43 protein-coding genes and 3 tRNA genes (1 of these 46 running past the window's edge) are annotated in these 57,671 nt (G+C 44.5%); 10 read left to right on the top strand and 36 right to left on the bottom strand.

Annotation, left to right across the window (positions count from 1 at the left end; genetic code table 11):
* Positions 1-221: the final stretch of a class I SAM-dependent methyltransferase gene (locus BK120_RS10560; RefSeq protein ID WP_076267465.1), read on the top strand. Its footprint begins 460 nt before the window's first position; the window shows 221 of its 681 coding nt (coding positions 461-681); its start codon lies beyond the left edge, outside the window; its stop codon occupies positions 219-221.
* A 63-nt stretch (positions 222-284) separates the two neighbouring features.
* Here BK120_RS10560 and BK120_RS10555 read toward each other — a convergent pair whose 3' ends face one another.
* The 3 genes from BK120_RS10555 to rbsK all read right to left on the bottom strand — a co-directional run bounded on the left by BK120_RS10555 (position 285) and on the right by rbsK (position 2,587).
* A complete protein-coding gene (locus BK120_RS10555) occupies positions 285-851 on the bottom strand; it encodes a TetR/AcrR family transcriptional regulator (RefSeq protein ID WP_076267464.1) in 567 nt (188 codons plus the stop codon).
* Between the two features lie 19 nt (positions 852-870).
* Positions 871-1,581, bottom strand: a complete 711-nt coding sequence (locus tag BK120_RS10550) for an MBL fold metallo-hydrolase (protein ID WP_076267463.1) — start codon at positions 1,579-1,581, stop codon at positions 871-873.
* A 79-nt stretch (positions 1,582-1,660) separates the two neighbouring features.
* Positions 1,661-2,587 (bottom strand): ribokinase, encoded by a 927-nt coding sequence (gene rbsK / locus BK120_RS10545; RefSeq protein ID WP_076267462.1) that lies wholly within the window; start codon positions 2,585-2,587, stop codon positions 1,661-1,663.
* Positions 2,588-2,674: 87 nt separating this feature from the next.
* Here rbsK and BK120_RS10540 point away from each other — a divergent pair, with 87 nt between their 5' ends.
* Positions 2,675-3,220: a hypothetical protein gene (locus BK120_RS10540; RefSeq protein WP_076267461.1), complete on the top strand. Its 546-nt coding sequence runs from the start codon at positions 2,675-2,677 to the stop codon at positions 3,218-3,220.
* A 23-nt stretch (positions 3,221-3,243) separates the two neighbouring features.
* Here BK120_RS10540 and BK120_RS10535 read toward each other — a convergent pair whose 3' ends face one another.
* Positions 3,244-4,524 carry an adenylosuccinate synthase gene (locus tag BK120_RS10535; RefSeq protein ID WP_076267460.1) on the bottom strand — a complete coding sequence of 427 codons (1,281 nt, stop codon included), beginning with the start codon at positions 4,522-4,524 and terminating at the stop codon, positions 3,244-3,246.
* Between the two features lie 110 nt (positions 4,525-4,634).
* Between BK120_RS10535 and BK120_RS10530 the strand changes: the two genes are divergently transcribed.
* Positions 4,635-5,513 carry a LysR family transcriptional regulator gene (locus BK120_RS10530; protein WP_076267459.1) on the top strand — a complete coding sequence of 293 codons (879 nt, stop codon included), beginning with the start codon at positions 4,635-4,637 and terminating at the stop codon, positions 5,511-5,513.
* A 43-nt stretch (positions 5,514-5,556) separates the two neighbouring features.
* Here the strand turns inward: BK120_RS10530 and BK120_RS10525 are convergent, their stop codons facing one another.
* The 6 genes from BK120_RS10525 to BK120_RS10500 all read right to left on the bottom strand — a co-directional run bounded on the left by BK120_RS10525 (position 5,557) and on the right by BK120_RS10500 (position 13,582).
* Positions 5,557-7,335, bottom strand: a complete 1,779-nt coding sequence (locus BK120_RS10525) for a sensor histidine kinase (RefSeq protein WP_076267458.1) — start codon at positions 7,333-7,335, stop codon at positions 5,557-5,559.
* Positions 7,332-8,873: a response regulator gene (locus BK120_RS10520; RefSeq protein ID WP_076267457.1), complete on the bottom strand. Its 1,542-nt coding sequence runs from the start codon at positions 8,871-8,873 to the stop codon at positions 7,332-7,334. Before BK120_RS10520 ends, BK120_RS10525 begins: the two co-directional genes overlap by 4 nt.
* A gap of 127 nt (positions 8,874-9,000) precedes the next feature.
* Entirely contained in the window at positions 9,001-10,656 is a 1,656-nt protein-coding gene (locus BK120_RS10515; protein WP_076267456.1) for an extracellular solute-binding protein, read from the bottom strand.
* A gap of 77 nt (positions 10,657-10,733) precedes the next feature.
* Positions 10,734-11,630, bottom strand: a complete 897-nt coding sequence (locus BK120_RS10510) for a carbohydrate ABC transporter permease (protein ID WP_076267455.1) — start codon at positions 11,628-11,630, stop codon at positions 10,734-10,736.
* A 34-nt stretch (positions 11,631-11,664) separates the two neighbouring features.
* Entirely contained in the window at positions 11,665-12,627 is a 963-nt protein-coding gene (locus BK120_RS10505; RefSeq protein ID WP_076267454.1) for an ABC transporter permease, read from the bottom strand.
* 175 nt (positions 12,628-12,802) lie between these two features.
* Positions 12,803-13,582 (bottom strand): YheC/YheD family protein, encoded by a 780-nt coding sequence (locus BK120_RS10500; RefSeq protein ID WP_076267453.1) that lies wholly within the window; start codon positions 13,580-13,582, stop codon positions 12,803-12,805.
* Between the two features lie 298 nt (positions 13,583-13,880).
* Here BK120_RS10500 and BK120_RS10495 point away from each other — a divergent pair, with 298 nt between their 5' ends.
* Positions 13,881-15,182, top strand: coding sequence for a glycosyltransferase family 39 protein (locus tag BK120_RS10495; protein ID WP_076267452.1), 1,302 nt, complete (start codon positions 13,881-13,883; stop codon positions 15,180-15,182).
* Between the two features lie 1,047 nt (positions 15,183-16,229).
* Here the strand turns inward: BK120_RS10495 and BK120_RS10490 are convergent.
* From BK120_RS10490 to BK120_RS10430, 13 genes are all read right to left on the bottom strand, one after another.
* Positions 16,230-17,108, bottom strand: a complete 879-nt coding sequence (locus BK120_RS10490) for a carbohydrate ABC transporter permease (RefSeq protein WP_076267451.1) — start codon at positions 17,106-17,108, stop codon at positions 16,230-16,232.
* A gap of 82 nt (positions 17,109-17,190) precedes the next feature.
* Complete coding sequence (locus tag BK120_RS10485) at positions 17,191-18,051, bottom strand: ABC transporter permease (RefSeq protein WP_076267739.1); 861 nt, start codon at positions 18,049-18,051, stop codon at positions 17,191-17,193.
* A 335-nt stretch (positions 18,052-18,386) separates the two neighbouring features.
* Positions 18,387-20,084 (bottom strand): type 2 periplasmic-binding domain-containing protein, encoded by a 1,698-nt coding sequence (locus tag BK120_RS10480; protein ID WP_076267450.1) that lies wholly within the window; start codon positions 20,082-20,084, stop codon positions 18,387-18,389.
* A gap of 103 nt (positions 20,085-20,187) precedes the next feature.
* Positions 20,188-21,828, bottom strand: a complete 1,641-nt coding sequence (locus tag BK120_RS10475) for a response regulator transcription factor (protein ID WP_076267449.1) — start codon at positions 21,826-21,828, stop codon at positions 20,188-20,190.
* A gap of 20 nt (positions 21,829-21,848) precedes the next feature.
* Entirely contained in the window at positions 21,849-23,564 is a 1,716-nt protein-coding gene (locus BK120_RS10470; protein ID WP_076267448.1) for a sensor histidine kinase, read from the bottom strand.
* 215 nt (positions 23,565-23,779) lie between these two features.
* The gene (locus tag BK120_RS10465; protein ID WP_083681852.1) at positions 23,780-25,255 is read right to left on the bottom strand and encodes a glycoside hydrolase family 53 protein; all 1,476 of its coding nucleotides are present in this window, start codon (positions 25,253-25,255) and stop codon (positions 23,780-23,782) included.
* A gap of 198 nt (positions 25,256-25,453) precedes the next feature.
* Positions 25,454-30,961, bottom strand: a complete 5,508-nt coding sequence (locus BK120_RS10460) for a glycosyl hydrolase 53 family protein (RefSeq protein WP_144376729.1) — start codon at positions 30,959-30,961, stop codon at positions 25,454-25,456.
* A gap of 278 nt (positions 30,962-31,239) precedes the next feature.
* On the bottom strand, positions 31,240-32,106 hold the full coding sequence (gene hflC, locus BK120_RS10455; RefSeq protein WP_076267445.1) for a protease modulator HflC: 867 nt from the start codon (positions 32,104-32,106) through the stop codon (positions 31,240-31,242).
* Positions 32,103-33,173, bottom strand: a complete 1,071-nt coding sequence (gene hflK / locus BK120_RS10450; RefSeq protein WP_256710847.1) for an FtsH protease activity modulator HflK — start codon at positions 33,171-33,173, stop codon at positions 32,103-32,105. Before hflK ends, hflC begins: the two co-directional genes overlap by 4 nt.
* 152 nt (positions 33,174-33,325) lie before the next feature.
* On the bottom strand, positions 33,326-35,389 hold the full coding sequence (locus BK120_RS10445) for an alpha-galactosidase (RefSeq protein WP_076267444.1): 2,064 nt from the start codon (positions 35,387-35,389) through the stop codon (positions 33,326-33,328).
* Positions 35,390-35,458: 69 nt separating this feature from the next.
* Entirely contained in the window at positions 35,459-37,075 is a 1,617-nt protein-coding gene (locus tag BK120_RS10440; protein ID WP_076267443.1) for an ABC transporter substrate-binding protein, read from the bottom strand.
* Between the two features lie 94 nt (positions 37,076-37,169).
* The gene (locus tag BK120_RS10435; RefSeq protein WP_076267442.1) at positions 37,170-38,057 is read right to left on the bottom strand and encodes a carbohydrate ABC transporter permease; all 888 of its coding nucleotides are present in this window, start codon (positions 38,055-38,057) and stop codon (positions 37,170-37,172) included.
* 26 nt (positions 38,058-38,083) lie between these two features.
* Positions 38,084-39,073, bottom strand: a complete 990-nt coding sequence (locus tag BK120_RS10430; protein ID WP_256710846.1) for an ABC transporter permease — start codon at positions 39,071-39,073, stop codon at positions 38,084-38,086.
* 196 nt (positions 39,074-39,269) lie between these two features.
* Here BK120_RS10430 and BK120_RS10425 point away from each other — a divergent pair, with 196 nt between their 5' ends.
* Positions 39,270-40,844: a response regulator gene (locus BK120_RS10425; protein WP_076267441.1), complete on the top strand. Its 1,575-nt coding sequence runs from the start codon at positions 39,270-39,272 to the stop codon at positions 40,842-40,844.
* Between the two features lie 16 nt (positions 40,845-40,860).
* A complete protein-coding gene (locus tag BK120_RS10420) occupies positions 40,861-42,618 on the top strand; it encodes a sensor histidine kinase (RefSeq protein WP_076267440.1) in 1,758 nt (585 codons plus the stop codon).
* Between the two features lie 94 nt (positions 42,619-42,712).
* Here the strand turns inward: BK120_RS10420 and BK120_RS10415 are convergent, their stop codons facing one another.
* The 3 genes from BK120_RS10415 to BK120_RS10405 all read right to left on the bottom strand — a co-directional run bounded on the left by BK120_RS10415 (position 42,713) and on the right by BK120_RS10405 (position 47,305).
* Complete coding sequence (locus tag BK120_RS10415) at positions 42,713-45,745, bottom strand: carbohydrate-binding protein (protein WP_076267439.1); 3,033 nt, start codon at positions 45,743-45,745, stop codon at positions 42,713-42,715.
* Between the two features lie 198 nt (positions 45,746-45,943).
* Positions 45,944-46,870 carry an SPFH domain-containing protein gene (locus tag BK120_RS10410; RefSeq protein ID WP_076267438.1) on the bottom strand — a complete coding sequence of 309 codons (927 nt, stop codon included), beginning with the start codon at positions 46,868-46,870 and terminating at the stop codon, positions 45,944-45,946.
* Positions 46,871-46,876: 6 nt separating this feature from the next.
* The gene (locus BK120_RS10405; protein ID WP_076267437.1) at positions 46,877-47,305 is read right to left on the bottom strand and encodes an NfeD family protein; all 429 of its coding nucleotides are present in this window, start codon (positions 47,303-47,305) and stop codon (positions 46,877-46,879) included.
* Between the two features lie 141 nt (positions 47,306-47,446).
* Between BK120_RS10405 and uraA the strand changes: the two genes are divergently transcribed.
* The gene (gene uraA / locus BK120_RS10400) at positions 47,447-48,748 is read left to right on the top strand and encodes a uracil permease (RefSeq protein ID WP_076267436.1); all 1,302 of its coding nucleotides are present in this window, start codon (positions 47,447-47,449) and stop codon (positions 48,746-48,748) included.
* A 71-nt stretch (positions 48,749-48,819) separates the two neighbouring features.
* Here the strand turns inward: uraA and BK120_RS10395 are convergent, their stop codons facing one another.
* Entirely contained in the window at positions 48,820-49,290 is a 471-nt protein-coding gene (locus BK120_RS10395) for a 2-thiouracil desulfurase family protein (protein WP_076267435.1), read from the bottom strand.
* Between the two features lie 208 nt (positions 49,291-49,498).
* On the opposite strand from BK120_RS10395, the gene BK120_RS10390 reads away from it, so the two are divergent.
* The gene (locus BK120_RS10390) at positions 49,499-50,440 is read left to right on the top strand and encodes an NADP-dependent oxidoreductase (protein WP_083681850.1); all 942 of its coding nucleotides are present in this window, start codon (positions 49,499-49,501) and stop codon (positions 50,438-50,440) included.
* 116 nt (positions 50,441-50,556) lie between these two features.
* On the top strand, positions 50,557-50,895 hold the full coding sequence (locus BK120_RS10385; protein WP_076267434.1) for a L,D-transpeptidase: 339 nt from the start codon (positions 50,557-50,559) through the stop codon (positions 50,893-50,895).
* A 14-nt stretch (positions 50,896-50,909) separates the two neighbouring features.
* Here the strand turns inward: BK120_RS10385 and BK120_RS10380 are convergent, their stop codons facing one another.
* From BK120_RS10380 to BK120_RS10365, 4 genes are read right to left on the bottom strand one after another with little or no spacing between them, the layout of a single operon-like run.
* On the bottom strand, positions 50,910-51,872 hold the full coding sequence (locus tag BK120_RS10380) for a DUF1861 family protein (protein ID WP_076267735.1): 963 nt from the start codon (positions 51,870-51,872) through the stop codon (positions 50,910-50,912).
* A 26-nt stretch (positions 51,873-51,898) separates the two neighbouring features.
* Entirely contained in the window at positions 51,899-52,978 is a 1,080-nt protein-coding gene (locus BK120_RS10375; RefSeq protein ID WP_076267433.1) for a mannose-1-phosphate guanylyltransferase, read from the bottom strand.
* Positions 52,971-54,068 (bottom strand): glycosyltransferase, encoded by a 1,098-nt coding sequence (locus BK120_RS10370; RefSeq protein WP_218639586.1) that lies wholly within the window; start codon positions 54,066-54,068, stop codon positions 52,971-52,973. The genes BK120_RS10375 and BK120_RS10370 overlap by 8 nt, the downstream gene beginning before the upstream one ends.
* Complete coding sequence (locus tag BK120_RS10365; protein ID WP_256710845.1) at positions 54,068-55,249, bottom strand: glycosyltransferase family 4 protein; 1,182 nt, start codon at positions 55,247-55,249, stop codon at positions 54,068-54,070. Before BK120_RS10365 ends, BK120_RS10370 begins: the two co-directional genes overlap by 1 nt.
* A 366-nt stretch (positions 55,250-55,615) precedes the next feature.
* Here BK120_RS10365 and BK120_RS10360 point away from each other — a divergent pair, with 366 nt between their 5' ends.
* The gene (locus tag BK120_RS10360) at positions 55,616-56,191 is read left to right on the top strand and encodes a 50S ribosomal protein L25 (RefSeq protein WP_083681848.1); all 576 of its coding nucleotides are present in this window, start codon (positions 55,616-55,618) and stop codon (positions 56,189-56,191) included.
* A gap of 52 nt (positions 56,192-56,243) precedes the next feature.
* On the opposite strand, the gene BK120_RS10355 is transcribed toward BK120_RS10360, so the two are convergent.
* From BK120_RS10355 to BK120_RS10335, 5 genes are all read right to left on the bottom strand, one after another.
* The gene (locus BK120_RS10355) at positions 56,244-56,483 is read right to left on the bottom strand and encodes a helix-turn-helix domain-containing protein (protein ID WP_076267430.1); all 240 of its coding nucleotides are present in this window, start codon (positions 56,481-56,483) and stop codon (positions 56,244-56,246) included.
* 167 nt (positions 56,484-56,650) lie between these two features.
* Positions 56,651-56,735, bottom strand: a tRNA-Leu gene (locus BK120_RS10350).
* A 49-nt stretch (positions 56,736-56,784) separates the two neighbouring features.
* Positions 56,785-56,860: transfer RNA gene (locus tag BK120_RS10345), tRNA-Lys, on the bottom strand.
* A gap of 49 nt (positions 56,861-56,909) precedes the next feature.
* Positions 56,910-56,984, bottom strand: a tRNA-Glu gene (locus tag BK120_RS10340).
* A gap of 110 nt (positions 56,985-57,094) precedes the next feature.
* On the bottom strand, positions 57,095-57,412 hold the full coding sequence (locus tag BK120_RS10335) for a hypothetical protein (protein WP_076267429.1): 318 nt from the start codon (positions 57,410-57,412) through the stop codon (positions 57,095-57,097).
* Positions 57,413-57,671: the final 259 nt, after the last annotated feature.

Genomic DNA, 57,671 nt, shown 5'->3' with positions numbered 1-57,671 from the left:
ATGGTTTTATAAATATTCAAATTGAAGAGTTTAATCAAGCTGTTTTCTATTTTCCAGACACAAATGAATTTGCTAAGTTTCTCACAGGCATTCCCGGAAATCCTGACTATACTGATCCTTTATTAAGCAAGGATTTCGACGCCAAAGTTGAAGAGAATCAAATAAATGGAAAACTGGGCGTAAAAGAATACAAATATATTTGGAAAGCTAACAAACCTTAAATTACTATCGAAGCGGGAGCCAAGCCAATCTATTTAGCATCTCTGGCTCCTGCTTCTTTTCTATCATGATTTAACACGAAGACCGTTCAAATACGTTTGGATGACAATTTTTAAGCTTTCGTCGATAGCCTGCGGCATGCCAAATCCACCCTTTTGTTCAATCGAAGCGAATCCGTGCAGCAAGCTGCGCAATCCCCGTACACTGTGAATGGCCTTCTCATACCCAAGTTCATAATGGCTTAGCGTCTTAACGAGCAAATCCACAAGCTGCTCTCCAATTGCTGCATATTCTGCTTCATCCGCATCTGGCGAGCGCAGCGTCAGCTCATAGACGCCTGGATGTTTTCTGGCAAAAGAAATGTAGGCAGAAGCAATAGCATGAACCGCTTCATCGCCTTCTTTATTTTGTAACGATTCATTTATCGCTGCAAGCAGCTTCTGTAAACCGTAGATAGCCAGCTGTATGCGCAAAGCGTTTAATCCATCCACATGGTTATATAATGAAGGAGAACGCACTCCAAGCTTCTTGGCGAGCGTCGCCAGCGTAACCTCTTCGATGCCTAGCTCATCTGCTATGGCAGCTGCTTCCTCTACGATAGTCGCCAAATCAAGCCCTCTTCTAGGTGACATATTATCCCCCCTCTCCTATTTATTTAACCAAAGAACGTTCCGCTGTGGCAATCGCCTTATCCAATAAACGTTTAGGCTGCAGCACCATGTTGCCATGGCCAGCAGCGAGCAACGATGGTTTCAAATCTCTTAACCTTCGAGCCGTCTCCAAACTCGTTTGTTTATCCCAAGTAGCCATTGCTGGAAAAGGAAACAGCAGCTTTATCTGTCCTGATACTGCAACGCCTGCTCTAGTTTGAAAAGCATCCCCTACGATGAGAATGTCATTCCTCGTATCTAAAAATGCCATCGAACCAGGCGTGTGTCCCGGTGCAGCTACCGCAAGCAAAGAGCCCACGCGATCACCATCCACCAGCAAAACATCAGGTTTTGTTCGAACGTTTTTAGGCAAACCGCCTCGTATGGGCAAGCTGCTCTCATTAGGATCTAACGTATGATCACCGCTAAGCAGTCTTGCATCTCTCTTGGATATAAACACCTGTGCATTTGGAAGCCTTTCTTTTAGCCCGTCGAGCGAACCGATGTGATCCGCATGAGCATGAGTCAAAACAATGCGGGTAATCGGCTTTCCTAGCTGCTCCGCTGCCCTCAGAATGGCATTGACGTTGTTTGGAAGTGCGGCATCCACTAACGTCAATCCTTCCTCCTCCTCTACCAAGTAACAATTTACTGGAAATACCTTAGGTAAATAGGTCAGCTGTACAACCGTTTTCTCGCGTGTCATTCTCATTTCAAATGGCCCCCTCAACAAAAACTAATGATATTAGTTTTATAATAAACTAATACCATTAGTTTTAGCAAGCCTATTTTTAATTTTTCTGTTCGCTTTGAAGAAAAGCTTCAATTTCTGCTTTAGTGGGAATTGATGCTTGGGCACCTTCCTTCGTAACGGCTAGTGCCGCTGCTGCTGCTGCAAAGATTAAAGCCTGCTCAGCCTGGCAGCCATCGGCGCTTGCAGCCGCGAATGCACCGAAGAAAGTATCGCCCGCTGCCGTCGTATCAACAGGTTTTACTTTGAATGCAGGAATGGTAGCTTTGTCGCCTTGCTTATTTTGATAGAAACAGCCTTTCTCCCCTAAAGTTATAATGACGTTTCTTGTTCCTTTGCCCATGACTACTTCAGCAGCCGCTTGAGCTGAGGAAGCATCGTTTACCGTTAAGCCCGTAACAACAGCCGCCTCGGTTTCATTTATAATAAGAGTATCAATAAGCGGAAAAACATGCTCAGGAATAGCCCTTGCCGGGGCAGGGTTATAAAATACTTTACTGCCGCTGCTGCTAGCACTATTCATGACGGATAACGTCGTCTCCCACGGTATTTCATTTTGAAGCAGCACGGCATAAATATCCGACCACTCTCCATAACCCGCTGCTGCATCCTTGTCTGTCAGTTGACCATTCGCACCCTCAGATAAAACAATATGGTTTTCGCCTTCACCATTCACAGTAATAATAGCGAAACCTGATGTTCCTTGCTTGCGTAATACTTGACTAGTGGAAATTCCATTATCTTGTAATGATGTAATCAATGTCTGAGCAAAAGGATCCTCGCCAACTGCGCCGATCATCACACATTCCGCACCTGCGCGAGCCGCTGCAACCGCTTGATTTGCCCCTTTGCCGCCCGGAAAAAACGAGGTGGCTGCACTAGAGATTGTTTCACCCGGGAGCGGGAATTTTTCGACCTGACTAACGATATCCATATTTATGCTTCCAACAACGAGTATTTTTTTCATAGTTTGTTCATACCCTTCCCTAATTAACGATTCAGTTCATTCTTTTGAATGCATGTACCTATTTTAACAGAAGGAGTAGATCTTCACATGATTACCGCTTTTATTATCGGCTGCGAGATAGGATTTTGGTTATTTGTACTTATCGGCTTATTATGCCGCTATATTTTCCGTTTAAAAAAGCTTGGCGCTATATTCTTGATTGCAACACCCCTCATCGATTTGGCACTAGTTATTGCTACTATTTATGATCTTCGCGGCGGCGCAACAGCTACCTTCGCGCATAGCTTGGCTGCAATATATATCGGGGTTTCCATCGCTTGGGGACATCGGATGATCAAATGGGCTGATGAACGGTTCGCTCATCGCTTTGCCGGCGGACCTGCTCCTGCTCGCAAGCCGAAATATGGCAAAGATCATGCTCGCTACGAGCGAAATGGCTGGCTGCATCACTTGCTCGCATGGGTGATAGGCGCTGCCATTTTGTATGGCATGATTTTAATGGTTGGCGATGCGGTGCGAACGGAGGTTTTATTTAACACGCTTCGTTTATGGTCGATTATACTCGTCATTGATTTTGTCGTCAGCTTTAGCTATAGCCTATGGCCACGCGCCAAAAAAGCAGAATCCAATTAGGATTCTGCTTTTCTTATACTAAATCATCGTGTGATTAGCTGCTCACGACGCGGTCCTACCGATACGCTTGCAACTTTTACGCCAATGGCTTCTTCCACAAACTGAACGTATTGCTGCGCTGCTTCAGGCAACTGCTCAAAAGTTGTACCTTGCGAAATATCGCAGTTCCAGCCTGGCAAGCGCTTAAGCACTGGCTTAGCGGATGCAAGCGCTGCTGTCACTGGGAATGAATCCTTAATGATTTGTCCACCCAATTCATAACCTATGCATACTGGAATTTCATCTAAGTATCCTAGAACATCAAGATTGGTCAGCGCAACCTCCGTAGCCCCTTGCAGCATGCAGCCATAACGCGTAGCCACCGCATCAAACCACCCCATTCGGCGCGGGCGCCCTGTATTCACGCCAAATTCTCCTGCGTCGCCTCCCAAACGGCGAAGCTCATCCGCCTCCGCACCTGTCAGCTCACTAACGAACGGTCCGGCTCCAACACAGCTGGAATATGCCTTAACTACCGCAATAATTCTCGTAATTGCATAGGGTGGAAGACCCGCGCCTACTGGCGCAAAACCCGCCAGCGTAGACGATGATGTGGAGTAAGGATAGATGCCGTGATCCGGATCACGCAGCGCCCCAAGCTGTCCTTCCAGCAATATCGACTCTCCGGCTCGATACGCATCATTTAACAGCTTCGTTGTATCACAAACGAAAGGCCGCAGCTTCTCCGCTTGCTCGAGCAGCACGGTCAGAAGCTCCTCCGCTTTGATCGGCTTTCTATTGTACAACTGCTCAAGCAGTACATTCTTGGCTGCCAAGGATTGCTCTAAACGCTGCAGCAATCGCTGCTCATCATACAGATCCGCAACTTGTACGCCAAGCTTTGCATATTTATCTGAATAAAAAGGAGCAATGCCTCTTTTCGTCGATCCGAAGCCGTTTGAGCCAAGCCTTTCCTCCTCCAGCTCGTCAAATAAGCGGTGAATAGGCAGTACAACCTGTGCTCGTTCGGATATTCGAATTTGCGGCTCCGGTACTCCTCGTGCTATCAGCTCAGTCCTCTCCCGCAGCAGCACTTCAATATCAAGAGCTGTGCCTGGGCCAATGACGTTCGTAATCTCTGGATAAAAGACGCCAGACGGCAGCATATTCATCGCGAATTTACCGTAGCTGTTAATAATCGTATGCCCTGCATTGCTGCCTCCTTGATAACGTACGACAAATGAGGATTTGGCAGCTAACGCATCTGTCATTTTCCCCTTGCCTTCATCTCCCCAATTCGCTCCCACTATAGCGGTTACCGTCAATTCAATCGCCTCCTAATGTTGTTATTGCCCTTTAAGGTTTATTATAATGAATCATGTGACATTAAAATAATTGATATAACTAATACTTCATATTAGGTGGGATTATATCTGTGATCGTAAACATGGAGTGGTATCGCGTCTTTTATTGGACGGCTAAGACAGGAAACTTATCGCGCGCTGCAGAACAGCTTTATATTACGCAGCCAGCCGTGACGCATACGATTAAGCAATTAGAGGCAAAGCTAGGCGGCCAGCTTTTTTTCCGTATGGCCAAGGGGGTTAAGCTTACGACTGAAGGCGAGGTACTCTTTCGATATATTGAGCAAGCGTATAGCTTTATTGAAACTGGGGAAAAAATGCTCGCAGAAATGCACAACCTGCAAAGCGGTGAAATTAGTATCGGTGCAAGCGACACGTTATGCAAGCATTATTTGATGCCATATTTGGAGCAGTTTCATACGGAATATCCAGAGATTCGCATTCGTGTGACGAATCGAACAACCCCTGAAACCATCCAGCTTCTAAAGGAAGGAAAAATTGATTTTGGCATCGTACATATGCCTGCTTCGGACAGTCAGTTAGACTTTCGGTTAAGCGTGCCCTTGCAGGATATACTCGTCGGTGGTCCCGCTTATTCATCTCTTGGTGATACCGCCATCGAGCTTGAGGATATTAGCAAGTACCCGTTATTGCTTCTAGAAAAAGGGGCGGGCACACGAGAGTTCCTTGACGAGTATGCCGCAGCGCATGGTACAAAGCTCACGCCAGAGCTTGAGCTTGGCAGCATGGATTTGCTTGCAAAGTTCGCACGAAGCGGCTTTGGGCTGGCCTTCCTCGTTCGCAGCTATGCTGCTGATGAGCTTGCTTCAGGCGAGCTCGTCGAAATTCCGATGCTCCCGCCCATCCCGGCACGCAGCATCGGTATCGCAACGCTTCGCGGAGTGCCGCAATCCGCAGCATCCAAACGATTTTTGGAGCTGCTGCCTTAAGCCGCTTGGCAAAAAACTAAATGCATAAAAAAAACGTCCTATTCTAAATAGGACGTTCTGGTTCTATATCTTTTTTTCTAGCTGGAATAGTGATCGAAATGGATGTGCCCATTCCTCTTTTGCTCACGATACGAACGCCGTATTCTGCTCCAAAATGAAGCTTGATCCGCTCGTCCACATTCCGAACCCCGTAGCCCACATTCACTCTCTCAATAGGATCGGACATTTGGCGTAAAATCTCAGGATTAATGCCAACGCCGTCATCAATAACTTGGAAGGTTATTAAATCTCCCTCCATCTTGCCTACGATTCGAATGTTAATCTGTGCTCCATACCAAGCATGCTCAAGCGCATTTTCGATAAAGGGCTGCAAAATAAGCTTTACGGTCGTAAATCTTAAAATATCAGGATCAATGTCAAACCAGATTTGCATACCGTCCTCGAATTTCGTCTTCTGAATATTGATATAGGCATTAATCTGCTCCAGCTCATTCCGAATCGGAATAACGGTTCTACCTTCATTCAGAGATAGCCGGTAAAATTTCGCTAAATCAAGCACCATTCGCTGCAGCTTATCTACCTGTCCAAACTTAGCCAATCTACTGATCGAGGACAATGTGTTATATAAGAAATGCGGATTGATTTGCGCTTGCAGCGATTCCAGCTCCGCTTCCTTTTTCTTCATGTTCGTCATATAGACTTCTTGAATTAATCCGTCAATATTATGACCCATATCGTTTAAAGCAAAGGAAATGCGCGTAAATTCATCCTTCCCTTTAAAATGAATCTTTTTCTTGAAATTCCCTTCTTGAAAGGCATCCAGCACACGAACGATCTTGATAACCTTACGGGAATAAAAGCGAGAAATATACAAGCCTGCAAGTGAAAATACAACAAAGCAAGCCAAGCAAATTAAGAAGGTCCAAAGCTTTACCTTGTCAGTAGCCTTCTCCATAATATCGGTTGGAACGAGTGCGAGCAGCTTCCAATTCAGTTGTGGTATCTTTTCCTCTACGGCCCAATAGTTCGCCATTTCCGCTTCACTCAGCGATTCACCAATATTAAAATGGGTATCACCGGAGGAGAACATAATTCTTCCATTCTCGTTGAGTGCAAAAATTTTCGTTCCTTTACCGATTTTCTCAGAATCAACGCTCTCAAGAAGATCGGTAAGTCTCAGGCTAATACGAACGAAACCAATTTCCTCAAGCGTAATGGGATCATTCATATTAACAAGTCTTCTGAGCAAGGAAATATGCCCGAATTTTGTATCCCCTTCAACCTGCTTCCACTGCATGGTCTCGCCATACCGCTCCACGGGGTAATCTATATACCATGCCCTGTCCTTAATTCTAGAAATATGGTACAAATCAAATAAAGGCCCCTCCGCGTTCAGCGGATCGGTATTATTATAATTGTGATAAATTTCCGGCAATGTATTGTTATGTAGATAGACTGCAAGACGCATTTTGTTGCTTGCTGCCTCCACCGTTGTTTGCATTTTTGGAAGGAGCTGCTTCGTCGTGGCTTCGTAGCTAACCCAGCCTTCTTCATAATGACGCAAATAGGATGCAAGATTACTGTCAAAATAAAGCATGCCGGATATACGTGACACATCCTCCATTTTGTACATAATATTATCCTTCATCTGAGCCAGCGTACCAAGATTAATCTCGCGGGTTCGCTCTTGAATGGAGCTTGTAAAAATAACATTCGCTGCATAGCCAATTAGGATCACCGGCACCATGATAAACAAGCTGTAGGTGAGCATAATTTTGATCCCAAACGGAATATAACGGTGCTCCTTCTTATGTTTGGTCATTTTCGTCTAAACTCCAACGGCGTCATACCGTACATTTCTTTAAATTGCTTGCTGAAATATGGCAAGTGACGATAGCCTACTTGATCTGCTATCTCATAAATTTTCATGTTTGTTGTTTTGAGCAGCTCACACGATTTCTCCATGCGCAGCTGAATAAAATATTCGCTGAAGTTTTTACCTGTCTCCTCTTTAAAAATAAGGCCAAGGTAGTTCGGCGATAATGAAAATTGCTCCGCCAAATCGCGCAATGTAATGTTATCATGTGTACGTTCTTTCATATAATCAATCATTTGTTTAATAAGCTTCCAATTTTTTTTGTGCTTGTTTGCCTGCAAAGTTTCGGATATTTCGTAAACCCTGCGTCTCAGCCACACATGAATATCGTTGATCGTCTCAAACTGCATAATAATATCGTAATTATTCAGCTCCATGCCAAGCAGCTGAAATACATTTTCATTCGTTCTTTGCAAATAATTATCAAGCTTCATTACGATATAAAGCGCATAGTTGCGCAGCGTAAACTTTGACTTTAAGTTTTTGGCAACCTGAAATAAGTCATCCAGCTCATCATGAATGCGAACGAGCTCATAACCCGACATCGCAACAAACAAGGCTTCCAGCTTCGCATCGAGATGCTTAACATCCTCTTTCTCTGCCGGCCTAACCTCGCCGTGGCCAATGACCTTTCCTTTGCCATAAAACATTTTCAAATCCAAAGCTTCAACGGCCTGACGATAAGAGGCCGAGAATTCGTTGATCGAATCACATAATTCACCTACGCCTGCGGTAATGGAGAAGGTATGCTGTTCGTTGACTCGATTAACGATCTTGAGTGGCAAAACATCTTTATCCGATTGCTCAATGAGAATCGCAACCCGGAATTTGCTAATTTTACAAATATGCGAAATGCCAAACTCCTTACAGATCGATACCACTTGTTGAATCTCATCCTGCTCTGCCCGCGTCTCATCGTTCAGTTTCCAAGACAAATCATCGACTTCAATTACGGCTACTAAGCCAGGATAGAGAAAACGATTCATCTCATATTCTTGACTCAATACCTCAATGGTTTTGTCATCGCTCGTTCCTTCAAGCAATTGCAGCATATATTCATTTTTTACGATCGGAACCATTTGTCCATATGTATTTTGCCGCTCTTGCTCATGGTCCAAAACATCTCGAACCTTAAGCAGGGAATCAATCAGCTCCTGATCATCCATCGGCTTTAAAACATAATTGACAGCATTAAGCGACAATGCCTGCTTAACATAGCTGAAATCCTGATATCCGCTTACGAAAATAATTTTAATATCCTTCGACATCTCGAGTGCGCGTCTAGCCAGCTCAAGCCCCGTCATATTAGGCATACGGACGTCAGTTACAAGAATATCTATTTTTTCCGTATCCAGCACCTTACAAGCATCAAATCCGTTCATCACACCCGCTACGATTTCCATACCGAGATCTGTCCAAGGAATAAAAGCACGCATACCTTCCAAATCTAGCTTTTCGTCGTCCGCCAGCAATACTTTATACATGATGTTATCAGCTCCAATTAGGCAAAGGCTTTACGTTCATCGAACATTTCATCGTTCTATTAAAACGAAAAAACTCGGGTACACTAAATATCTTAGTATACCCGTCGTTTTTACGAAAAGCTATGGCTTATTCAGCTTTCATTTTTGCAAGGTTAGCTTGCCATTTTTCTGTTTTGAATGCTAGCAATTTGTCATAACCAGCAGCTTGAGCATCTTTTTCGCCTTTATCAAGAACAGCTAGTACTTCAGCATCATTTTTCGCGAACAATGCTTTTGCTCTAACTTCTAGGAACAAGTCCTCGATACGTTGACGGATGATACCTTCTTCTGTATCCGGTTGTGGATCGATGTTAATGAATTCTGTTGCATTGGATTGCGTTTTCCACGTAATTTCACGTTGGTAACGAGTAGACCAGTTTTGTTGCTCAACTGGCAACGACTCTTCAAATTTAGCTTTTGTAGTATCTAGGAATACTGTGTTACCAACCCAGTTAAGGTTCGTTGTAATCGCTTGAAGCTTACCAAGACCGCCTGCATCTGAAGTGTATTTTTCTGTGAACTTCGGAGTTTCGCCGTCAGCTTCTACGCCATCCCAATAGATTCCTGGAGGTCCCCACATCAAAGCGCTTTGTCCTTCTGGACCAGTTAACCAGTCATAGAAAGCGAAGATTGCTTCTGGGTTTTTAGCGCTTTTCGTAATAACCGTTACGTTCCAGCCTAACATACCATACGTACCAGGGAATACTTTGTTTTTGTCAACGCCTTCTTTGTGAATCGGCCAGATCATGAAATATCCAGCTTCCGGATCGTTTTTCGTAAGCTCAGCATGTGCTTGCATTGCAATTTCAGTCGGGCTTGCTGATGCAAATACTGCTACACGGCCAGTCATTACTTTTTCAGTAATTTGGTCAACGGTTTGCGTCATTGCATCTTGCGTAATCAATTTTTCACGGAACAGCTTGGAAGTGTACTGCATTGCTTCACGGTACTCAGGGTCAAGGAAGATTGAAGTCAGCTTGTCGCCGTTAGGCACAGCACGCATACCTGGGAACTTCTGATCGTTTTCTTTGAATGCAGAGTACAATACATCAAGGCCTTGTCCATCTTTTGCTAAATGCGGCTCGTAAGGAACAACATTCGGATATTTTTCTTTAACCAGCTTCAAGTAGCTGTACAGATCATCTGTTGTTTCAAGCTTAGGTGAACCAAGCTCTGTGTAAATCTTTTTGTTTACAACATAACCAGAGTTTCCGTTAGGTTGTTTTGTATACCAGTTAGGGAATTGATAAAGCTTGCCATCTTCTGAACGAAGCATGTTGATGCCTTCATCGCCCAACCATTTTTTCAAGTTCGGATATTTATCAAGATAGTCATCGAATGGAACAAGCAGATCAGCTGTGCGCAATTTCTCAACATCAACACGCTCTAGCCAGATCGCATCAGGAAGCTCGCCAGTCGCAATCATCGTATTCAGCTTTTGTGGAGCCGCACCACCGGAGTGGATAGGTTTTACGTTTACTTTTTTTGTATCTCTAATCCAAGTACTCGTAATGTCGCCGCCCCATGCTGGCATAGTGTACCAGTCATAATGGCCATAAAGGGTGAAATCAAGCTGCTCCTTGCCAAGTTCATAAACCGATGCCGGCTTATTGCCGCTATTTTCCTCCGGCTTGCTTCCTGTTTCTCCGTTTTCTGTTTTACCGGCATTACCGCTACAGCCTGCCATTAAAGAAACGGCCATAAATGCAGAGACGATTGGGACGAGTAGTTTTCTTTTTTTCATCTGTTTATTATCCCCTTTCAAGCTCATTTTTATATGTTCAAAGCTTTCGCTCTAAACCACATGTCTTAAACTGCCTGCTACTCTTTCAATGATCCAACAAGAACACCTTTAACGAAATATTTCTGAACGAATGGATACACCATAATGATAGGAATCGTGGCAACCATCATCGTTGCCATAGACAACGATTTGCTCGTTACCGTTCTCATTTTGGCTAACTGCCCTTGCGCTGCAGAATCTAGCTGTGACATTTGATCCGATACGATATTAGAGTTCAAAATCTGCTTAAGCATCGTTTGTATAGGAAGCAGCTTCTCATTGGTGATGTAGATACTTGGACCAAACCAATCATTCCAATGAAAAACAGCCGTGAAAAGCGACAACGTTGCAATAACGGGACCAGAGAGTGGAACAACAATGCGGAAGAAGATACCCCAGTTGCCGCTTCCATCGATTTTCGCCGATTCCTCAAGCCCTGCAGGCAAGCCTTGGAAGAATGTGCGGAAGATGATCATGTTCCAAACGCTGACTAGTGTTGGAATAATGAAAACCCAGAATGTATTCATGAGGTGAAGCTCACGAATGAGCAAGAAAGAAGGAATAAGTCCACCACTGAAGTACATCGTAATGATACACAAGATCATGTAAAACTTGCGGCCCATCAATTCTTTCTTCGAGAGGCCATAGGCGAATAATGCCGTTATAAATATGGATGCGATTGTACCGACTACTGTCCGACTGATCGAAACCAGAAACGCAGTTACCAATCGTTCATCCTTGAATACGATACCGTAGTTTTCCAAAGTCCAATCACGCGGCCAAAAGGTTACGCCCCCCATGGAGGTGTCTATTCCGCTGTTGAAGGATATGACAAGTGCATTCCAGAATGGATAAAAGGTCATAAAAGCTAATAACGTTAGTAAGATGTAGATGGTCACCGTCATCACGCGGTCTCCAAAACTGAGCCTGATCACTGCATCATCCGCCTTTCCGGGCTAATTGTATAGTTTACCACAAGCTGCTGCCGGCCCTGCGTGCCAGAAAGTTCGCCATTGTCAAAAGTCCTACGCTGATAACGGCTTTGAACAATCCAACCGCTGTTGCGTATGAGTATCTAGAGCTTTGTATCCCGACTCGATAAACGTACGTATCGATAACATCTGACACGTCCCTGAGTACAGGGTTTACAGCAAGCAATAGAATGTCTTCGAAGCCTGCATTGAGTAGATTGCCAATCGCCAGAATCATGAAGATAAGGACAACCGGCATGATCGAAGGCAATGTGATCAAAAAGATTTGTTTGAACTTACTCGCGCCGTCCATAGATGCAGCTTCATACATGCTTGGATCAATACTTGCAATTGCTGCTAGATATACGATGGAGCCAAATCCAATTTCCTTCCATACCCCAGTCGAAACGAGGATGGACCAGAATAGTTCTGGAAGTGATAGAAAGTTGATCGGTTCATCGATAAAGTTCATTTTCTCAAGTACGATGTTAATGCTTCCATTGTCCGTAGACAGCATCGACATAATCAGTCCCGCAACGATTACCCATGACATAAAGTGAGGCAGGTAACTTACCGTTTGAACCAGCCGCTTAAACATTAAGTTTTTCACTTCGTTAAGCATAAGCGCCAGCAAAATCGGTGCCGGGAATCCAATGAAAAATTTCAACAAGCTGATAATAACCGTATTTCGCATGACCTTGAAAAACTCCGGGGAGCTGAAGAACATGTCAAAATGTTTTAATCCAACCCATTCGCTTGCCATAAAACCTTTGAAGATGCTGTAGTCTTGAAATGCCATCAATATACCGTACATTGGGATGTAACTAAACACGATGATTAGTAACAATGCCGGCAATACCATCATTTGAATGTCCCATTGTTTTGCGAAACGCAGAAACGCATTTTTAGTTTTAGGTTTTGGTTTTTTTAATAGTTCTTCATTAACGGATAGTTGCGCCACTACTCAATCCCCCTTGCTCTAGTTGTTCTACTAGTATTCTATCGCGATCATAAACGCACTAATAGCTATCTGAACAACTAAAAATGATACTTTTCAATCATTGGAGTAAGCGCAATCATTAATAAGTATAAAAAAGCAGATCGAGAAATCGTCTCGATCTGCTTTACATTTTTTTTCATTTTGCATCGCGCCTTCCGTAGCTGGCAGCAAAATGTTTCATTTTTTTATAGGCCGAAGGATCAAGCTTTTTAAGGGGATGAAATTGCGGATGATTGGAATTCACCTCAAGAACCCATAACTGCTGCTTCTGATCATATGCAAAGTCGATGCCAAGCTCGTGCATACCCGATCGTTTTTTACTTAATGTCCGTGATATTCGCAAGGCCACCTTGCTTAGTCTGCTGATCCGCTTATCCGTTGCTTCAATAGAAAGTCCTTGCCTTTTTCCAAGTTTTTTCATCGAATAGATTGCTCCGCCTTGATAATAGTTCGTTACGATTTTATGGCGAGCTCCTACCTTTACCATTAAACCCGTACAAACCCACTTGCCTTCCGGCTTCCGCTGAACCATCGCTCGAATATCGTAGGGACATCCATCCACGCGATCTAATGATATTCCTTTTTGAATAATGAGCTTACTCGATTTCATTTTCTTTATTTGCGAATAAGCTTCGGAAACGGAATTATAAAATTTTTGTATTTGTTTTTTCTTAACGATTGAATAAAGCTCATAACCTGAATTCACCCGTTTCAGCTTAAATATGCCCAAACCGAGTGAGCCAATATCTGGCTTGACATAAACGGTGTCATGACGGTTTAGCATCATCTGCAAGTGCTCACGGCTGAATGATACCGTATGCGGTACATACCGCTTCAATTTTTTATTCGCACATAAGTATTTGCAGACCCGCAGTTTTCCTCTTATATTGCGACTTGCATACTTTTTCTTGTACACAAAAGTTCACCTCAGCTTACTTTATGACAGGCTGAACAAGTGCAACTGTACGAACGTTTATAGACAGCAAATATACTAATCCATTTTTCTTCCAACCGATTGGAACATTTTTCATATGATACACGTTATAATGGAGTTATTATAAGCGAAAGGTGAGCAGCAGAATAAAAACTAGGACTGATAGAAATCGTTGTAACTTGAAAGAACTCGTTTAACCCAAATAGACCCATTAGACACAAAGCTTAAGGTCACACTATTATTTATAAGAGTTATAAATCATGAAAAGCGGGGCAATGAAATGAAAATTTTTCAAAAAGTAGACAATGAAGCACTTTTATACCGTATTATTTTAGCAGTTGTTGTTGTGTTTTTCATTGCAATAGGAACATTCATCACGTTTCAGCAAGGCAGCGATATGTATTTAGGCAATTTCGAAGAATATAATAACGATGATGTAAAATATATACGAAGTGCCGAGACATTGCTTAATGAAGGTACATTTACTTATCACAAAGTAGAAGATTCGACCGTATTTATTATGCCTGCCCTTACGATGGTGTTGGCATTTTGTTTGAAGATATTTGGATATTGGCAAGGTATTACTGCATTCCGCATTCTTCAAGTTTTAATGATGGCAGGTACGATGATTCTTCTTTATCAAGTTTGTCGACGATTTTTTCATGAACGAATCGGTGTAATAGCAATCATGCTGTTCGCGCTATATGCACCTAACTATATGGCAGCAAATTTAATTTTAACGGAAGCCTTTGGGCAGTTGTTTTTATGGCTGTTTATTTATACCGGAATTATAGCTGTAGATAAAAAGAAATTGAGTTGGTTCGCCATTGCAGCAGTATGTTTAAGTATCGGGATATATGCAAGGCCAAACTTTGCACTCCTTCCGGTCGTATTTTTAATCTACATGCTAGTTAGAGGATATAAAATAAAAGAGATTATTAAACCAGCTATTGTTGTATCTGCTGTAATATTAATTTGCATTTCCCCTTGGTGGATAAGAAATGCTGTCGTATTTGATAAATTTATTCCGCTTACGCTCTCGTCCGGCAATCCATCTGTATTAGGAGCTATGATCGATTGGAGATATCCTGCTGGTGCAGAAGAGAAATTCAGTGAGGACTTTAAGCGGTTAGGCGAGGCAAAGGATGCCATCGAATCCAATGAAATTCAAGCTGAGCTTGCCAAAAAAATTAGAAATTATGGATTTGAAACGGATCGCAATCGTTATATTAAACATTACACCGTTGATCGGGTAGTCGATATGGTCAAAGTACCTTATTATTGGAAGCCCGTACTTCATATTTCGAAACCCATCGTGGGCGTATATCACTACGTGCTGCTATTGCTCGGAGTAATTGGATTGCTCATGACCGTTATTTTTAAAAGCAAACGCAAAGAACTATCGATATTGATAATAACCATTTTATATTTCATATTTACTTCGCTGCCATTTATTACGTTTGAACGATACGGTTACTTCATTATGGCGTTTATCACGATATATGCAGCCTATCTCATTCATGAGCTAGTTGAAGCTGTGCGTTCGAAGAAGAGAAGTTCTTTGAGACAATCAAACCATTAGAGGGAGGAACCAAACCTTTAGAGGCTTCTACCGGACCTTCAAAGGCTTTTCCAAACCTTATAGGATTACTACCAGACCTTCAAAAGCGTTTCGAACCCTTTAATGATTACTACCAAACCTTCAAAAGCGTTTCGAACCCACCCAAACCCTCCCTTCCAAGGGAGGGCCCCAAGGGCTGCGCCCTCTGGACACCCGCAATTGGACTAACGTTAAAGCTAACCATGCGCTCTTTTGCTGCGTTTGCGTTGGAACGCTTTCGTCCCTTTGGGACACGCTTTACTTTGGGTGCATAACCCGCTGATTACTTAAATACAATAACCAAACCTTCAAAGGCGTTTCGAACCCACCCAAACCCTCCCTTCCAAGGGAGGGCCCCAAGGGCTGCGCCCTCTGGACACTCGCAATTGGACTAACGTTAAAGCTAACCATGCGCTCGTTTGCCGTGTTTGCGTTGGAACGCTTTCGTCCCTTTGGGACACGCTTTACTTTGGGTGCATAACCCGCTGATTACTTAAATACAATAACCAAACCTTCAAAAGCGTTTCGAACCCTCCCAAACCCTCCCTGCCAAGGGAGGGACCCAAGGGCTGCGCCCTCTGGACACCCGCAATTGGACTAACGTTAAAGCTAACCATGCGCTCTTTTGCTGCGTTTGCGTTGGAACGCTCTCGTCCCTTTGGGACACGCTTTACTTTGGGTGCATAACCCGCTGATTACTTCTATAAGGAACTGTATGATGCTTATTTTGCTGAAAACTACTTTGCTAAAGTTCTAACGAATCCTAGTGACGTTATCTCATGTTATTTAGGGTGATAGGTGTTACTTTTCCCGAAATAACGATTCTGGGGTTCGTTAGAATATTAATCGAGTACGAAACGTTTGAATAAGAGCTGCTGGGTTCGTTAGAGTTGGCAATTGCGTCGCTCTGCTTAAACTTCATCGATAAAACCCAGAAATACAGAGGGGCTGTTCCTAGCGTAGATAAATCTACGTTTGGAACAGCCCCTGTTTTTTGGTGGGATGTGAGTGTGTGTTGTGTTTACTCGATTACTCTTTGACCGAACCCATTACCAAACCTTTAACAAAAAACTTTTGGAGGAATGGATATACGATAAGTATCGGGAGAGCGCCGATGAAAATTTGCGCTGATTTTACTGTTTTTTGTGAGATTAGCGCTAAATCAGCTGGGTTCATGCTCATCGAGCTCATATCGCGCTGGATGATAACCGTTTGAAGGAATGTGGCCAGCGGATAACGCTTTGGATCTCCGATATAAAGCAGACCGTCAAACCATGAATTCCAATGAAAGACCATGCTGAACAAAGCGAGCGTTGCAATGGCCGGCAAAGAAACGGGTAGATAGATGCTGAACAATGTACGGAAATGTCCTGCTCCATCAATAAGCGCTGCTTCCTCCAGCTCCTTGGGTACTCCGCGGAAAAAGTTGAGCATAAGGATCGTTAAGAAGACATTAACCGCTCCTGGTAGCACGAGCACCCAAAAGTTGTCCATAAGGCCAATCTTTTGAATGACCATATAAAACGGGACAAGTCCCCCGTTGAAGAGCATCGTGAATACGAACAGCCAAGCATAAATATTTCTGCCGCGGAATGCGGTGTTTTCTTTGGATAGCGGATAAGCTGCCAAGAAGGCTAACAACAAAGTCAACAGCGTCCCGATTACCGTCCTCTGAACGGCGATCCACATCGAGTTTAGAAAGATCGGATTGCTTGTCGTTTTTCGGTAAGCATCCAACGTGAAATCTACCGGCCATAGACCGACGATATTGGCATCCGCTGCCGCCTTTGCACTTAGCGATACGGCAAGCACATGCAGCAGCGGAATCACACATAGCAGGGCAAGAACGATCAATAGGATCGTATTAAACGTGTTGAAAACGCGATAGGATGGTGATTTATGATACATTCGGCAGGTCCTCCTTTGGCTAGCGTAAACGGCCGTCGCGTCCTCAGACGGCTAACTCGTTACGCGATCTTGCTTATATTTTTTAAAAAATTCTGTAATTGGCTAGTTTGTAAGCAAGGCGATAAGAGATAACGACTAAGACAAAGCTGATCACCGATTTAAACAATCCGATTGCCGTACCAAAGCCCATTTCGCCGCTTAAAATAGCTGTGCGGTATACAAACGTATCAATAATATCGCCCTTCGCGTAAACCAAGGAATTATAAAGGTTGAAAATTTGATCAAAGCCCGCATTCAGCACGTTACCAAGCGCCAGTGTACCGACTACAATCGCAATGGGAATCATTGACGGAACCGTAATATGAAGCGTCTGCTTCCAGCGGCTTGCGCCATCCACCTCTGCCGCCTCATAAAGCGATGGGTTAACGTTGGCAAGCGCTGCAAGGAACACGACGGTACCGAAGCCAAACTCTTTCCATACATCAGAGAGGATAACGGTGAAGCGGAACCAATCGCCATCGCCTAGGAAGAAGATCGGCTCGATTCCGAATATTCCTGTTAGGAGACGGTTCACCAGCCCGCCTTCCGTCGATAGAAGATCTGTAAGAATGCCGCCCAAGATAACCCAAGATAAAAAATGCGGCAAATAGACTAGCGTCTGTACAAAACGTTTAACAAGCTGTTTTCTAATTTCATTTAAAAGAATAGCGAATACGAATGGAGCAAAAAGATTCAGTACCATTTTGAAAATGGCGATGATTAGCGTGTTCCAGATTACCTGCAGGCTGTCTTGCCTCTCGAACAAATAGCGGAACTGATCCAGTCCAACCCATTCCGAGCCTGTCAGGCCTAGCCATGGTTTATAATCCTGAAAAGCCATTACAAGTCCACCCATTGGCAAGTATGCGAAGATGATTAGAAAGACGAGGGATGGAAGCACCATAAGATGGAATGGCCATTGCTTTATGAGGTAATAAAACAGCGGTTTTCCTTTTGATTTGACAACAGATACCGAAATGTCATCTTGTTGAATTGTTTGCTGCTGAGACATGTTTTGTTCCTCCCGCTGGATGAGATGCAGAACGCAATCAGCCTGTCACGGCACGTATGCATTGCGTTCCTTATATAAAAATTATATCAGCGACGGAAAAATTGAAGTAGCTAACAAACCCAACATTCATGGCACAAATGCAACCACTTTTGCAATCCAACATGTGAATTTAGCTTGCTGCATAACACAAAAAAATGCGGCCCCTGAGGGACCGCATTTCGTCAAGCTTATTTCGTTAAACTAGCATACCACTCATTAACTTCTTTCGTCATATCATCGCCGCCGGATGACTTCCAGCTTTTCACGAATTCATCAAAAGCTTCAGCCGGTTTAGCGCCATAAATGATTTCGTTAAACGTTTGAGCTTCAATTTTTTTCAAATAGTCCATGCGTGATTTCATTGTTTTAGTAGGAGGTCCTACAAACATATCCTTCTTGGAAATCGCATCTTGCTCCATAACGACAGTCGCAGCAAGCGCCGTTTCCGGTCCGTACTGCGCAACAACTTCCTTCTCGCGATAGGTTTTTGCTTCTTTGCCTTCAGCTAGGTTAAGCAATGCTTTAAACTGTGCATCAGGAATACGCGCACCGTCGCGTACAATGAAGTAACGTAGTGGAGCCGTAATGGCACCGCCTGGAACATCATCCAGGTACAGCGGTTTGCCGCTAGCATCAAGAGCGTAATCATAACCTTCAAAAGCGCCTAGCTCGAACGGGCTTCCTTCTTGCGGGTCAGCTAGGTTGTCGAATAGATAGTTCTCGTAAGTGAAGAAAGCTTCTGGATTTTTCATATCTTTATTGATCAGAATAACGCCATTTACAAAGGAAGTGCCGTGACGCATTGCTTTACCGTCTTCACCAGTTGGAATCGCATAAGGCTTCCATACTGCGCCTTCAGCATTTTTTGCTGTATCCAATAGCGGCCAGCCGCTCATCCAGTAAGGTCCAGGAATAATGCCTGCTGTTCCAGCTACAGCTGGTTCAGACGTTTTATTCTCATCCCACAGTGCTGCTTCTTTCGGAATATAACCTTTGTCGCGCCACTCTTTAAGCTTAATAAGACCTTGCTTCATGCCTGCGTTCGTAGAACCGTATTCCAAAGTTCCATCCGCTGCCTCATTCCATTGTGCTGGAAGTGTGCCATATGCGCCAAATACCCATGATGGATCACCCATCCAAGTGTTCATCGACGTTTTAAAGCCAACGCTTAGTGGAACAACTTTTTCTGGCGACAATCCTTGTGGATTATTGTTTTTAAAAGCTTCCATTACCGTTTCCAGCTCAGCAATCGTTTTTGGAGCTTTCAAATTAAGCTTATCCATCCAGTCTTGACGAATCCAGAGCACATAGTCGTTGTTGTAAGCATAATCAAGTAAAGGAATACCGATTCGTTTTCCATCACGCATATAAGCATTCCATACGCTGGTATCAAGATTCATTGCCGCTTTCCATTTCTCGCCGGCATATTTATCGAACAGCTCGCCTGCGTCTTGGAACATGCCGGAGTCAATTAGATCTTGTGCCAGCAGTTTGTCGCCAACGACAGCAACATCCGGCATTTTTTGTCCTGAAGACATCGCAAGGCGCATTTTTGTTGCAAATGCTCCATTTGTATCTGTCACTGACCAAAGGGAATCTACTTTAATACCAAGCGTATCGAGCGCCCATTTTGTTGCCACGTTGTTTTCAATCGTTTCTCCCTCACGGAAGGTTAGCGCAGGGTCTACTCCCCATACCGTGGAAATCGTAACCGGCGGATCGTATTTCTCTTTGTAAGGGTTTTCCTCATTGCCCGCGGAAGTGTTGTCGCTTGGCTTATTCGACGGCTCTGCCTTGTTGCCGCTGTTCGAGCAACCTATGATGGCTGATACGATTAGAAGCATACAAAGCATGAACGTGAACCGTTTCTTTGTTTTCATATTCATTGTAATCCCCCTCATGATTATGTTCTACATGCTTAATTATAGGCTTAGGGGCAATTTCAGCCTATGACACAAAGCGAACATATCAGCACCTTTTACAACCACTTTACTGTTCGCGAAACTCCTGAGGTGTCATACCATAATATTTTTTGAACGTTTTGCTAAAATATTGCGGATTCTGATAACCAAGCTCACTCGTTATTTCATATATTTTTTTGTTCGTATTTTTCAGCAAATAAAGCGCCCGCTCCATCTTCATTCCGATGATCCATTCACTTAAGCTTTCTCCCGTTTCCGCTTTAAATACTTTCGAGAGATAGACCGGGTGAAGAAACACGCGATCAGCAATCGTTTTTACAGTCGTATCTAAGCTGAGGTTGTTCGCAACAATTTCCTGCACCTGCTTAACGATAAAGCTTTTGGAGCTCTCCTCTTTCACTGAAAGCACGCTTTGCAGCTTATGCAATACGCCAATTGACCAATCCTCCAGCCGATCAGGCGATAGTACAACCGTTTGATCCAAAATAAAATCGATACCCAGCTCATTGATTTGGGATACGTATTGGCCCTGTCTATGCGTAATATACATAAAAGCATTGGTAAGCGCTAAGTATACCTCGTATAGATGCTCTCTTGAGAATCGGGTATTTTTCAAATCGGCAAAAACATCTTTAATTTTCTGCTCTACCGCATCCCAGCGCTTCGACTCCAGCAATGTTATCATCGTAGGCGGCTTATATAAGCTTTCCATAGATTTAACAAAAGTGTTGTCCTTGCCCGAGCGATCCTCCAAATAATGAATAGAGTGCTGCTCTTCATTTGCAATCATGAACATCGCTCCTAGGCCAGAACGATACGCTGTCGTAATCGCACTAGGAAACTCGAACCAATCCGTAACGACAATGGAGATATCTCCTTTGAGATAGTTGCTCACATTTGTACGAAGCTTCTTGGTTGCTTCGGCAAGTATCGTTTTACGTAAATTGCGGCTTTCCATACTAAATTCTGATTTCTCGCCGGCTTCCGTTTTAGGCTGCGCCATAATAAGCAAATATTCATGCGGAGCTTTGCAATGCCATACATGGAAATGCTGAGCAAACGACTCCTCCGCAATATTCCCTACGGCAAACTCCATAAGTGAGGAAGAGCTATAATCCAGATGTGAAAATTGTTTGCCCAGTTGGACGAGCATCATGACGGTTGGACGTTCTATCTCAAGAGAAATTTCGTATTGCGTCAGCTTCTCTTTAATCGTCTTTGGCGAAAGCTGTCTGCCTAATACCAAGTCGACCATAAAATTGGCGCGCAGCACCTTGAAATCAGATTTGCGATCATACAGCAGCTGCTGATATTTCTCTGCCTGCTCCCATTCATCCTTTAGCGCTTCGATTGCTCCCGATATCGTTTTCACAAATTCATCGTCATTTACTGGCTTTAATATATAATCAAATGCTTGCAGCTGAACGGCCTTTTTAGCGTATTGAAAATCAGAATGCCCTGTAAGCAAAATGCATTTGATATTAGGCCAGCGCTGGCTGATCTCTTGAACAAGCTCAAGCCCGTTCATTTCCGGCATGGCAATATCGGTAACGACAATATCTATCGAGTTTTCTTCAAGAAGCTCCAACGCTTCAAAGGCAGATGTCGCTTGATACACGCTTTTTACGCCAATCGAGAGCCAAGGAATGGTCTTCTCCAAGCTTCCCGTAACATACGACTCATCATCAATCAATAAAATTTCAATCATTTGAAAACCCCTTTTTTTATCTAGCTTGGTGACCAAGTAATCGTGACTTTTAGACCTCCAAGATTTGAGGATGAGAAGCTAACCCCTGCTGATCCGCGAAATCGTAAGTGCATGCGCTGATGAACATTCCATAACCCGCAGCCCATTTGCTCATCCATTTGGTTCTGCATTTTGTGCTGAAGAATAAGAATATCCTCCATGCTCATCCCCTTGCCGTCATCCTCTACGACAAGCCGTGCTCCCTCTTCATGCCACTCTCCCGTTATTTGAATAATCGATGCATCCGTCCATGCCTCAATACCATGAATAACTGCATTCTCAACGAGCGGCTGCAGCATCAGCGGCGGAATTTCAAGATGGCGCATATCCGCAGGCAAGCTGATCGAATACTGTAGTCGCGGCATGCGCATTTTTTGAATTTCCAAATAGCTGGTCACAAAATTAATTTCCTCTGACATCGCAACAAGATCGCGTTCCTGCCTTGTCGTATAACGGTAATAGTTGGACAAATGATGCGACATGGCAACGACTGCTTCATTCTTTTCGAGCTTGGCCATACTCGAGATGAACGAGAAGCAATTATAGAAGAAATGCGGATTAATTTGTGATTGCAGCTGTTTTAAACGTGCTTCCCGCACATGAATTTTTTCCAAATACACCGTTTCAAATAGCTCTTGAATTTGAGCGACCATCAAGTTGAAGCGCGTATAAAGAAAACCAAACTCGCTCCTGCCGCGCGGCTTCATTCGAACCGAATAATCACCATTTTTCAGCTTCTGAAACCCAACGATGAGATGCTTAATAGGAACCTGTACCTGCGCATATAAAAGATAAGCAGCGATGCAGCATAACAGCAGCAAGCCTGCCAAAGATACATAAAATAATTGATTGGTCTTTTGAATAGGCCGAATGATTTCGGAAATCGGAATATAATCGATCAAATGCCAACCAATCGTTTCTGACTTCACAATATTGACCAAATATTTTTCCCCGCCCAAATCGATCGTACGGCTTTCCAAGTCCTGAAGCGGCTGCTGCTTCAACAAATGGATTACGTTGTTCGTCAGTTCCTTATCTGCCGAGCGATTATAAATAACGCCGACGCCTTCCAAATAATAAAAGGGTTCTCGGCGGCCATCGCTCTTGAACTTGTCCAACATATCTTTAATGTTCGAGCTGTCGAACTGCACCTCAATGACCAGGTTCGAGCTGCTTGGGTCCAAGTAACTGGAATACGGTGTTACCGCATAACGAGAGAAAACAAATTCATTATTTTCAGCGGCCTTCACTTGCCAGCCAGGCTTTAATCTTTTTTTCAAATCGGCGTCGTCATAAAGCACAACGTCATTATCCGAAATATCTCTATGGAGAATCGGTGAATAGATATGAAGGCTGCTTCGCCACTTCGATGAATTTTGCTGAATGGCCAGCTTCGTTTGAATTCTTTTGATCAAAGTAATCATGCCCAGACTCAGCTCCGGCATTTCCGTAAAAATATCGCGAAGCGACGAAATATCGGGGTCCTGTATCAATAAGTCAGGCCAAAGGGCCATCGAATCGATGCTTGTATTGACTTGATTCTGAAAGAATAGGAGCTGATTCGTGTTCGACTTGTTAAGCTCCTCGCCAAGAATGTCGGTGCTAGTCTTATTAGAGTAGAAATAGAGCAGCATAATCGGAACCAGCATAATGATGATTAGAGCGACGATTTTAGTAAATAAATTAATTTTAGGCATATTGCTTTGCACCTCTGCTGGATGTCATTTGGGCTGCTGCTTAAAAATCATTTTCTTCCTCTTCACCATACGTGGACATTCCATTCAATTCAACCCGTAAAATCGAAATGTATGTTATGTTTTTACAACCACTTTATTGCACAACATTTCTATTCTTTCAAAAAAAGAACCAGAATATCGGTTTTTACTCCGATATCCCAGTTCTTACGTTTACGTTAATTGTTATATTTGTACGCAAGCATGGAGGGCAGCGCGTTTCCTTCAAAATCAAACAGCGTCGTGTTATCAACCACATTAGGAGCGTCCTTCTGCCAGCCTACGCCTGGTACATAAATCATGACGGGGTCCCAGTAGAGCACGCCAAGGCATCTTCCCCCATCTACCTGCTTAATGCCGTTCATCAGAGAATACATGAAATCACGTTGACCTTCTGGCGTACTCTCGTACGGCTCGGGCCCATTGTTCTCAAGCTGACCTCGCATGCCAGCCCCCGTAACCGCGCTCCAGTTAAAACCCGCTTCCATGAGCAAAATATCCTTATCAAATCTGGCAACCAGCTTATTGCAAAAGGCCACTAGCTGCTGAACCGATGCCTGTGTCCAGAACGGATAATAGGATGGTCCGATAATGTCATAGGGAACGCCATACCGCTCGCAATTGCCAAAAAACTGCTCGTATTTCTCATCCTCAGTCGCGCCGTCCAAATGAATAACGACCTTGCTCGTTTCAGATACTTCCTTCACCGCTTGATAACCTGCCTTTAGAAGCTCAGCCAGCTGCGGCCAATTCGCAATAGCACCATCGGGATAACACATGCCGCCTTGTATTTCATTGCCAAGCGATACATACTCAGGAGCTGTGCCTTGCTCGACCAAACGCGTCATAAAGGCTCGTGTATATTGATATAAGGCTTCTCTCAGCTCCGCAAAAGAAAGTCCTTCCCAGTTGTGGTGCTTGTGCTGAGCCAAACCATTTGTCCAGTAATCACTGTAATGGAAAGAGAATTGAATTTGGAATCCCATGTCCTTCGCTCTTTTTACTAAAGCGAGCGTTCTTTCCTCGTTCTGATAACCTCTAGCATCCAGCTGATTCGAAGGCCAGTAGTCTTTGTTTCCAGGATCATTATATAGTCGAATCCGAACAATGTTATGCCCGTATGCTTTCAATATTTCAAGGCCGTCCATCGGTTCATGATTATCCTTATAAATACCGCCGTTTTCCTCAATCCGCGGCATCTCGGAGATGTCCCCGCCCTTCAGCAGTTCATAGGACTCATCACTTTTCACAAGCTCAAACGATTTCACCTTACACCAATTTCCGCCGTTCCCTTCGGTATAGAGACCAATGGTGCACTTTCCATCCCTTACTTCTATGCCTCGTATAATAACAGGTATCCACTCCGATGATACTGGAAGGCTTGTTATCCGAGTCTCACCAGTTACAGCCTCCGCGAAAATATAGCAGGTTTGTTGCCCTCCGCTGTTTTGCGTCAATGCTGTCAATGTATAATAGCCGTTCTCAAGCTTTTCAATAGTCCTAGACGCCGCTGAGCAATAAGAAGCGGTATGTTGAAGAATGAGATACTCAGTAGACGACGGATGATCCTGCTGGATGCCTTCAGCGTCTTGATTGCCGTTAGAAAACAAGCTCCAGTCCGCCCGCTCGTTTGTCTCAAAAGAAAAATGCATCATATACCTCCGATTTCATTCGTAATCGTTCTTTGCTATCGTATCAAACCGATTCCATGCCATACAGGGCATATTCACAACATATTGGTTGCTTTTTTAACCATACGCATAATTAGGCATGTTGAGTGAACGTACAAAAGGTTTTTTGATACAAACAGGGCATATCCGTCTAAGGATATACCCTGTTTGTTGTCTAACTCATTAATGTACAGAATACATCATTTGAAACAATCTTTCTAAAATAACAGCAGCCTGTGCTCTTGTCGCATGGCCTTTTGGTGCAAATACACCCTGCCCGACTCCGTTGACTAAACCGGCTTGCTGCATCTGTTGAATAGCTTCTGCGGCATAATCAGCTATTTGCGCTTGATCAGCAAAAGCTTCCACGTTTGTTAGATTACTCAGCTTTACGTTGACTGCTTTTACAGCACGGTACATCATAACAGCCATTTCTTCACGGCTTATGACATCATGCACACCGAAGCTGCCATCATCTTTGCCCTTCACAATACCGAGCTTTTGAGCGTTTATGATCGCTTCTGCATACCATGCTCCTTCTTTAACATCCGAGAAGCCTGGTCCATCTCCCTTAGCTGCTGTATCCAAAATCCCCATTAACATTTGCAGAAATTGTCCTCTTGTTACGGCATCTGTCGGTTTAAAGGTTTGATCCTCAAATCCGCTTATGATGCCTCTTGCCGCAAGGAACTCGATACTCTGCTGTGCCCATCCGGCCTTAGCTAGATCGGTAAATGAAACAGCCTTATGAACCGCTGCATATTTGCTGAAATGCGATGGACTAAAAGTGATTGTCGCCTTCGCAGCATCATATATCGCGTTTTTCACTATTTCCAGCTTACCATCCTCGTTGATGTAAAAAATAACAACGTTATGAGGCTCTTCTCCTTGACGCAACGTATACGGAAGTTCGATTATGACCTTGTTCTTATCAAAATGAGGAACTTTCACCCCATCGACGGTAAGATTAAAATCATAAACCGTATGGTCGCCTACAGCCTTCTTCACTTCATTGGATAAGGCTGAAGCATCCACTTTAGCAGCTGAAAATTGTACGTTGTTTGATGCTGGGTTGATTACATCCTTGAACAGGTCAGGTGCGAACGAGACCGTTGCAAAGCCAGTTTTGAAAATAACCGCTTGCAGTCCTTCATTTGCTAGCTCTGTCATCTGCTTTGCAGCCATATTCGCAATGATGCCTATGGCTCCCGTTGTCGGCATTGTGGTTACTGTGATTGAATGATCCTTATCATTCTTCAGTTCTTGCCTCAAATCAACATTCACCGCCTGCACAGTTGGTGTAGGCTGCGGTGTCACTGGTGTGGCCGGTGTCGGTGTTGGCTCCACCGGCGTCGTTGGTGTTGGTTCTGGCTCCACTGGTGTCGTCGGTGTTGGTGACGGTCCCGCTTCTGCTGCCAGCACAATCGTTACTCCAGTTGTCACCTGCTTATCGGTAACAGCCACCTCAGTTACTGAGCTCGTGATATAGCCTGCTTTACTCACATCAATAGAATAACCCGATCCTTGCGGTATATCTGACAAGGTGAACTCACCCGCAGCACCTGTAACCGCTGCATATTCTACTCCTTTAATGACAGTTTTTACGGCAGCATCCGCCAGCTTGTTGCCTTCTGCATCCTGCACTTCTCCGCTGATCGCACCGGTTCCTTCACCTAGAAAACCAACTGCAACCGCATCAACTAAAGCCCAGTTTCCTGCATTCGCGTTTGCATAGAAGCCAAATGTCAGCTCCCCGTGCTCTACTTTCACAACCATACTGAATGGCGTCATCGCATTTGTTTTCGGAATATTTAGACGTGCCAGTTCACCGTTCGAGTCCTTGGCGTACATATAATATTCCTTCTGCTCACCGCCATTATAGAACCATGCTGAAACCGTATAATAACCATTTGCAAGCCCTGTAATCGTCTGATTAGCATCCGATTCATAGGCTCCCGCATGCCAAAGATTTAGTACATAACTTCCATCCTTTGGATTATCTTTCGAAGCAAAGGTTGCATTTGCTGTTCCCGTTGTGTTCCATCCTGGAAGAGTGTATTTATCGGCACCCTGCTGCTCAAAACCAGCATTGATTAACGGTATTTTCGCAGCTAAAATGATGTTTCCAGCTTTTGTTGTTTGACGAGTCGCAACATCAACCGCTGAGGCCGAGCCGTTTAAATATCCTTCTTTGCTTGCCGAAACGGCGTAACCATTGCCTCCTAATACATCAGCAAGTACATATTGTCCCGCTGCATTCGTCTTTGCGGTATAGGTTTTCTCACCCTTAACTGCAATGACTGTCGCATCTTCAACAGGCGAGTATGAGCTGTCTAATACGATACCTGTTATCGCCCCAAGATTATTCAATAGCGTCAAATGAACATCACTAGTCGTTTCGCCAACTTTAACCGAAACAGGGGATGACTCTGCGTTTAAATATCCTGATTTTATAGCAATGACCTTATAGTTGATTCCCGCAGGAATGTTCACTAGTCGATATTCACCAGCTGCATTGGTCAATGCGGAATACACTTTTCCTGCTGCAGCAACGCTAACCTGCGCTTTATCGATTGGTGCTTTGTCACTTCCAATGATTGTACCTGTTATCGTGCCTGAATTTAATGCTAAAGATAAATCAATCGACGAAGTCGTCGACCCAATTGCTACCGAAGCGTTGACAGCTCCCTCGCTAACATAACCTTCTTTAGCAGCCGTCACAGTCACATTTGTAGCAGCAGGCAAATCTGCAAGCGTATACTGCCCTGAGCTATCCGTAACTACGCTGTATACAACGCCATCAATCATCGCACTAACCTTCGCATCAATAACCGCATTATCGTTTTGATCCTTAACGGCTCCCGTAATAGCGCCGCCGATCATTGCAATATTCTGATTCGACGTGAACGTACCCGCTTCCAAGAGGTTAACGGAAATATTTCCGCCTTCATAGCCGCTTTTTGCAGCTGTAATCGTATAGACTTGGCCGATTGGCAAATCCGGAATGAAATAGTTCCCAGCTGCATCCGATTTTGTCGTCAACATCGTACCATTTACATCAACAGCTATCGTCGCATGAGCGATGCTCTTGCCAAGCTCGCCTCGCACAACACCCGAAATATGTCCAAGCGTCGACCCTTCTGTATTTTGCTTGTAGGCATCATGAGCGGGCAATGCTTTGCCATCAAAATCAAACAAAGTCGTATTTGACACCACGTTCAAATCGGGTTGATCGTCCATTTCTTTAATCGCCCAGCCTACACCCGGCACTGCAATCATAATCGGGTCCCAATATAGATCGCCGATAACTCTGCCATTATCTACGCTCTTCAGACCGTTGAATAAATTAATCATAAATTCTTTTTGCCCTTGTGGAGAGCTCGTATCTGCTGGGTAGGGTCCGTTATCGTTTAGCTGGCCAATTGTGCCATTTGGCAGCGTGGGATTCCAGTTATATCCAGTCTCCATAATCATAATATCTTTATCATATTTTTTGCTGAAATAATTACAAAACGCAACGATTTGTTCAATCGTGTCATCCGTCCAGAACGGATAATAGGACGGTCCGATAATGTCATAAGGGACCTCTCTTGCCTCTATCTCATCAAAAAAGTTTTCATATTTGCTCGTGTTGCCTGCGTCATCCAGATGCAGAATGACCTTTGAGGTCGGAGAAGCCTTCTTAACCTCTTCCGCTCCGGCTTTAAGGAACCTTGCTAGATTAGCCCAGCTCCCTCCAGATGCTCTGCCGTAAGGAAACAAAATACCCGATTGCATTTCATTGCCTAACGACACGAACTCCGGCGTCGTGCCTTGGTCTACCATTGCTTCCATAACGTCTAACGTATATGCACGCAAAAGCTCCTCCAGCTTAGTCACCTTTGCAGCATCGTCTGCCAAATCCTTAATCGCCGTTTGCCATGCGTTAGGGATATTATGCGTAGCGCCGTTCGTCCAGTAATCGCTATAGTGGAAGGACAGTTGAATTTGCAAACCAGCAGCTTTTGCACGTTTGGCAAGCTTCAGAATGTCCGCCTTATCCATAATGCCTGCTGGACGGTAATAGCTGCCGTCGCCATGGCCTTTGCCCGGTTCGTTATAGACGCGCAGACGTACGATATCGTGGCCGTTTTCTTTCAACAGCTGAAATAAATCCTTCTCATTCCCTTTGCTGTCGTAAAATTTGCCGCCTTGCGATTCTACATAAGTAAGCTCTGAGACATCGCCGCCTTTGAGAAATTTGTACGGCTGGTCATCCTTCACCAGCTCGACAAAATCAAGCTTCGTCCAGTTGCCTGCTTTTGCATCTGAGAATAAACCGATCGTCGCTGTTCCATTCGTAACCTGAATACCGCGCAAATACACCTTTGTCCATGTGCTGCCGATCGGTACCGCAGCTCTCGCCTCCGAGGTGCCATGGTCACGGGCGAATATGTAGCTCGCATGCTGGCCACCGCCATTTTGCGCCCATGCTGTCAGCGTGTAATATCCGTTCTCTAGTCCCGTAATCGTCTGGGAGGTAGTCACCTTATAATCGTGATCAGAATAATGCGTTAAGCCATAGCTGCTTAAATAGCCCGGTGCTTCCGTATAAGAAGCGTCCATATCGCCTTCCTCTGACCAGGAGCTGATGACCTGAGCAGGTTCTTCCGCTTCGAAGCCCTGATTGCCAATCGCTACGCCAACAGGCTCCAGCTGGGCTTCCTCTTCTTTAACCAGTGAAATCAGATCGACACCAAGCCATTTGTCTGCAGCTCCGTCTGCATAAAAGCCGATCGTAACCTGATTGTTTTCAATAACGACTGGTAAACTAATTTTGGTCCACGAGGATGAGCTGACCGGAATATTTACCTTCACCTCTGCTCTTCCCGTGTTTTTCGCGTACATATAGCTTTGTGTGAAGCCATCGCCTCTTGCAACCCAAGCCGATAACGTATAGGTACCGTTCTCAAGCCCCGTTGCGGTCTGGAACGTATCCGCTGTGTAAGCGTTAGCGCTCCAGTAGTTCAGACGCTTCGTGCCGCCATTCTCAGGAGTCCAATCTTTAATAGAGATAGGCGTCTCGCTGCCTTCTGGCCCAAAGCTCGTCTCCCATCCTGTTAAATCATTTTCAAAGCTCGTATTTTCAAGAGCTCTTGCCGGATCAGCTTCATCCAAGACGAGTGTAATCAAATCAACGCCCATAAAGTTGTTTGCATTGCCATCCGCATAAAAACCTAATGTCAGCTGGTTGTTTGCAACGACTAATGGCATGCTGATTTGTACCCATGTGCCGCTCTCCGGCACATTTACTTTTACTTCAGCAAGTCCCATGTCTTTGGCATACATATAGCTCTCATTAAATCCTGCTCCGCGCTCTACCCATGCGGATAACGTGTAGGAACCATTTTTCAAACCAGTAATGGTCTGATGCGTGTTAGCCGTATAATCTGACGCACTCCAGTAATCCAATCGTTTGGTACCGCCTCCGGTTGGAATCCAGCTTCCTTGAATCGTTATCGGCGTCGTTCCTTCAGCCGGTGTAAACGATGTATTCCACGAAGCAAGATCACTCTCAAAGCTTCCGTTTGGCACAATAACCGGCGTGCCTGCTGCATAAACTACAGGCCTATGAACACCTGTAAACAAACCCAATACGACACAAAATATAACAAAAATACTAATGCCCTTTTTACTGCTTCTTCTACTCACTTGGTTCACCCCTTCATCCCTGTTATCGATCCCCTGCGTCAAACACGAACCAAATAAAGCGCTGTCATTTATGGCAATGAAAATCGCTTTATGAGATATTACCTCTTTAACTTTAAAGGATTTGAAGTATACTACAAGCAGTACAAATGCAATATTTATGCAGGTTTGATAGCCTTTTCTATACAAAAAAACAGCATTTCGAGTTTTCACTCTCAAAATGCCGTTAGCTGGCCTTTACAAAAAGAAATCCCCAACGCTGAGGCGAAGGGGATTTCCGGTTATTGACCTAATAATATTTTTGCATAAGGTGAATCGATTGGCATCATAATGACTGGTTCGTTTTTCAACGTCGTTGCATAGCTCTCCAACGTCCGATAGAAATTGTAGAACTGCGGGTCGCTGCCGTATGCTTTGTTATAAATAACGGCTGCTTCACGCTCGCCTTCAGCGACGATTTTTTTGGCATCAGCCTGCGCTTGCGCTAAGAGCTCCGTAGCTGTACGATCTGCTTTGGAAGTAATTTTTCGCGACTCCTCATCACCTTCGGACAAGTAGCGTGCAGCGATCGATTGACGATCTGAAATCATCCGGTTGTATACGCTTTGCTTGTTTTCTTCCGGCAAATCGGTACGTTTAATGCGAACATCGATAACTTCAATACCATAATTATCACGTGTCAACGCCGACACAACATCCTTCGTAATCTCATCGTTAATATTGCCGCGCGCTGTGTTCTCACTAATGATATTATCGTAATTAACCTCTGATAGCTTACGGCGAACAGAGTTGTACACGGCCTCATCTATCCGCTGTATACCGCCGCTGACCGACTGCACCGTTCTTAAAAACTGTGATGCATTCGTGATGCGCCATACCGTATAGTTGTCTACTACGATCGGCTTCTGATCCTTTGTTAGAATCGTCGTCGGCGTGCTTTCATATGTCATTTGATATTTCGGCAGCGTCGATACGTTCTCAATGAACGGAAGCTTAAATTTAAGGCCCGGCTCTGGCACAGCTCTCATCGCTTCACCAAATCGAAGCACAACCTTATATTCGCCTTCCTTCACGATATACATCGAGCCTGAGCCCAATATGACAACAACCAGCACAACTATAATTGTTAACCATTGGTTTCTTTTCATTGTGCGTCACCTCCTTGCGGAGCTTCTGCGGCTGGCGGCGGCGTTGTTACCGGCGGAGTCGTCGTGCTGCCGCTACCGCTGCGCAGCAATTCATTTAGCGGCAAATAATTTACGGTATCGCTGTTCGAATTCGTAATAAAGATTTTCGCGTTTGGCAATATTTTTTCAAGGGTCTCCAGCACCAAACGACTTTGGGTAACATTCGGATTTTTTTTGTACTCGCCGAATATTGCATTAAACTTGGCAACGTCACCCTCGGCGTTCAGAATCCGAGATTTCTTCTGTCCTTCGGCATTTTCAAGAAGCGCTTGCGCCTCACCGCGCGCTTTCGGAATACGGTCATTCTCGTACTTCGCAGCGTTATTAATTTTGGTGTTTTTCTCCTCGCGAGCATTCGTTACCTCACGGAAGGCCTCAGCCACTTGACCGCTTGGCGGCTCGATATCCTGGAACTTAATGTCAATGATTTGTATGCCGGTTTTGTACTTGGACTGCAGCTCAATCAGCTTCTCCCGAACCTTGTCTTGGATGACTGTCTTACCGTCAGTAATGGCGTAATCAAGCTTCTCCGAGCCGATTACTGCACGAATCGAGGAGCTTGCTGCATTTCGCAGAAACTGTTCCGCATCAGAAATATTGTATAAGTAATCATGAATGTTGCTTATCTTCCATTGTACAACCGCATCCGCGGAAACGATGTTTTCATCACCCGTGATCATCATCGCTTCATCATCATTTGGAACGGCTTCAGAGCCCACTTGACGATAACCGATATGAATCCGCTGAGTCAGCTCCGCTTTTACAATTTTGACATCTTGAATCGGATAAGGCCATTTAAAATGCAAACCTGCTGAAGTTTCATTCGAATACTTGCCAAAGGTTAAAATGGCTGCCCGTTCCTGCTCCTGTACTGTGTAAAAGGAGGTTGTTCCTAAATAAATGACGATAACTGCGGCGACGATACCGAATACGATTTTTTTAACCGTACTTGGCTTTAGCTCTGGCGGCCTTCGACCGCTCATACTGTGATTCTCGCCTAGGTTCTGATTTTGATCTGTAAAGCTCAAAGAAATCTCCCCTTCCAAGCATCTTTTATATGGCTATAGGGGATAATACGCGAAAACGATGAAAAAGTAACCGATTTTGTCATATTTTTCTTAGCTTTCGTATTAAATAGCTCGTTTCCTGCATTTTACTTGCTATTAATCCATTTTAGTCGCTATTGCGCCTGTACATAGAGAAGCAGCTTAGACTCCGATGGTGCCAACTCAATACGATGTCCGTCACCCTCTGTCACGGCTTGACCCTCCTGTCCACTCCACAAATCCCGAACGACTATCCCCTTAGAGGAATCTATGCCCATTCTTGCAAATGATGCGTGCAACAAGCTTTCCTTCTCCACTTCGAAATTAAAAGCAGCGACATAAGTCCCTTCATCTGCACACATCATGAACAGATTTTCACTTTTGTTCCCACTGCTGCACTCAACCGGACGGAAGGTCACACCTCGTTTAGCTAACGCCATAATTTCTGGATTTGTCATCCATTCCTTGGCTCGCCGCGCTGCCTCCTCCATTCGGTAATCATCGCCGAGCAGAAGCGACGTACCTGCAATCACCGCACTGTTCAAACGGCTTCTCCCTTCATGCTCGCTAATCGCACGCTGGTTGTCGCTTTTATAGAGGACAACATGATCGGGGTCGTTGAAACGATACAAGCTATCGTTAATCCACCAGCCGTACGTTAACGCGTTAAGCATATATTCGGTATCATTAATCGTTCCGAATGCATCGCAGGATACACGGCGGCTGTGTGCATAGCCATGCGGAAATAACGGAGCAATAGACAGATTAATTAAGAACGGTCTGCCAATTTTCTCAGGATTCAGTGTCTCACGCACACAAGCCATACCTTTGTTGTACGCCTGTATTCCTGTTCTTATATCGGGGTCATAGAAAACGCCTTCCATCGCGCCATGCGTCAGAAAATCCAGCTTAACATAATCAAAGCCCTGCTCTATAAAGCTCTCCAGCCTTTTTCTAATTCGCTCCAGCGCGACTGGATGCGATGGATCTATCGCAAATGCGCCATCCAGCTTCGGCAGCGGCTGTCCAGCTGCATCCTTGATCAATATCTCACGGTAAAGCACTGCCCCATCTGTTCCTTCTACGGGCGTATCCGGATCGTTGCCCCAGAAAGCGAATGGCGTATAATAAGTGCCCGGCTTTTGACCGTTTGCTTTTACCCGTCTTAGTGCGTCCTTTAGCTGCTCTTCCGATAAATTGTCCCAGAAGGAGTCGAAGTTCACGTAAAGGCTTCCCTGATCGTCAGCAAAGCTGTTTTGCTGCAATTGTTTGGAGAAGAAATCAGATGTATACGTATACACATCATAATCAAGCTTGCCCATGACGGCTGACCAGCTGTTCCAGCCCATCGGTACGCCGCCTTCCCAAGGAAGTGCTGGTGTCAATACGGCATTCGCCTTGCCATACACTTCAAGCCCATCGCGGTAATCCGAGAACGCGCCTACAAAAATCGTCGGAGATACAATGCTTTTACCGCGAATTGTTCCGTGTGCGACTGTATCTCTCGTCTGCATATCGGCGGCTCCGCCATAAACGCGCAGCCTGCCCAGATCCTCAGGGAACGTCCCTTCCACAACAACCCCTGTTTTCCAAGTATCATGTGTGACTGATCCAATAACAAATCCGTTTCTGCTTTGCGCGCGATAAATGGCGGTTGTCTCATAGCTGTGTACGCTGCAAGGAATAGCATGTGAGGCAAAACGAACCCATTTGTCATTATCGAATGGAACGAATAACGCCCTGATTTCCTCGCTGGCACCTGCATCTGCCCCAAATTGTGCAATACTTCCATCATTTAAATATGCGGCTAGCGGCGTGATTTCATTCGTCTCCCATTCGAGCTCGCTTTCCACTTCAAGCTCCATCAACAAATAAGGCAGCTGCTCGTACATACGGAAATGCTGACGCATTAATGGCTTGCCAAGCTCTTCATGCTCAAAGCTCCAGTGCACTCCTTTGCCAAACCCATCCTCAATGGCGTGGGTAGACGTTTCGTTTACAACATGCTTGCTGTAGAAAGTGGAGCGAAGCTGCTCCAAACCATAACGCGCTTCGGCATAAAGGCCAACCAGCGCGGCGCCGCTGCTCCACTTCAGCGATACATGCCCATCCGTCAAATGTACGGTTGCCTGAATGACTCCGTTATCAACAACATATTCCTCCATGCGCTGCTCCAGCTCGAATTGTCCAATCTTCATCTCTCATCCGCTCCTCTTTTATAATGGAGAAGGCCGGCAGCGCCGGCCTCCATTATGCTTGCATTATGTTTATTTCCAAAGTTCAACACGATTTTTGTAATTGGTTGTATAAATCGCTTCAACCTTTGCATCTCCAGCAGCCTTCATGTCACTAAGCATTTTATCAAAAATGCTGTTTGCTTCTTCAGGAGACTTCGCCATAATCGCTTTCGTCAGCCCCTGCTTCACAATATCATTAACCTTCTGCTCATTCAGTGCTTCTGGCGTTCCTCCCTGCGGTCCAAGACCATCGTAGAGTACGGAGTCATACACCGAGTCAGACAAGTTTTTGAGTGCCATCTTATCGACAGCGCCACGTTCGAAGCGGCCCGCTAAGTCATAAGGTGTTCCGTCGGAACCATTGCCGTTTTTGATAAACCAAGTCCATTTGCGAATGCCTGATTCCTTTGTATAGGCATTCCAATCGTCTTTAAAGCTTTGCAGCACTTCTGGACGCGGCGTATGCTTGCCATCCTTCATATCCCAGTGCTGGCCTTCAATTCCCCACATCAACAAATATTGTCCTTCTTCGCTCGCGAGGAAGTTCATAAATTTCATCGTGCGTTCCGGGTTTTTATTTTTTTTCGTAATCGTAATCGCATCCCAGCCAAGTGAGCTGCGTCCGCCGTATGTCGTTTTTGCAGGATCTATGCCATCTGCTACAACCTTGTAAGGGAACAGCTGTGATTCTTCACCACGATCCTTCTTCAGAATCGTGTTTGCTCCTCCAGCATCCCAATACGCGCCTGTTGAAGCAAATACAGAACCTGTCGCCAATTTTTGTTCCCAAGCTTGCTTTTTGTTAATTGCCCATTCCTTATCGATCAGGCCTGTGTTGTACAAATCATTCATGTACATAATCATTTTGCGGTATTGCGGGTCTTTCACATCAAACTTCAGCTCACCATTCTCATCGTAGAAAGGCAGCATACCGAACATACCTTTGAAAGTGCCTAGCGTACCGCCAAAGTTCTCTCCATCCATCGATAGTGCGATCGTTTCTTTACCGTCCATCGTAGGATATTTCGCTTTAAAATCAAGCAATAGCTGCTTGAATTCAGTTTCCGTGAAAGGCACTCCGCCTTCTGCTTTATCAGGAGCCAGCTCCTTCAAAATATCTTTACGCATATTGAAGCCAAATACGGGCTCATTCTCAAACCCATACCAGTTGGAAAGGTAATAGTTTTTACCGTCTTTATAACGCGTTTTGTTAAGCACATCGCCATACATTTTTGCTACATCCGGGCCGTTTTTTTCAATCAAATCATTTAGTGGAATGATAGCACCCGACTCAATGTATTTGTTAACCAAATCACTGCTTCTCTCGAACATGATGAGATCCGGCAGATCATCACTTGCAAGCATCAGATTCAGCTTCTCCGCTGGATTTCCGGTTGGCTGCTGAATTTCTACTGTAATTCCTGTCCGCTTCGTAATTTCCGCCGCTACCGCGTTGCTGAATTTATCTCCCGTATTTTTATCGAAAAAGGTTATGGTCAGTGGTTCGTTAGACTTGTCATTTCCAGCGCTATTCTCGCCAGCACTCGAGTTGCCGTTTTCTTTAGCATTATTGGAGCCGCAAGCTGATAATACGGAAATGACAACGATCATGCTTAAAAATAATACGATCCATTTTTTAGTACGCATAGTATAAATCCCCCTCGTAAGTGATTCTATTATAGTACATTTTCATCCCTATTTAAGCGTGATCGGCATCACCTCCAACAAAGTTTCCGCTTCTTTAGCTTTTTACTGCGCCAAGGGTCATGCCTTTAACAAAATATTTTTGTAAAAATGGATAAACCATTAATATCGGAAGCGTTGCTACCATAGTTGCCGCCATCCGAATCGTATCCGGAGACACGGCCAGTCGTTTCGAAGCATCAGCGAGCTGCTGCGCATCGCCAACCATGGAGCTGGTTTGATACTGATTCAAGATTTTTACGAGTACGGCCTGAAGCGTCTTAAGATCAGAGTTATACGTGAACACGTAGGAATCGAACCAAGCGTTCCAGTGGCCAATAGCCGTAAACATGCCGATCGTCGCGAGCACTGGTGTCGTTAGCGGCAGTATAATTTTGAAGAAAATTTGCATGTAATTAGCGCCGTCTATTTTTGCTGATTCGTCCAGCTCCTGCGGAAGCTGCTGCATGAAGGTTCGAACAATAATCATATAAAAGACGTTCATCATGCCCGGTAAAATAAACACCATAAAGCTGTCAATGAGGTGTAAGCTTTTGAGCACCATATAATAAGGAATGAGTCCGCCGCCAAAATACATCGTGAACACAAAATACAGTGACCAGAACCGATTTCCAACGAGCTCGCGTTTACTTAGTGAATAGGAAAGCATACTAATGACAATAACCGCGAGTGGCGTTCCGATTAGCGTCCGCAGCACCGTAACTTTAATAGCCGTCCAAATCTCGCTATCGGATAAAATTTGCTTATAGCTGGCTAGGCTGAAATCCCTTGGCCACAAATACAGATTTCCTCGCAGCGTATCTTCAGCACTATTGAACGAAATGATAAAGATGTTCCAGAAAGGATAAAAGGTTACGATAAAAACCGCGATGATGAATAAGTAGACGATCGACATAAACAGAAAATCATTTTTAAATTTTGCCATGAAGTGTTCTCCTTTTCTTGTTTGTCCTAGAACAACGACTGTTCATTCATTTTTTTGGCCATCTTATTGACGCTTAGAACAAGGATAAACGCGACGACCGATTTGAATAATCCAACAGCTGCTCCGTAAGAGAACATTCCGTTTTGCAAACCATATTTGTACGTGTACGTGTCAATAACTTCCGAATATTGGAGCACGGTATTATTTTGCATCAAAAATTGCTGATCAAAACCTGCATTCAATATTCCGCCAACTGCTAAAATGGCAAGAATGATAATAGTCGGTTTAATAGACGGCAGCGTGATATGCAGCATTTGCTTTAATCGGCTTGCCCCGTCTACCTTCGCCACCTCATACAGCTCTGGGTTAATAGCTGAGATAGCGGCCAAATACATAATGGCATTAAAGCCCATGTCCTTCCATGTGTTGGAGAAAGCGATAATCCACCAGAACAGCGGACCGTTTTGCATAAATTGAATCGGCTCATCGATGATTCCAAGCCCCGTCAACAAATTGTTGATGACACCGCTTGAAGAAAGTACCGTGATAATAATATTTGCGGCAATGACCCACGAAATAAAATGAGGCATGTAAGATACCGTTTGAAACGTCCGTTTGAACCAGCCATTGCGCATTTCATTAATCATTAAGGCAAGAATAATCGGCATGGGGAAACCGAATAACAGAGATAGAAAGCTTTGTGCCAGCGTATTGCGCATTACTCTGACGAAATCGCCATTCGTAAAGAAGTAGTTAAACCACTCCAGCCCTACAAACTCTGTTGTAAAAAACTGACCAAAAAACGATCCCCCGCCTGGCGAGTAATTAATGAAAGCCATGTATAAGCCAAACATGGGAACGTAAGAAAATATGAGTGTGACGATTAAAGCCGGAAGCATGAGCACAAATAATAGCCGCTGTTCCTTCAATCTGCCCCACACATTTGAATTTCCAATGCTGCGCTTCTTTTTGGGTGGAACAGATTTACTTGATTCCGCTTTCATTATGGATTCCATTTAATAACCTCCTGCCAATCTTGCGTTGCTTAGTGACTTCATTATAGGTCGGCCGCCCTGCCCATTCTATACAAGCATTTACCGATTTGTAACGCAAAACGACACACTTCCATATGCTCCATTGTTGAAATGCGGTATTGCAGATAAACTAAATAAACATTCAAAAACAGATACATGATAAAAGGTGGGAACAAGCATGTACAGCATTTTGATAGTGGATGATGAAGCCATTGAGCTCGAAACGATGGAGCATTATGTGCCATGGGACAAAATCGGCATTACGGTCGCGGGAACGGCGCGAAATGGCAAGGAAGCGCTTAGTAAGCTGGCTGAATTAAAGCCTGACATTATTTTGACAGATGTCCGCATGCCCATTATGGACGGGCTGGAATTCGGAAGAAGAGCAAAGCAAATCGATAAGAACGTAAAAATCATATTTTTGAGCGGACATAACGAGTTTCAGTATATTAAGGCAGCGCTGAACATTGAGGCGACTGGCTACTTGTTAAAACCGATAGATATGGAGGAGCTGATCGCGTTAATTGAGAAGGTAAAGAAAAAATGCGAGGAGGAACAGATATCAGATCAGGGCGGAGAATGGCTGCGTGAAAAATGGATGACCCGTATTATACGCGAGCCGAATGAAGAGAAGCGGAAGGATTGGATTCGGAAATGGGAGCTTAGCTCATCTGATTTCAGTGCAAACAGGGAGTTTGCAGCCTTTTATGCAACGATTGATGCGCCGGCAGACTATCCGATTTCTGCACAGCCAGCAAGCGAAGCCTCTCCCGACAGAGTGGAGCTCATGCGGACTATTGCCCGGCAGTATCTCGATTCCTTTATTGTTGTTGAAAGCGAGCCGCATGCTTTATTCGTTCTCTTTCAATGGCGAAATGAGCAGAGAGCCGCACAATCTACAACGGATTTCTGGGAAAAGTTCCGAGAGGAGCTCTCCCTCTCCTTCGGCGCACAAATTACGATAGGATTGTCCGCGCCGCATACCGGGTTTCATCTTATTTGGGATGCCTACTTGCAGGCGCGCGCTTGCAATGAGGAGAAGTTTTTCAGGCTCGGCGGAGCCGTCATAACGCCGGATGATTTATTGCCTACCAAACAAACGGATGATGATGGCGAGCAGCTTGCAGCTCGGCTTGCTGCCGCCTTGCAGTCAGGAGACGCCAAGCAGGTAACCATGCAGTTAGAAGCGCTCTTCTCAACGATTCGCGTAGAACGTATCCATCGAAATTTCACTATCCGAGCCATTATTCGGCTAATGGCTGCATTAGAGCAGCATTTCTCCATGCTGCTTGCAGGCTCGCTCAAGGACTTGCTGCTTGTGGACCATTGGAAGGAAATTTCGTCGATGAGCTCATCCTCACAGATTCAAGCTTATGTCATGCACTTCTGCGAAGAAATAAGAAAGGCATTAAGCGAAAGAGATGTTGACCGCAATCAAGCCGTAGCCGACCAAATCGTTAAGCTTATTAGCGAGCGGTATCATTTGCCGCTTACGGTCGAGGAGATCGCCAAGGAGGTCTACTTATCACCCAACTATATTCGAAGCATTTTCAAAGAAAAAATGGGTGAGACGATTCTTGATTATATAACGAAGGTTCGTATGAACCAGGCAGCTGACTTGTTAAAGGACAAATCCCTTAAGGTGCGTGAGGTCGCTCACAGCGTCGGGTATGAGAACGTCTCTTATTTTTGCTCCATCTTCCATAGGCACAAAGGCAGTACACCTAATGAGTTTCGGAAAATGTATCTATAGGCTGGAGTGAGAGCGCATGAAAAAGGTAACAGGCTGGCTGACGAGGCCTTTTAACAATTTGCGGCTAAGAGAAAAGCTGTTTGTCATGTTTTTACTCGGGGCCATTATTCCTTTAGTATTTTTTGTTTTATATTCTTATCAGACGATTAAGAGCGAGCTTTCTGACCAAATGTACACGAACTCCGTTGCGTCTGTTGCTCAAATCAATTCAAATTTAGAAAATAAGCTGGATACGTACACAAAGCTTTCAGCAAATCTTTATTTAAACAATTCGCTGCGCGCTTACTTAACGAATAACTATACAGAGGAGCCCTCTCTTTTTGTTGATGCCTATCAATACATTAATAACACCTTTTCGAATATGCTGACTACAAATCCAGATATTCATTCCATGTCTATTTATATTAATAACGATTCGCTGCCAGCTGACGGCATTTACATTAAACGAATGGATGATGCGTTCAAAAGGTCGACTACGTACCGCTCATTGCTTAACAGCTACGGAAATGTTCGGTTTGTAGCAACGCCTCCTGTTGTTGACCAGCCTTCCATGTTTACGCTGACACGCATGCTTAATATTAGCAATCTAGACAATGCCTATGGAATTTTGACCATCAACATTTTGGAATCGGATATTTTCCGTTTAATGGAGAAAGAGACTTCAGAGAAAACGATATTAATCGTTAATGATAGCGGCCTTATTATGTCCGCTAAGGACAAAAACATGTTAAATCGTCCGCTGAATCAATTTGTGAAAGAGAAATTTCCGAGCGCCAGAGAAGGAAGATTCGACAGCAGCTTTAATGGAGAGAAAATGCTTGTCGTCTATAATACGACCAAATTCGGTTGGAAAAGCATCTCGCTCGTCCCTTACAGCAGCTTCCTTACCAAGGCGAATAAAACAGCTAAGCGGATTTTAATTATTGCGTTAATCAGCTTTGGGCTTATGACGCTGTTCATCTACGCCACAGCCAGACAATTTACGAAACGCGTCGATTATTTAGTCGGCATGATCCGGCGCATCGAAAGAGAGGAGTTCGATCTCTTCGATATGAGGCCGCTTGGACGCGATGAAATTGGCCAAATCGGAAATGTGCTGCGGAAGATGGCGCAGCGGCTCAGCAATTTAATTTCCGACGTATACAAGAAAGAAATCGATAAGCGAGAAGCCGAGATGAATGTGCTGCAAGCGCAAATTAATCCGCATTTTTTGTACAATACACTCGCCTCCATATCGTCGCTTGCCATTCGAAATTCTGATCAGCGAATGAACAAAATGGTTACGGATCTGGCAAAGTTTTACCGGATCTCGCTCAACAAAGGGAAAAATAAGCTTTCAATCCATGAAGAAATTCAGCTTACCCGCTACTACGTTGCCATCCAGCAGGTGAGATTCGGCGAACTCATTCGCGTGCACTATCAAATCGAAGAATCTGTGCTGCCCTGCCCCATCGTAAAGCTAACGCTGCAGCCATTCGTTGAAAACGCAATGAACCATGCCATTTGGGACGACACGCTCGGAATTAACATTATGATAAAAGCATATCGCGACGGCCATGATATCATTCTCAAAGTCATCGATGACGGCATGGGCATGCATATGCGCGGCCATAGCGGAGAAGAGCTGCCGGTTAGCAGCGACAACTTGTCTGGTTATGGCATTCGCAACGTCGACAATCGAATTAAACTTTTGTACGGCGAATCATATGGCGTCTCTATTTACAGCAGGCTCGGAATTGGCACGACGGTCACGATAAGAATTCCTGGACGTTAAAATGCTAGACAATAAAAATCCCTCAAGCACTATTGCTTGAGGGATTTTTCGGTTTCACAGTCATAGCTGCTTAGTCATGATTTTTGCTGCTGGTTTATTTTACGGTAATTTTGTAAAGCTTCGATTGCGCGCCATTCAAGTCCACCTTTAATTGACCTGATGCCTGACTGAATGCATTCGTCCATAAGTCCGTAACTTTTACTTTGGAGGACGATGGAATGCCAACACGCGCAAAATCTACCGTCTTCGACACAGGGGTATTCGTATAGTTAAATACAGCAAGATAATAATCTTTCCCTTCTTGCATGATGAATGTATCCGCAGCCCCTGTACCTGTGTTGCCCTCTACTGGCTTGAACGCCTGACCTTTAAGTGCCACCTCATTAACTTGCTTGTTAGTGAGCAGCTTCTTCATCAATTCTTGTGCTGCCGGATTGCTGACATCGTCTGAGCTTAGAAATACAGTACCGGAAATAGCCGCTGAATTGACCCGAGACTGCGCAGCATCAAACGAACCGCCCTTCACAAGCGTCATATAATCTGGATCGGTATACGGATAGATCGTTCCGTTCTGCCACCAGCCATAGGTAAGGTTGTTCAGCTGATATTCCGTGCGGCTCAGTGAGCCGTCAATATCACATGAGATCCGTCTTGCGTGGGCGTATTGACTCGGAAATAAAGGAGCAATAGAGGCGCTGATGAACATTTTTCCGCCAAGCACCTTATTGATATGAGCCATGCCTTGATTGTAAGCCTGAATGCCCGTTTGAACATTAGGGTCATAATGTTTGCCCTCGAAGGAGCCATGGCTTAGGAAATCGATTTTAATATACTCATATCCGTAATCAAGAAAGCGTTTGAAATAATATTCGATCCGCTGCTTAGAGCCCGGATGAGTCGGATCGATCGCGTAGGCGCCGTCTACTTTCGGCAGCGGGTTTCCGCTTTGATCCCGCAAAATAATATCTCCATACGTGTATTTCCCGTCTGTACCCTCTACGACCTGACTCATGTTGTCGCCCCAATAAACAAAAGGGCCATAATAAATACCGGCTTTTTGCCCGTTTTTGTTAATAACCTTGACTGCTTGCTTCAACTGCTCCTCGGACAGATTATCCCAATAGGAGTCCAAATTAATATAAACATTGCCTTTGTTCGAGAAGGAATTTTTCTGCAAATTTTTCTTGAAGAAATCAGACACAGCGACTACTTTATCGTAGCTTAAATCACTTTCGTATGCGCCCCAGCTGTTCCAGCCCACAGGCACCCCCTTTGGCACGCCGTGCTTAAATGCAAGCGGCGGAGCAACTGCAGCGTTCGCTTGACCGAAGCTCTCAAGGCCCTGGCGGTAGTCGGAATAGTAGCCAACGAGAATTTGCGGTGAAGTAATCGTCGTTCCCGTTACCTTTCCATGTGGAATCGTATCATGCGTCGAGGTAGGGGAAGAGAAACCGCCGTATACCTTAAGCTTGTTTAAACGATTATCAGAACCGCTCCAATAGATTCCTGTTTTCCATTTATCATGTGTGACTGAACCAATAACCAATCCATTTCGGCTAGTATTATCATAAATAGCTGTCAATTCTGAGCTGACATAATTATTGTTGTTTAGACTTGTATTTATCGTCCGCGCTTGGTATCTAGACCACGCGTCATTATCGAACGGAGCGACCAGCACCCTATTATCCGAGTAGCTTCCAATATCGATTCCACCCTTGGCATTAAGGACAAGAGGAGCCATATCATTCGTGCTGAGTATGTCTTTACCCGTTACTTGTTGACTAATTAGAAAATAAGGCAAGCGCTCATAGATTTGATAAATTTGCTTCATCGTCGGCAGACCGGACTCACGATTCTCAATCGTTACCCGAATGCCTTTGCCATGACCGTCATTTATTTTCTCGATTTTTTTCATAGAGAACAAATGCTCAGCGTAGTTTTTGCTGTCGAGCTGCTTGTCCAATTGGATACTGCTGTACAACCCTTTGGCGATCGTCTTGTTGTTCCATTCGAACGCTGAAAGTCCAGACTCTGTGTTATAAATGATTTTGTAGACACCGTTTGATAAAGTGACACCTGACTTATGCTGCTCCACTTTAATCGAGCCAAATTTGCTGGAATCGATTTGCTTGCCAATATTGCCGATCCCATCCACATCACCCGGATTTTCACCCGGTGCCTGCGAGCTGATGATCTCGATTTTATCAATATCCGGCGACCATCCGCCGTCATCATCAAATAAAATGGTATTGCTGCCCGCTTGCAGCTGTACCTCAATACTGAACACGCCAACCGTATCCCAGTTCGCAGTCGCAGGCGGGGAATAGGTCTCTTTCTCGTTATTGTTCACACGAATGGAAAATGAACGAGGATCGCCGGAAATATAGCTCACCTTTAAGGTATAGATCCCCTCTGCTTTTGCAGCAACCTTTTGGAAAAGCAGCGTTGATCCGCCCCAAATGTCGCCTACCTTTTTTCCACCGGAGCATTCCGTTTCCGCTTTGCAGGATTTTACAGCAGAATTGCCGGCTAGCTTATTGTCCGGTCCTTCCGCTTCATACACTTGTCCGCTTCCAGCAGGCGGTTCATTCGGATCTGTGCCCGGACCAGCATTCAGCAATTTCAGCTCGATCTTGTCGATATCCGGCGCGTATCCGCCCTCATCATCGAAACGAATGACGTTCTCGCCTTGACGAAGCTCCAGCTGGATCTCGTAAGTTCCTCGCGTGCTCCAATCTGCCGTTTTCGGCAAATCATAATGATCGGTTCCCCCGCCGTTCACACTGACGGCTAACGATCTCGGATCGCCCGATATGTAATGCACCGTCATCGTATAGATCCCTTTAGTATCCACATTCACAGCGTTGAACTGTAAAGCAGAACCGCCCCACAGACTGCCTACCAGCTTATTGCCTGAGCAGCCCACCGCAAGCTCGCAGTCCTTAACCTCTGCTTTACCGCTAAGCTGATTAATGGCTGCCTCAGCCTCATAGGATTGGCTGTTTACAGCAGCAACCGGCGTCTGCGCCTCAGCAACTGTCGTATTCGCACCGACCGCCGTTTGGAATAACACAAGCAATGCAAAAATAATGGACCAACCTTTCTTGAATTTAAATCTACTCAACATTATTTCCTCCTCTTACGCGTTTAATATAAAGCGCTTTCTTTTTAAGTTTAAGGGGGAATCTCATGTTGAACTATCCAAGAATGTTATGATTCGTACTGCAAACCCACTGACTTTAGAAAAATATAATAACGGATGGCAAAAAAAATATCCCAAAAGCAGAATACACTGCTCCTGAGACATTTTTTGCAATCACTATATTTATTTGCTCGCTTTAAGCATTTCCCCAATGGCTCCAATGCTGCCAAGTGTATCGACTGCCCGTGTTGGAATGAAAACTTTATTCGCAGCTCCCTGAGCGATATCGGATAACGCCTCGAGTGAGCGGTACGTCAGCACATTCTCATCTAGACCCGCAGAGCGTATAAGCTCAATTCGATTTTTCTCAGCTTCAGCGATGGATTGAATGGCCTTCGCTTCGCCAAGCGCTTCCAGCTCCTGCGCATGGCGCTGACCCTCCGCTTGACGGATTCTGGCTTCCTTATCGCCTTCAGCCTTCAGTATTTTACTTTGCTTGTCACCCTCTGCCCGCAAGATCATATCCTGCTTCGCTGCCTCTGCATCAAGCACCATTGCTCGTTTGCTTCGCTCCGCCTTCATTTGCTTATCCATTGCATCTTGGATATCCGCTGGCGGCTGAATATCAATAACCTCTACGCGCTCGATGCGCACGCCCCACTTCTCTGTCGCTTCATCCAGCGCGATCCGAATGTCGGTCGATATTTTCTCGCGGCCTGATAATGTTTCATCAAGCTCCATTTTACCAATAATTTGCCTCATCGTAGCTGTGCTAATATTTCGCACCCCATATACATAATCAGATATGCCATATGTAGCCTGTTCTGGGCCGGTCACTTGATAAAAAATAATCGTATCGATTTTGACCTGTACGTTATCCTTCGTTATGACCGTTTGCGGCGGAACGTTTGCCTGCTGAATACGCAAATCATGATACGTTCGTACATGATCAATAATCGGAATTAGAATATTAACCCCCGGCGTAAGCAGCCGATTAAACTTTCCTAGACGCTCGACAACGCCTATCCTTTGCTGCGGTACGATTTTGATCGATAATGATACAAAAACGACAACGATAACCAATAAAATAATAGCAATAATATAACCCATATCTAGTTAGCCTCCCCATTTCTCAACTTGAAGCACTGCACTGCCGCGACTGACAACCCTAACTGTATCACCCTTCAATAACCGTTCATTCGAAGCTGCACTCCACGTTTCATTTCCCACCTTGACGATACCGGGTACATCTGCCGCAATATCCTCAAGCACAATTCCTTGTTTGCCGACGAGCTCGTCCACGGCATCCTTAAAACCTTTTGAGGAATGGAAACGACGAGTAATTGGCCCAGTGAAGATAGTCAAGATAAGGACAATGATACATCCAGCCACCAGCTCCACGACAAATGAGCCCGGCCAAAACCAATCAATGACAGCAGCGACTATGGCACCAATCGCAAGCCAAAGCAAATAAAATGTAAGCGTCAGCATTTCCACGACGATCAGTATGCCAGCGAGAATAAGATATATCACCCACAATTCCATCCTTTCACCTCCCCTTCTTCATTAATGTATTCGTATATGACCAGCGTATGATAAGAAAACACTTGTCAAACCCCGCTTCACTATGTAGAATCAACAAGGGTCAAAAATAGACAACCTATTATATTGAAGGAGCTTATTCTCATGAAAAAAGCAATTGGGGTTCATGAAAGACCACCTGCCCTGCAAAGCGCACTGCTAAGCTTGCAGCATTTGTTTGCTATGTTCGGCTCTACCGTGCTCGTACCGAATATACTCGGTGTTGATCCGGCAATTTGTTTGCTTATGAACGGAATCGGAACACTTCTTTATCTCTGGATATGCAACAATAAGATTCCAGCATATCTCGGTTCCAGCTTTGCATTCCTCGCACCAGCAGGCGCCGTAATCGGCGATCAAGTGGGCGGAGGCAGTTATGCCGCTGCATTAGGCGGATTTATTATTTCAGGCGTTATCTTTACGATTGTCGCTCTCATCATTCAAGCAGCAGGCACCGGCTGGATTAATGTTGTATTTCCTCCAGCAGCGATGGGGGCAATCGTCGCGATTATCGGTTTAGAGCTCATTCCAGTTGCTGCTCGGATGGCAGGCTGGATTATTCCGACTGATGCCGATCCTGCCGTCGTATGGAGCCCGGATCCAAAAATCGTAATCTTATCTACCGTCACCCTTGCCGTTACGGTGCTAGGTTCCGTCTTATTCCGCGGATTCATGCGCATTATTCCGATTCTGATCGGTATTACTACAGGTTATGTACTCGCTCATTTCATGGGCTTCACTGATTTCAGCAAGCTCGCTGAGAATAGCTTTGTTCAATTGCCGCATTTCACTTTCCCTGAGTTCCACTGGTCGGCGATTATTGCGATTGCACCTGCGTCGCTTGTCGTCATTGCCGAGCATATTGGGCATTTGGTTGTTACGGGCAATATCGTAGACAAAGATCTATCGAAGGACCCAGGTCTGCACCGCTCCATGCTGGGCAACGGTATTTCCACCATTCTATCGGGTTTTGTAGGCTCTACGCCGAACACGACCTACGGTGAAAATATTGGTGTTCTAGCGATCACAAAGGTTTACTCCACCTTTGTCATTGGCGGCGCGGCTGTCATTGCGATCGTCCTTTCCTTCTCTGGTAAATTCTCTGCACTTATTTCCGGTATTCCAACGCCAGTTATGGGCGGTGTGTCCTTGCTGCTGTTCGGTGTTATCGCTGCTTCCGGCTTCCGGATGCTCGTTGAGTCCAAAGTGGATTACAGCAAACCGACCAACCTGTTTTTGACAACCGTCGTTCTTGTGACTGGACTTAGCGGTGTAAAGCTTACAATCGGAGACTTCTCGCTTACTGGGATGGCGCTTGCAACCGTAGTAGCTATTATACTTAGTCTATTGTTCAAAGTATTTGACGTACTTAAGCTATCCAACGACCACGAAGCATCAGGTCACTAAACACGAAAGACGGGGCCTCCTAGGAGGCTCTTTTTATTTATGATTCTATTATTTTCTTAAATTTATTTCTGCTAGAAACTCATTTCCACCAAAAATTCCCCAAGCTGCTCTTCGGATATCACTCTTATGCCATTTCTTCTAAGCAGGGCAGTCGTGACCCCATTTCCAGTCCTCTTATTGCCTTTAAACTCACCATTATAAATCATCGCGCTGCCGCAAGAAGGGCTGTATTCCTTAAGTACAATCACTTCCGCATTTACTTCCTTCGCTTTTTTGAGAGTAATGTGTGCACCTTCCACATACATCGCCGTTACGTCCCTGCCCGATTTCTCTACTACTCTAGCTGTACCGTTTAACACATCATCGCCGTCGCCGCCAACAATTTCGGCTGACTCTCTTGGAGTAGAGAAGCCGCCCAGCAATTCAGGACATACAGCAACGGCTTTCTTTTGCTGCACCAATTGTTGAATGATTTCATTTACACTATGCGTTGCATTATATCTTACCTCATACCCTGCTAAACAAGAGCTTACTAGGATCATAAACTGCACCTCTTTAAGAAAATCATGATGTTCATTCATCTATTACTTTTATTGTACCATAGAAGCTGAGCAAGCTAATCTTAAGGAATCGTTTCGATCAGAAAAAAGTGCCTGCTTGCTTCCTTAATAGCATCAAGGTACATTTAACTCATATACAAATAGCCGAGCATTTGAACGATATAAAAAAATTTAAAGGAGCTGTTTCCCTATGTCGGATCAAACGATGCAAGCAATAAGAGTATATCAATATGGCAATGAAGAGGTGCTGCAGCTTGAGAGCATCCCCGTGCCTGTTCCAAAAGATAATGAGGTTCTCATACGTGTTCATTATGCGGGAATTGTTCCTGTCGATTACAAAATCCGAAATGGCTGGATGCACGCCAGATTTCCGCAAACCTTTCCCTATATTCCAGGCACAATCATGTCCGGTGTCATAGACACTGTCGGTTCCGCTGTAAGCGAGTTTAAAGCAGGTGACCGCGTGTTTGGTTCGGTAAAAGGAGCTTATGCAGAGTATGCGATTGCTGAGCCAAAAGAGCTGGTGCATATGCCAGACAGACTCTCGCTGAAAGAGGCTGCTACCATTAGAGGCGGAGCTGACACCGCTTGGAAAGCTTTATTTTCAGAAGGAGAGCTAGGGGCAGGACAGACCGTACTTATCCATGCTGCTGCTGGCGGTGTGGGGCATTTCGCAGTGCAGTTGGCCAAATGGAGAGGCGCGACTGTCATCGGAACGGCATCCACAGGAAATATAGACTATATTCAGTCGCTTGGTGCAGACCAAGTCATTGATTATACGACTACAGCTTTTGAGTGCGTAGTTCATGATGTTGATCTTGTCGTTGATGCAGTCGGCGGAACTACAGAAGATCGTTCATGGTCTGTTATTAAACAAGGCGGCAAATTGGTCGCACTAACGCAGCTTCCCTCCAAAGAAAAAGCCAAGGAATTTAATGTAACAGCAACATTCAACACAAAGTTCCCTACTCATGCTAACCTTGAACAGCTCGCTCAACTCCTTGCAGATGGAACGATCAAAACAGAGATCAACACTGTCTATTCTCTAGCAGATGTAAAACAAGCGCATAAACAATGTGAGGGAAAACGAGGGCGAGGCAGAATATTGCTAGAGTTATTTACTATAAAATAAAATGACCAAAGAGCCCTAGGACACATCCTTAGGGCTCTCATTTTACGCCGTGCCTAAATCCTTGAAGCAAACCGCTGCCGCTCTACATAACATAGGAGAAAAGGAGTGAGTCCCCAATGCCCGACTACCGTATTATCATCGATCTTTCCGATCGTCAGCTCTATCTGCTGGACGGCGACGTCGTCACTCAAGCTTTTCCCGTTGGCATCGGCAAAATGGTAACTCAAACGCCTACAGGTGAATTTACGATTATTAATAAACAGCCCAATCCCGGCGGACCGTTCGGCGCCTTTTGGATGGGACTCTCGAAGCCGCATTATGGCATCCATGGCACCAACGATCCTTCTTCCATCGGACATATTGTCTCACACGGCTGCATCCGAATGTTTAACGATGATGTACTCGCCTTGTCCAAAATAGTGCCTATTGGCACGCGTGTTACCATTCGCCCTTAGCCTAGCAGCCAGCTTTAGCTTTCAGCTTCATCTTGCTTCATCGCTTCGTACTCCGTGAACGGGTCTGCAATATCGATGTAATGCGCCTCCGTGTCGCTAGCACCCACATAGAGCTCCGCTCGGTTGTTAGCCTTGCGGACTAGTCCACCGCTGAAGATTACATCAACTAGATTCGGGCGTTTAGCCGGACCCTCAGGGAAGTCGCTTCTTGTTGCTATGATTTTGACCGGTGACTTCTCTCTCGTCCAAGGATTGAGAACAAATGACATCGCATGATAATGAAGATTGGACTCCTCATCCGTATAAGAGATGTGGCCTAATACGCCGAGATACCCATTTTTGAGCAAATGAATTTCATTGGCCCCTCCCCATTCATCCTTTAGAAATTGATCACGAAACAATGGAGCGTTAATAATAGCTGTTTCGGACAACTCCTCAAAGGAATCAATAATGCTGAAGCCGATTACAGCTCTCGTGCCTTCAATCCCAAATGGTCTCGAAAAAATACCGATCTTCCCATCAGATAATTGTGTTAAGCGAATATCCTTCATGTTCCAAGGGCCTGTTGCAGCATGTACAAGCTCATGCAAATTTTTTCCTCGGTAAAGCACGGTTTTCCAGCCTATAATCGACCTCGATGTTTCAGAGTCAAAATAAAGATGGACCCCGCCGAACACCCACTCGCCGTTAATTTTCGTAATAAACGGATCCTGCAGCTGAAACTTAGGCAAATCCAGCTGCGGTGTCCAGATTCCATCTCTGCATGTAAAAAAGATAATCTCGGATTCCTCCGAATGACGATCTTCTACACGGCCGGCAATATAAAGCTCCCCCTCATTCAAGAATGGAGCAGTAATATTGTAAACATCGCGGTCCCCAACGCCAGCAAAATGCAGCTTCGTGCCTTGTTTTTGAGCAGGCTCATATTCTAGCAGCAGCTCTTTGCATGTTTTCGTTATCCATTCGAGCTTCATCATGGGGTTCATTTGAATGTAAGCCTTTCTTAGGCGTATTCGTGCATTCCCTTATCCTTCAATATTCGAACGATTTCCTTTACCTCTTGCGCTTTGTCCTTGGCACATATCAGCAGCGCATCCTTGGTATCCGCAATAATCAGACCATCAATTCCAATTGTAGTGATGAGCCGGTCATCGCCGTAGATGATGGAGTTCTGTGTGTCGATGCCTACGTAGTTCGCTTTGACAATGTTTCCATGCTCATCTGGAGGAAATATCGCGCCGAGCGCATCCCAGCTTCCAATATCATTCCATCCAAAATCGCCTTCAATAACGACAACCTCGTCACTGCGCTCTAAAATACCATAGTCGATTGAAATGTTTTGCAGCAAAGGATAAATCTCATTAATCATTTCTTCTTCGCGCTCCGTGCCCATGTACGCAATTAAAGGAAGCATTGTTTTGAAGAGCCTCGGAAGAAACCTTTTGAAATTATCAATGATGCAGGAGGTTTTCCAAATAAACATACCGCTGTTCCACAAATAATGACCGGACTGAAGATAAGATTGTGCTTTCGCAAAATTAGGCTTTTCGACAAATTCGGCTGCCTCATAAACAGGACAAGGCTCCTTCATAAAGGAATCCTTCTTGCAAGAAATATAGCCATAGCCAGTTGAAGGAAAGGTAGGCTTGATGCCAATCGTAACAATTTTGTTTGTCTCCATAGCCACGACGCAAGCATCATTCAATGTTTTCTTAAAGTTATCCGATTCGGTAATATGATGATCGGATGGAAATACGACCATCAGAGAATCACCATGGTTTTTCTCAATAAATAAAGCTGCAAGGAGTATGCTCGCCGCCGTATTTTTGGCAACAGGCTCTACCAGAATGTTAACGTGCTGAACACTCTTATGCATGATCCTCTCAAGCAGCACCGCTTGGGTTCGATTCGTTACTACGATTGTGTTTTCCATCGGAATAACGCCGTTAAAGCGTTCAATCGTATCATTGAGCATAATGTCAGTGCCGCTTATATTGATCAGCTGCTTTGGCAGCTCCTGCCGGGATAAAGGCCAAAAACGTGTTCCGCCTCCGCCTGCGAGAATCGTAGCAAATTTATTCATTATGCATCACCTCATGAGCCATGCAGTATGAAACAATGTTTTCCGAGCCTTGATTTAAATTCAGGCCGCTTGCATGTATGCCATCATAACAGCCGCCGGTCTCTGCATCTATTAATGATTCTTTACGGGAGTTTCGCCCATGAAACCATTCATAGCATAAGGAAGCTTGCTCGCGATAGGTTTCCTTCCCTAACGTCTTGTACGCCTCTAAGCAGGCTAACAGCATCTCGCATGCTTCTATCGGCTGCTCGTCATATAACGCTGCTTCTCCGCCTCTATCAAGCCAGCCATGACTGCCCACTGGTTTGAAATAACCTTCTTTTGCAAAAGTTATTGAGGCTAGGAAGTCCAAGCTTTCTTTCGCAGTTTGTCTGAATGCTTCTTTATTCGAAAAATGTGATGCTTTGAAAAGCGCCCAGGGCAGCATCGCATTGCCGTAAGTAATACGATCCTCAAACCATTGCCAGCTTTCTCCTTTATTGCTTTGATACTGTGTATGCAGTCTCATCGCTAATTCCTCAATTAACGAAACGATTTGAGCTTCTGGAAGAAAGGCTGGATCATCGCTTTCCATATTCGGGTATGGGAACTTATAACGGAGCGCGTTCTCGGTCTGCATCATGGAAGTTAAGCCGATAATTGCATAAGCCATCGCTCTTGGCGATCTCAAGCTCCGTACATGCGGCAGCGCCTGATTGATCATATATTTACATGTATTTTGCACATTATGCGGGACGGAGGGCTCCGAAAGTGTAAATCCGAGCGCCCACAAACAGCGCCCCAGACAATCCTCAGAGCCTGTTTTTTCTATGAACAATCGGTTGTAGTCCATAAAGTTTCGAAAGCTGCCGTCTTCATTTTGTGCATGATGAATAAAGGCCAAATACGTATTTATAAGATTCAAGGATTCCTTATCTCTAATGCGCTTATTGAGCATAACTGCCGCAATCAAGGCCCTTGCATTATCATCGGAGGTATAACCTTTGGAACGGTCGGGAATACCGAATTTAGTATGCTGGAAGATGCCTGTATCATCTGTTAATGAGCTTAAATAATTCGTGGATAACGGCTTGATCATACTTACTCCCATTAAACCGCACTCCCTTTTAACACATAATGATGTGCCATCGTTTCACGGAAAAGTACCGCGTAAGATTTGGCGACTTCATTCCACATCATTGTACTGCCTAAAGCGAGCGTCTTGCTCTCCTTCTCCGCTTTTAGATTCGGATCGTCCAATATCGTTACAATATGATTTTCTAATGATGCGGAGTTGTGGAAATCCCCGAGCAATCCTCTTCCGTCAGCCAGCATCTCAACAGCGTAGCGATACGGAGTCGAGATAATCACCCTGCCGTAACCAATTCCGAATGCTAGTGTTCCACTTACAGCTTGATCCTTGCCAAGATAAGGCGTCATATAAATATCTGACAATACAAGAGATTGAACAACCTCCTCCTGCGTCAGATGCTTATCAACAAACGTAACATGACGCTGAAGGCCAAGCTTTTCCACTAGGTCTGTCAGCTTCTGTCTGTACACTTCTCCAACCTCTTGTTTCACAACAGGATGCGTTTTGCCGAGAATCATATAAAGTGCTTCCGGGTGCTTCTTCACTACGCCGCTCATGGCCTCTATCGCATATTCAATCCCTTTGCCAGGGCTTAAAAAACCGAATGTTGAAATGATTTGCCGATTTGTATACCCGAACCTTTCTTTAAGCTCATTTCTAGATTCGGTTGCAACTACCGGAACCCCATGATGGAACATCTCTATCTTTTCAAGTGTTATGCCATAAACCTCATGCAAATCCTGTATTTTGGTATGGGCCATCGTAATGACCTTATAGCTTAAATCCGCCAGCTGCTTCATAATTAAACGCTGCTTCTCGCTCGGTTCGGACAATACGGTATGAAAAATAACGATAAACGGGATTTTGAGCTTCGCTGCCAAATCCAAAACGTATTCTCCGCTTTCCCCTCCGTAAATACCGAACTCATGCTGAATGACTAATATATCTATGTTGGATTGATTAAGATCCATTGCAATTTTGCTATAATCTGCACGACTGTGCTGTCCAATCTGAGCCATCACCTGATTACCGTACGCATAGGACTTATTGTTGTTAACCGCAATCATGCGTGGTGCATTAAAATCTTGAATTTGTTCGATCTCATTCATCAGATCCTGAGAAAAAGTAGCTAATCCGCATTCTCTAGGCAAGCTCGTTCCCAAAAATGCTATATTCCGCTTGATTAAAACTTTTTTCAATGAAATCTCTCCCTTATTTTAAAAATATTTACAAATGACAATAAAAAAAAGAAATAAAGATGTCTTTATTTCCGAGATTAAACGATATGCTTTTGGTTTTTAGCTATCCCAGTGTTACCGCTTAACAGCTTTCAGTTGCTGCCATTTCTTGCAATTCCGCTCCTATCTGCTGTTTAAACCTTAACACGACCATATTTTCTTGTCAATCGAGCCGGATTTGTACGGATTTGACAAGTAGAGAACTTGTGATAAAATTAACATATGACAAGAAAATATGGTCGTTAGCGGGCTGATTAGACATTCTATTGCTAATCAGTCTTTTTTATTGTCGGTTTGACAGTACCCCATTCGATTAGGAGGCAACAAATGATGAGCAATACTATCCAGTTAAACGAACGGGTCGATTTAAGCAAATCTAAGATTAATCTATTAAGAAAGCAAGGACAGGTACCAGCTATTGTATACGGCAAGGATGTCGGCAGCATTTCTGTTATCGTCGCTGAGAAAGAAATATTATCAGTCATAAAGCACAACCCGCGCGCCATTTTAAATGCAGCTATTCCGGAAAAAGGGAATAAGCCAGTATTAATTCAAAATATACAAAGAGATCCGCTGAGCAATAAAATTGTTCACGTTGATTTCTATCAATTGAATATGAATGTGAGTTTAGATTCGAAAGTAACGATTCACTTCTCCGGAGAACCAGCAGGTGTCAAAGAAGGCGGAATGCTTCAAGTCGAGATGTACGAAGTAGAGGTTCGCTGCATGCCAGACAATCTGCTCAGCGCATTCGAGGTAGATATTAGCGGCCTTAAAATAGGAGATCATTTACTAGTGTCTGACCTCTCCTTCCATGAAGGTATCGAAGTTTTGTCCGATCCTGGTGATATGTTAGTTAAAATCTCGCAGGCACAAGCCGAAGAAATAGTCGCTTCCGCATAATTATCATATAATTAGAAAAGGGAACCCTATACAAAATGTACAGGGTTCCCTTTTATTTATCCGGATCTATATCTTTATCGTCATGAACGACTACAATAAACTGTCCAGGACTGACATCAAAATATTTGCATAACCTCCATATCAGATCCCGTGGATACTGAACCATCTCATCCTTATACATTTTCCGAACAGAATCAAAATGATAGTCAATATCTTTGGCAAGCTGCCTAATCGATAGGTTTGGATCTTTAGCTCTCATGATTTCTTTTAAATTACTATGAACCCCCGGCATTTGTACACCCCCACTTCGCTAAATATATAACGGTCTAACTATATAATCAACCATTCCAACCTCTAGTATTCCCATTTTTTCAATATGACGATAAGTAGGGTCTCTTTTTTTGGTTAGAGCACACAAAAAAACGGCTCTATCACTAGAGCCGTACGATTTATATACTTTGGTGCGGTAGACAGGATTTGAACCTGCACGTCCATGGGACACTACCCCCTCAAGATAGCGTGTCTGCCGTTCCACCACTACCGCACATTGTAAATTGTACGATCCTTCCCTCACATCTTCTTGATCAAGAAAATGGTGAGCCATGAAGGACTCGAACCTTCGACACCCTGATTAAAAGTCAGGTGCTCTACCAACTGAGCTAATGGCTCTCGTGTGATTGCAACGAGCTCCATAGAGCTGGTACACTTTGAGGATTAATGGTGACCCGTAGGGGACTCGAACCCCTGTTACCTCCGTGAAAGGGAGGTGTCTTAACCACTTGACCAACGGGCCGTCTGGAACTAAGAGAACAAATATGCTTGAGACAACAAAAATGATTATATCAGCTTATCATCAGAAGTTCAAGCATTTTTTCTCAAGTTTTTTAAAATATAATTTTAGCCTTACGATTCAATCGTTTCAGCCTTAAATACATTGTCTAACTTGTCTTCAGGCGTAAGTCTTTTCTTAAGCGGCACCTTAACGTCTCTTCCCAATTCTTTGAAGAAGGTTTCAACGTCACATTCGATTTTGTCCACAAATACGGATAATTTGCCTCTTTCAATAATCGCTTCATTGCCTTCTGCTGGTACAGTTACTTCGATTGAGTATTTTTTCATTAAGGTATTGCTGTACCGTGCGAAAATCTCAAGCAATTCCTCGTTGTTAAATTTGCTAATCGCTGCTTGTCCCTTGTTCGTAAAGTTTAAGTTTATTTTCATGTTTACAGCTCCTCATCTCTAATGATGCATCTGTTTTCACGGCTCGAGCAACTTATAACGAAAAAACCACTCTCTAGTCAGATTTATGATCTGAATATAAAGTGGCATCATCTATCAGAAAAGTGCATGCAAAATGACACCTTCTAAGTTCACCTATATACATCGGCAAAGAGTAAGTTATGGTGCGGTAGACAGGATTTGAACCTGCACGTCCATGGGACACTACCCCCTCAAGATAGCGTGTCTGCCGTTCCACCAC

The sequence above is a fragment of the Paenibacillus sp. FSL A5-0031 genome (assembly GCF_001956295.1).
In the GTDB taxonomy this organism is placed as follows: Bacteria; Bacillota; Bacilli; order Paenibacillales; family Paenibacillaceae; genus Pristimantibacillus.
Note: the sequence above shows the minus strand (reverse complement) of the source record. Positions and strands in the feature narration are given on the sequence as shown.

What these genes read in the sequence shown, in the direction of transcription:
- BK120_RS10375 (WP_076267433.1), bottom strand. Translation starts at nt 52,978, where the DNA reads ATGAATAAATTTGCTACGATTCTCGCAGGCGGAGGCGGAACACGTTTT.
- BK120_RS10360 (WP_083681848.1), top strand. Translation starts at nt 55,616, where the DNA reads ATGATGAGCAATACTATCCAGTTAAACGAACGGGTCGATTTAAGCAAA.
- BK120_RS10445 (WP_076267444.1), bottom strand. Translation starts at nt 35,389, where the DNA reads ATGAAGATTGGACAATTCGAGCTGGAGCAGCGCATGGAGGAATATGTT.
- BK120_RS10520 (WP_076267457.1), bottom strand. Translation starts at nt 8,873, where the DNA reads ATGTATAAAGTATTGCTGGCGGACGACGAAAAGCTAGATTTGGAAGGT.
- BK120_RS10415 (WP_076267439.1), bottom strand. Translation starts at nt 45,745, where the DNA reads ATGTTGAGTAGATTTAAATTCAAGAAAGGTTGGTCCATTATTTTTGCA.
- BK120_RS10480 (WP_076267450.1), bottom strand. Translation starts at nt 20,084, where the DNA reads ATGAATATGAAAACAAAGAAACGGTTCACGTTCATGCTTTGTATGCTT.
- BK120_RS10490 (WP_076267451.1), bottom strand. Translation starts at nt 17,108, where the DNA reads ATGTATCATAAATCACCATCCTATCGCGTTTTCAACACGTTTAATACG.
- uraA (WP_076267436.1), top strand. Translation starts at nt 47,447, where the DNA reads ATGAAAAAAGCAATTGGGGTTCATGAAAGACCACCTGCCCTGCAAAGC.
- BK120_RS10390 (WP_083681850.1), top strand. Translation starts at nt 49,499, where the DNA reads ATGTCGGATCAAACGATGCAAGCAATAAGAGTATATCAATATGGCAAT.
- BK120_RS10435 (WP_076267442.1), bottom strand. Translation starts at nt 38,057, where the DNA reads ATGGCAAAATTTAAAAATGATTTTCTGTTTATGTCGATCGTCTACTTA.
- BK120_RS10410 (WP_076267438.1), bottom strand. Translation starts at nt 46,870, where the DNA reads ATGGGTTATATTATTGCTATTATTTTATTGGTTATCGTTGTCGTTTTT.
- BK120_RS10335 (WP_076267429.1), bottom strand. Translation starts at nt 57,412, where the DNA reads ATGAAAATAAACTTAAACTTTACGAACAAGGGACAAGCAGCGATTAGC.
- BK120_RS10355 (WP_076267430.1), bottom strand. Translation starts at nt 56,483, where the DNA reads ATGCCGGGGGTTCATAGTAATTTAAAAGAAATCATGAGAGCTAAAGAT.
- BK120_RS10425 (WP_076267441.1), top strand. Translation starts at nt 39,270, where the DNA reads ATGTACAGCATTTTGATAGTGGATGATGAAGCCATTGAGCTCGAAACG.
- BK120_RS10385 (WP_076267434.1), top strand. Translation starts at nt 50,557, where the DNA reads ATGCCCGACTACCGTATTATCATCGATCTTTCCGATCGTCAGCTCTAT.
- BK120_RS10420 (WP_076267440.1), top strand. Translation starts at nt 40,861, where the DNA reads ATGAAAAAGGTAACAGGCTGGCTGACGAGGCCTTTTAACAATTTGCGG.
- hflC (WP_076267445.1), bottom strand. Translation starts at nt 32,106, where the DNA reads ATGAAAAGAAACCAATGGTTAACAATTATAGTTGTGCTGGTTGTTGTC.
- rbsK (WP_076267462.1), bottom strand. Translation starts at nt 2,587, where the DNA reads ATGAAAAAAATACTCGTTGTTGGAAGCATAAATATGGATATCGTTAGT.
- BK120_RS10395 (WP_076267435.1), bottom strand. Translation starts at nt 49,290, where the DNA reads ATGATCCTAGTAAGCTCTTGTTTAGCAGGGTATGAGGTAAGATATAAT.
- BK120_RS10370 (WP_218639586.1), bottom strand. Translation starts at nt 54,068, where the DNA reads ATGGGAGTAAGTATGATCAAGCCGTTATCCACGAATTATTTAAGCTCA.
- BK120_RS10470 (WP_076267448.1), bottom strand. Translation starts at nt 23,564, where the DNA reads ATGCCTAAAATTAATTTATTTACTAAAATCGTCGCTCTAATCATCATT.
- BK120_RS10405 (WP_076267437.1), bottom strand. Translation starts at nt 47,305, where the DNA reads ATGGAATTGTGGGTGATATATCTTATTCTCGCTGGCATACTGATCGTC.
- BK120_RS10475 (WP_076267449.1), bottom strand. Translation starts at nt 21,828, where the DNA reads ATGATTGAAATTTTATTGATTGATGATGAGTCGTATGTTACGGGAAGC.
- BK120_RS10380 (WP_076267735.1), bottom strand. Translation starts at nt 51,872, where the DNA reads ATGATGAAGCTCGAATGGATAACGAAAACATGCAAAGAGCTGCTGCTA.
- BK120_RS10495 (WP_076267452.1), top strand. Translation starts at nt 13,881, where the DNA reads ATGAAAATTTTTCAAAAAGTAGACAATGAAGCACTTTTATACCGTATT.
- BK120_RS10550 (WP_076267463.1), bottom strand. Translation starts at nt 1,581, where the DNA reads ATGAGAATGACACGCGAGAAAACGGTTGTACAGCTGACCTATTTACCT.
- BK120_RS10485 (WP_076267739.1), bottom strand. Translation starts at nt 18,051, where the DNA reads ATGGTGCTTCCATCCCTCGTCTTTCTAATCATCTTCGCATACTTGCCA.
- BK120_RS10525 (WP_076267458.1), bottom strand. Translation starts at nt 7,335, where the DNA reads ATGACCAAACATAAGAAGGAGCACCGTTATATTCCGTTTGGGATCAAA.
- BK120_RS10555 (WP_076267464.1), bottom strand. Translation starts at nt 851, where the DNA reads ATGTCACCTAGAAGAGGGCTTGATTTGGCGACTATCGTAGAGGAAGCA.
- BK120_RS10440 (WP_076267443.1), bottom strand. Translation starts at nt 37,075, where the DNA reads ATGCGTACTAAAAAATGGATCGTATTATTTTTAAGCATGATCGTTGTC.
- BK120_RS10430 (WP_256710846.1), bottom strand. Translation starts at nt 39,073, where the DNA reads ATGGAATCCATAATGAAAGCGGAATCAAGTAAATCTGTTCCACCCAAA.
- BK120_RS10465 (WP_083681852.1), bottom strand. Translation starts at nt 25,255, where the DNA reads ATGATGCATTTTTCTTTTGAGACAAACGAGCGGGCGGACTGGAGCTTG.
- BK120_RS10515 (WP_076267456.1), bottom strand. Translation starts at nt 10,656, where the DNA reads ATGAAAAAAAGAAAACTACTCGTCCCAATCGTCTCTGCATTTATGGCC.
- BK120_RS10540 (WP_076267461.1), top strand. Translation starts at nt 2,675, where the DNA reads ATGATTACCGCTTTTATTATCGGCTGCGAGATAGGATTTTGGTTATTT.